The 57,671-nt window shown below is 67.8% G+C and carries 46 protein-coding genes (1 of these 46 running past the window's edge); 28 read left to right on the top strand and 18 right to left on the bottom strand.

Annotated features, from left to right (window positions below):
* The 3 genes from RM1_RS26615 to RM1_RS19490 form a co-directional block, all read left to right on the top strand.
* The coding region (locus RM1_RS26615; protein WP_369693547.1) for a restriction endonuclease subunit S at positions 1-242 on the top strand (242 nt) is incomplete at its 5' end.
* Positions 239-1,174 carry a restriction endonuclease gene (locus RM1_RS19485; protein WP_343286933.1) on the top strand — a complete coding sequence of 312 codons (936 nt, stop codon included), beginning with the start codon at positions 239-241 and terminating at the stop codon, positions 1,172-1,174. The genes RM1_RS26615 and RM1_RS19485, both read left to right, overlap by 4 nt.
* 53 nt (positions 1,175-1,227) lie before the next feature.
* Complete coding sequence (locus RM1_RS19490) at positions 1,228-2,739, top strand: HNH endonuclease signature motif containing protein (protein ID WP_072753373.1); 1,512 nt, start codon at positions 1,228-1,230, stop codon at positions 2,737-2,739.
* Between the two features lie 136 nt (positions 2,740-2,875).
* On the opposite strand, the gene RM1_RS19495 is transcribed toward RM1_RS19490, so the two are convergent.
* Positions 2,876-3,538 (bottom strand): Ltp family lipoprotein, encoded by a 663-nt coding sequence (locus RM1_RS19495; RefSeq protein ID WP_072753374.1) that lies wholly within the window; start codon positions 3,536-3,538, stop codon positions 2,876-2,878.
* 237 nt (positions 3,539-3,775) lie between these two features.
* On the opposite strand from RM1_RS19495, the gene RM1_RS19500 reads away from it, so the two are divergent.
* From RM1_RS19500 to RM1_RS19520, 5 genes are all read left to right on the top strand, one after another.
* Positions 3,776-7,219, top strand: coding sequence for a DEAD/DEAH box helicase family protein (locus RM1_RS19500; RefSeq protein WP_072753375.1), 3,444 nt, complete (start codon positions 3,776-3,778; stop codon positions 7,217-7,219).
* Between the two features lie 72 nt (positions 7,220-7,291).
* Positions 7,292-8,632, top strand: coding sequence for a glucosylglycerate hydrolase (gene ggh, locus RM1_RS19505; protein WP_072753376.1), 1,341 nt, complete (start codon positions 7,292-7,294; stop codon positions 8,630-8,632).
* Positions 8,633-8,737: 105 nt separating this feature from the next.
* Positions 8,738-9,613, top strand: coding sequence for a TIGR03619 family F420-dependent LLM class oxidoreductase (locus tag RM1_RS19510; protein ID WP_072753377.1), 876 nt, complete (start codon positions 8,738-8,740; stop codon positions 9,611-9,613).
* Between the two features lie 74 nt (positions 9,614-9,687).
* Entirely contained in the window at positions 9,688-10,431 is a 744-nt protein-coding gene (locus RM1_RS19515; protein ID WP_072753378.1) for a glycoside hydrolase family 25 protein, read from the top strand.
* Between the two features lie 121 nt (positions 10,432-10,552).
* A complete protein-coding gene (locus tag RM1_RS19520) occupies positions 10,553-11,809 on the top strand; it encodes a DUF2254 domain-containing protein (RefSeq protein WP_169922353.1) in 1,257 nt (418 codons plus the stop codon).
* Between the two features lie 11 nt (positions 11,810-11,820).
* Here the strand turns inward: RM1_RS19520 and RM1_RS19525 are convergent, their stop codons facing one another.
* Entirely contained in the window at positions 11,821-12,927 is a 1,107-nt protein-coding gene (locus RM1_RS19525) for a serine hydrolase domain-containing protein (RefSeq protein ID WP_083576852.1), read from the bottom strand.
* A gap of 167 nt (positions 12,928-13,094) precedes the next feature.
* Complete coding sequence (locus tag RM1_RS19530) at positions 13,095-15,176, bottom strand: PhoX family protein (protein WP_072753380.1); 2,082 nt, start codon at positions 15,174-15,176, stop codon at positions 13,095-13,097.
* Positions 15,177-15,382: 206 nt separating this feature from the next.
* Between RM1_RS19530 and RM1_RS19535 the strand changes: the two genes are divergently transcribed.
* On the top strand, positions 15,383-16,537 hold the full coding sequence (locus RM1_RS19535) for a 3-ketosteroid-9-alpha-monooxygenase, oxygenase component (RefSeq protein WP_072753381.1): 1,155 nt from the start codon (positions 15,383-15,385) through the stop codon (positions 16,535-16,537).
* Positions 16,538-16,606: 69 nt separating this feature from the next.
* On the opposite strand, the gene RM1_RS19540 is transcribed toward RM1_RS19535, so the two are convergent.
* The 5 genes from RM1_RS19540 to RM1_RS19560 all read right to left on the bottom strand — a co-directional run bounded on the left by RM1_RS19540 (position 16,607) and on the right by RM1_RS19560 (position 22,159).
* Complete coding sequence (locus RM1_RS19540) at positions 16,607-17,347, bottom strand: amino acid ABC transporter ATP-binding protein (RefSeq protein ID WP_174562975.1); 741 nt, start codon at positions 17,345-17,347, stop codon at positions 16,607-16,609.
* A gap of 3 nt (positions 17,348-17,350) precedes the next feature.
* On the bottom strand, positions 17,351-19,153 hold the full coding sequence (locus RM1_RS19545; RefSeq protein ID WP_072753382.1) for an ABC transporter substrate-binding protein/permease: 1,803 nt from the start codon (positions 19,151-19,153) through the stop codon (positions 17,351-17,353).
* A gap of 63 nt (positions 19,154-19,216) precedes the next feature.
* Positions 19,217-20,011 carry an LLM class F420-dependent oxidoreductase gene (locus RM1_RS19550; protein ID WP_072753408.1) on the bottom strand — a complete coding sequence of 265 codons (795 nt, stop codon included), beginning with the start codon at positions 20,009-20,011 and terminating at the stop codon, positions 19,217-19,219.
* A gap of 86 nt (positions 20,012-20,097) precedes the next feature.
* Entirely contained in the window at positions 20,098-20,925 is an 828-nt protein-coding gene (locus RM1_RS19555; protein WP_072753409.1) for a class I SAM-dependent methyltransferase, read from the bottom strand.
* Positions 20,926-20,947: 22 nt separating this feature from the next.
* Positions 20,948-22,159 carry a low temperature requirement protein A gene (locus tag RM1_RS19560; protein WP_169922354.1) on the bottom strand — a complete coding sequence of 404 codons (1,212 nt, stop codon included), beginning with the start codon at positions 22,157-22,159 and terminating at the stop codon, positions 20,948-20,950.
* A 232-nt stretch (positions 22,160-22,391) separates the two neighbouring features.
* Between RM1_RS19560 and RM1_RS19565 the strand changes: the two genes are divergently transcribed.
* Positions 22,392-23,264 (top strand): alpha/beta hydrolase, encoded by an 873-nt coding sequence (locus RM1_RS19565; protein ID WP_072753383.1) that lies wholly within the window; start codon positions 22,392-22,394, stop codon positions 23,262-23,264.
* A 21-nt stretch (positions 23,265-23,285) separates the two neighbouring features.
* Here RM1_RS19565 and RM1_RS19570 read toward each other — a convergent pair whose 3' ends face one another.
* Positions 23,286-23,969 carry an Rv1157c family protein gene (locus RM1_RS19570; RefSeq protein ID WP_439958208.1) on the bottom strand — a complete coding sequence of 228 codons (684 nt, stop codon included), beginning with the start codon at positions 23,967-23,969 and terminating at the stop codon, positions 23,286-23,288.
* Positions 23,970-24,123: 154 nt separating this feature from the next.
* A complete protein-coding gene (locus RM1_RS19575) occupies positions 24,124-24,549 on the bottom strand; it encodes a YybH family protein (protein WP_072753384.1) in 426 nt (141 codons plus the stop codon).
* 158 nt (positions 24,550-24,707) lie between these two features.
* On the opposite strand from RM1_RS19575, the gene RM1_RS19580 reads away from it, so the two are divergent.
* From RM1_RS19580 to RM1_RS19600, 5 genes are all read left to right on the top strand, one after another.
* The gene (locus RM1_RS19580) at positions 24,708-25,781 is read left to right on the top strand and encodes an ABC transporter ATP-binding protein (RefSeq protein WP_072753385.1); all 1,074 of its coding nucleotides are present in this window, start codon (positions 24,708-24,710) and stop codon (positions 25,779-25,781) included.
* A gap of 146 nt (positions 25,782-25,927) precedes the next feature.
* A complete protein-coding gene (locus tag RM1_RS19585; protein WP_072753386.1) occupies positions 25,928-27,205 on the top strand; it encodes an ABC transporter substrate-binding protein in 1,278 nt (425 codons plus the stop codon).
* 69 nt (positions 27,206-27,274) lie between these two features.
* Positions 27,275-28,360 carry a carbohydrate ABC transporter permease gene (locus RM1_RS19590; RefSeq protein ID WP_083576854.1) on the top strand — a complete coding sequence of 362 codons (1,086 nt, stop codon included), beginning with the start codon at positions 27,275-27,277 and terminating at the stop codon, positions 28,358-28,360.
* Between the two features lie 119 nt (positions 28,361-28,479).
* A complete protein-coding gene (locus RM1_RS19595; protein ID WP_072753412.1) occupies positions 28,480-29,280 on the top strand; it encodes a carbohydrate ABC transporter permease in 801 nt (266 codons plus the stop codon).
* Between the two features lie 10 nt (positions 29,281-29,290).
* Positions 29,291-29,485: a hypothetical protein gene (locus tag RM1_RS19600; protein ID WP_027502108.1), complete on the top strand. Its 195-nt coding sequence runs from the start codon at positions 29,291-29,293 to the stop codon at positions 29,483-29,485.
* 80 nt (positions 29,486-29,565) lie between these two features.
* Here the strand turns inward: RM1_RS19600 and RM1_RS19605 are convergent, their stop codons facing one another.
* Positions 29,566-30,762: a Ca2+-dependent phosphoinositide-specific phospholipase C gene (locus RM1_RS19605; protein ID WP_072753387.1), complete on the bottom strand. Its 1,197-nt coding sequence runs from the start codon at positions 30,760-30,762 to the stop codon at positions 29,566-29,568.
* Between the two features lie 116 nt (positions 30,763-30,878).
* On the opposite strand from RM1_RS19605, the gene RM1_RS19610 reads away from it, so the two are divergent.
* Together RM1_RS19610 and RM1_RS19615 are read left to right on the top strand one after the other, a co-directional pair.
* The gene (locus RM1_RS19610) at positions 30,879-31,928 is read left to right on the top strand and encodes an IclR family transcriptional regulator (RefSeq protein ID WP_245816483.1); all 1,050 of its coding nucleotides are present in this window, start codon (positions 30,879-30,881) and stop codon (positions 31,926-31,928) included.
* A gap of 119 nt (positions 31,929-32,047) precedes the next feature.
* The gene (locus tag RM1_RS19615) at positions 32,048-34,318 is read left to right on the top strand and encodes a transglycosylase domain-containing protein (protein WP_083576857.1); all 2,271 of its coding nucleotides are present in this window, start codon (positions 32,048-32,050) and stop codon (positions 34,316-34,318) included.
* 3 nt (positions 34,319-34,321) lie between these two features.
* Here RM1_RS19615 and RM1_RS19620 read toward each other — a convergent pair whose 3' ends face one another.
* The 5 genes from RM1_RS19620 to RM1_RS19640 all read right to left on the bottom strand — a co-directional run bounded on the left by RM1_RS19620 (position 34,322) and on the right by RM1_RS19640 (position 42,305).
* Positions 34,322-38,686 carry an nSTAND1 domain-containing NTPase gene (locus RM1_RS19620; protein WP_083576858.1) on the bottom strand — a complete coding sequence of 1,455 codons (4,365 nt, stop codon included), beginning with the start codon at positions 38,684-38,686 and terminating at the stop codon, positions 34,322-34,324.
* Between the two features lie 153 nt (positions 38,687-38,839).
* Positions 38,840-39,934, bottom strand: coding sequence for an inositol-3-phosphate synthase (locus tag RM1_RS19625; RefSeq protein ID WP_072753390.1), 1,095 nt, complete (start codon positions 39,932-39,934; stop codon positions 38,840-38,842).
* Positions 39,927-40,487 carry a PadR family transcriptional regulator gene (locus RM1_RS19630; protein ID WP_027502104.1) on the bottom strand — a complete coding sequence of 187 codons (561 nt, stop codon included), beginning with the start codon at positions 40,485-40,487 and terminating at the stop codon, positions 39,927-39,929. Before RM1_RS19630 ends, RM1_RS19625 begins: the two co-directional genes overlap by 8 nt.
* Positions 40,488-40,616: 129 nt before the next feature.
* Complete coding sequence (locus RM1_RS19635) at positions 40,617-41,405, bottom strand: DUF1707 SHOCT-like domain-containing protein (RefSeq protein WP_072753391.1); 789 nt, start codon at positions 41,403-41,405, stop codon at positions 40,617-40,619.
* 24 nt (positions 41,406-41,429) lie between these two features.
* Positions 41,430-42,305, bottom strand: a complete 876-nt coding sequence (locus tag RM1_RS19640) for a DUF1707 SHOCT-like domain-containing protein (protein ID WP_072753392.1) — start codon at positions 42,303-42,305, stop codon at positions 41,430-41,432.
* A gap of 201 nt (positions 42,306-42,506) precedes the next feature.
* Here RM1_RS19640 and RM1_RS19645 point away from each other — a divergent pair, with 201 nt between their 5' ends.
* From RM1_RS19645 to RM1_RS19655, 3 genes are all read left to right on the top strand, one after another.
* Entirely contained in the window at positions 42,507-42,935 is a 429-nt protein-coding gene (locus RM1_RS19645; RefSeq protein ID WP_027502101.1) for a DUF5318 domain-containing protein, read from the top strand.
* Positions 42,936-43,022: 87 nt separating this feature from the next.
* Entirely contained in the window at positions 43,023-45,635 is a 2,613-nt protein-coding gene (locus RM1_RS19650) for a transglycosylase domain-containing protein (RefSeq protein ID WP_425528707.1), read from the top strand.
* 174 nt (positions 45,636-45,809) lie between these two features.
* Positions 45,810-47,297: a glycosyltransferase family 87 protein gene (locus RM1_RS19655; RefSeq protein ID WP_245816492.1), complete on the top strand. Its 1,488-nt coding sequence runs from the start codon at positions 45,810-45,812 to the stop codon at positions 47,295-47,297.
* Here the strand turns inward: RM1_RS19655 and RM1_RS19660 are convergent.
* Both RM1_RS19660 and RM1_RS19665 read right to left on the bottom strand, forming a co-directional pair.
* Positions 47,287-47,871, bottom strand: a complete 585-nt coding sequence (locus RM1_RS19660) for a GNAT family N-acetyltransferase (RefSeq protein WP_072753393.1) — start codon at positions 47,869-47,871, stop codon at positions 47,287-47,289. The two genes, RM1_RS19655 and RM1_RS19660, sit on opposite strands and share 11 nt — an antisense overlap.
* A complete protein-coding gene (locus RM1_RS19665; protein ID WP_072753394.1) occupies positions 47,868-49,250 on the bottom strand; it encodes a glycosyltransferase family 87 protein in 1,383 nt (460 codons plus the stop codon). Before RM1_RS19665 ends, RM1_RS19660 begins: the two co-directional genes overlap by 4 nt.
* A gap of 187 nt (positions 49,251-49,437) precedes the next feature.
* Here RM1_RS19665 and rpsF point away from each other — a divergent pair, with 187 nt between their 5' ends.
* The 8 genes from rpsF to RM1_RS19705 form a co-directional block, all read left to right on the top strand.
* Positions 49,438-49,725 carry a 30S ribosomal protein S6 gene (gene rpsF / locus RM1_RS19670; protein ID WP_027502097.1) on the top strand — a complete coding sequence of 96 codons (288 nt, stop codon included), beginning with the start codon at positions 49,438-49,440 and terminating at the stop codon, positions 49,723-49,725.
* Between the two features lie 65 nt (positions 49,726-49,790).
* Positions 49,791-50,315: a single-stranded DNA-binding protein gene (locus tag RM1_RS19675; RefSeq protein ID WP_072753395.1), complete on the top strand. Its 525-nt coding sequence runs from the start codon at positions 49,791-49,793 to the stop codon at positions 50,313-50,315.
* Positions 50,316-50,408: 93 nt separating this feature from the next.
* Positions 50,409-50,621: a 30S ribosomal protein S18 gene (gene rpsR, locus RM1_RS19680; protein ID WP_425528708.1), complete on the top strand. Its 213-nt coding sequence runs from the start codon at positions 50,409-50,411 to the stop codon at positions 50,619-50,621.
* Between the two features lie 13 nt (positions 50,622-50,634).
* Entirely contained in the window at positions 50,635-51,090 is a 456-nt protein-coding gene (gene rplI, locus RM1_RS19685; RefSeq protein ID WP_072753396.1) for a 50S ribosomal protein L9, read from the top strand.
* A gap of 547 nt (positions 51,091-51,637) precedes the next feature.
* Positions 51,638-53,026 carry a replicative DNA helicase gene (gene dnaB / locus RM1_RS19690; protein ID WP_072753397.1) on the top strand — a complete coding sequence of 463 codons (1,389 nt, stop codon included), beginning with the start codon at positions 51,638-51,640 and terminating at the stop codon, positions 53,024-53,026.
* 573 nt (positions 53,027-53,599) lie between these two features.
* The gene (locus RM1_RS19695) at positions 53,600-55,078 is read left to right on the top strand and encodes a glyceraldehyde-3-phosphate dehydrogenase (protein ID WP_072753398.1); all 1,479 of its coding nucleotides are present in this window, start codon (positions 53,600-53,602) and stop codon (positions 55,076-55,078) included.
* 615 nt (positions 55,079-55,693) lie between these two features.
* The gene (locus RM1_RS19700; protein ID WP_169922356.1) at positions 55,694-56,782 is read left to right on the top strand and encodes a PucR family transcriptional regulator; all 1,089 of its coding nucleotides are present in this window, start codon (positions 55,694-55,696) and stop codon (positions 56,780-56,782) included.
* 146 nt (positions 56,783-56,928) lie between these two features.
* Positions 56,929-57,671, top strand: partial view of an MFS transporter gene (locus tag RM1_RS19705; RefSeq protein WP_092667858.1) — the 5' portion only. 559 nt of this gene lie beyond the right edge of the window; only the first 743 of its 1,302 coding nucleotides appear in the window; it begins with the start codon at positions 56,929-56,931; its stop codon lies beyond the right edge, outside the window.

Here is a 57,671-nt window from a genome sequence, read left to right on the forward strand (position 1 = left end):
TGTCTAGTTCGTCCGTGAAGCGCGGACTTGAGGATGCATTGCTTGGTGCCACGATGCCGAACCTAAATAGGGCAATCGTGGAGTCGTTCGAGGTTGTGGTTCCTCATTATGGTGCTCAAATACTGTTCGAGGATCGAGTGCGGAATCTGAGGGCGCAAAAGGTACAGCACCGGACGGCGCTGGACGAACTCGACGCCCTCTTCGTCTCGCTCCAGTCCCGCGCCTTCCGAGGTGAACTGTGACTGCCCCAGGCCCGGTGTCGGCGATGCCGGTGTGGTCGGGGTTCCTCACCCCCGTCCTTGAGGTGCTCAGCGATGGCAGTACATGGCGGAAACGGGAGCTGCGCGCGGCTGTGGCGGATCACGTCGGGCTCACCGCAGCACAGCGGGCGGAGGTGCTCTCGTCCGGCAAGAGTCGTGCCGACAACCGGATCGGGTGGGCGCTCAGCGGGCTGAGCCGCGCGGCGCTTGTCGGGAAACCGGAACGGGCCACTTTCGTCATCACTGATTCCGGTCGCGCACTCCTTGGGGCACATCCGAATGGGATCACAGAGAAAGTTCTCAAGGCCCTCCCGAAGTATCAGGATTATGTTCCGGCAAATAGAAGCAGGTCTGACGGTGCCACCGCCCAACCGGCCGATGACAATGGCGCGGGCGAGGGCGAGCCGCTGGAGCAGATCGAGGCTGGCGTCACGCAGTTGCACACCGAGGTCGCAGCCGACCTGCTCAAACGGCTCCGCGAGCAGCATCCCGACTTCCTCGAACAGTCGGTGCTCGATGTGCTCGTCGCGATGGGCTATGGCGGAACGAAGGGGAAGGCCACCCGGATCGGCGGATCCGGCGACGGCGGCGTCGACGGTGTCATCGACCAGGACCCGTTAGGGCTCGACCGAATCTACGTGCAGGCCAAGCGCTATGCCGCCGACAACACAGTCGGTCGGCCCGAGATCCAGGCGTTCGTCGGCGCCCTGCACGGCGTCGGCGCCGCGCGCGGCGTGTTCATCACCACCAGCGCCTTCACCTCGGGTGCTCGCGAGTACGCGCAGAACATTGGTACCCGCATCATCCTGATCGATGGCCAGCGGCTAGCCCAGTTGATGATCCGATACGGAGTCGCCGTCCAGACCCGGCAAACCTTCACCGTCGTCGAGGTCGACGAGGACTATTTCGAGTAGCGGCGCTGCTCGGCATCTCGTTACGTGTCGGGGCAGCGGGCTACAATTCGAACATGCTTTCTAGCGGAGGCGTCGGAGGGTCTGACCGGGTGGAACGCCACCTGGCCGCCCTCGACGCCGCCGTCGAGGGCCTGCTCACCGACCCACTGACGGGTCTGTCCGAGGCCGATGTCGTCAAGGCCGTCCAGCGGATGGAGACGTCGCTGCGGAAGGCGTCCGCGGTCGGGCACCGGCTGATCATCGAATCCGTCGAGCGGTCCATCCCCGGCAACCTGGCCTGCCGGTCCATCAACGACTTCCTCGTCTCGACCCTCCGTATCTCGGCGGCCGATGCCGCGAAACGTGTGAAGGGCGCCACCAAGGTCGGCTCCTGGCACACGGTAGGTGGCGAGGCGATGGAGGCCACGCTGCCCACCACCGCGTCTGCCGTCCGTGAGGGCGCCATCGGCCCCGACCATCTCGCCGCGATCGCCCGGACGCTGCGGCAAATCCCCCACGGCACAACCGCCGATGTGATTGACGTCGCCGAGCGAATCCTCTCCGACGCCGCACGGTCCACCACGCCCGAGGACGTAACCAAGGTCGGCATTCATCTGCTCGCCCACCTCCATCCGGACGGCAGTGTCCCCGACGAGCGTGAACGCAAGCGCCGCCGCGGGCTGAGGCTGGGCAAGCAGGGTGCCGACCTCATGACCCCGGTCTCCGGGCTGTTGGATCCGGAAACGCGGGCCCTGCTCGAACCGGTCCTCGCCAAGCTCGCCCGGCCCGGCATGAACAATCCCGACGACCCGGAGTCCCCGTCCGGGGACCTCGATTCCCCGGACCTGGACCGCACGGCGCTGGCGAAGGCCGCTTCCCGCGACACACGCACCGCAGTGCAACGCAACCATGACGGGCTGAAAGTCGCGCTACAGCAGATGCTCTCGTCCGGAATCCTCGGCAGCCACCGAGGGCTTCCGGTGACCGCGATCATCACCTTGACGATCGGGCAGCTCGAGAAAGCGGCCGGTGTGGCGACCACAGCGACCGGTGGCATCGTTCCCATCAGTGACGCGCTGCGGATGGCCCAGAGCGCCCACCCCGTGCTTGCGCTGTTCGACCACAACGGCCGGCCCCTGCACCTCGGCCGAAGCCGCCGCCTCGCCTCCTCGGATCAGAGGCTCGCGCTCATCGCTGCCTCCCGCGGCTGCACCCGACCCGGCTGCGATGCCCCCGCCTCCCTCACCGCCGTCCACCACATCACGGAATGGCAGCACGGCGGCGCCACCGATATCACCAACGAGGACCTCGCCTGCGACAGCTGCCACGCCCTCGTCCACGACGGCCCCGGCGGATGGAAAACCCGTGTCGCACCGCCCGGGTCGGCGCATCCCGGCCGGACCGAGTGGATCGCGCCCCCATACATCGATCCGGGCCGGAAGCCGCGCGTGAACCACCGCCACCACCTGGACCACCTCGTCGCCGGAGCACTCAACCGCCGGAGGATCCGGCGGGCGCGGCCGAACCGGAGAAGCCCCGCAGAAGTGACCGACAGGGCGATGACGCGCCCTGATCTCGAGCTCTAGTCGCCGGTGAGGCCGTCACACCCCTCGGTGACGGCTTCACCCGCTGGCGCAGCGGTTCCGGCAAGCCACCTACCGCCGAGCGAAACAGAGCTCGGACGGTAGTGAGGCGTCCACTTCTTGCCGCCGAAAGGGGCTGTCAGTAACCGGCATTGGCCCCGTACTCAGCTTGCGCGTACGTGTAACCCTCGTACACCAGCTGATCAATCAGTCCGGACTTCGAGAACGAGGTGTAGTCGAGATACTGTTCGGCGCTCCGTGCTGCCTGCTCGTTCCAGTCCGCATTCACACTGTCCACTGCGTATGTCGCGTCCCCGGTGGAGAAGCCCTCGTACTCGAGCTGTTCGATCAGCCCGCTGCGGGAGAAGGCAGAGTAATCGAGGTACTGCTGGGCGGACCGAACAGCGTTCCGCTGGCTGGAGCTGATCTGCGGCTTGGCCGGGGCAGGAGCGACCGCGGGTGCGGGCGCTGCCGTGGTCACCGGCGGAACGTTGGCCGCTACCGGGGCGCTGTTCCCCACCTGCTCCGCAGGTGCCGCAGATGCAGCAGGGGCGGGGGCGATCGGAACGGTGGTCTGGCTGCTGGGCTTCGACGCGGTCGGCGAGGCCACCGCCGCCTGGCTGTTCGGTGACGCTGCGGTCACGGCGCCGCTCTTCTCCTTGTCTGCTTCGCCGAAGGTGCCGACAAGCGCGAGAAACAGAACGATGGCGCCGACCACCCACGGCCACTTTTTCCGCTTCTTCTTCGGTGCGGTTGCGGCGGGCTGGTAGCCGGGCTGCGGGGTGGGGAAGGGCTCGGTCATGTCGTGCTCCTGTGGAGATGGTGCGTCGCAGTCGACGCGTCCCGCATTTGCGAGAGCCGGACAGAATTACAGAGCCCACCGACAAGTCTTCTGCAATGCTCTCGTTGGGCGACCTGTCGGACCCTCGCCGTAACGTTCGCCGGCTCCGGGAAAGCTCGGACGCCTGTGTCAAGATCAGCACGGAACGGACACGTCACTGCGCCTGGCGCACACGAGCTTGGAGAGGACTGCGGGTCCATGGTGGGGAACTTCGACTTCCTGCAGGCCGAATGGCCGCAACTGCACGCCGAGGCTAAGAAGGCCGAGCGTGACGCGTTGTTCGACCCGCGCACGACCTGCTTTTACGCGCGCCGCACCGTCGAGCACACCGTCAAGTGGATCTACCGCACCCAGAACCTGCCCGAGCCGTACAAGTCCGACCTCGCGGCCCGGCTGCACGACGGGAAGTTCGTCGGCGTGGTCGGCCACCGGCTGGTTTCGAAGATGGACCTCATCAGGAAACTCGGCAACGCCGCCGTCCACGAGGCCAAGCCGGTGTCCAAGGACGCCGGTCAGAAGGCGCTCGCCGAGCTGTTCCACATCCTGTCGTGGCTGGCCCGCAGCTACGCGACCCAGCCGTCCAGCAAGCCGTCGCCGCTGCAGCAGTTCGACCCCAACATGCTGCCCAAGCCCGGTGGCGGTGTTGCCGTCGCGAAGACCGTCGCGCAGCTCGGCAAGCTCGAGGCCGAGATGGCCGCCAAGGACGCTCAGCTCGAGAAGTCCGAGGCGGAGAAGCAGGACCTCGTCGCGCAGCTGAAGGCCCGCGACGAGGCCGCCGAGACAGCCGTACTCGAGAAGGCCAGTTACGAGCAGCTCGTCGCGGAACTGCGCGCCCAGATCGCAGCCGCGCAGGCGGCGAGTGCCGCAACCCCCGACACCCACGACTACGACGAGGCGCAGACCCGCCGTGACCTCGTCGACCTCATGCTCCACGAGGCCGGATGGGCGCTCGATCAGAAGCGGGACCGTGAATACCCGGTCACCGGAATGCCCGAGGGCAAGAACGGTTTCGCGGACTACGTGCTGTGGGGTGCGGACGGTCTGCCGCTCGCCGTCGTCGAGGCGAAGAAGACGTCCGTGGATCCGGTCGCCGGGAAGCAGCAGGCGAAGCTCTACGCCGACTGCCTCGAACAGATGACGGGCCGTCGCCCTGTCATCTACTACAGCAACGGATTCGAACACCACTTCTGGGACGACACGCGCTACCCGCCGCGGGAGGTCGCCGGCTTCCACACCGGAGACGAACTCGAACTGCTCGTCTCCCGCCGCGCTTCGAGGAAGCCGCTCGCCGAGATTCCCGTCCCACAGGAGATCGCCGGCCGGCCATACCAGGAGAAGGCGATCCGCGCCGTCACGGAACGGTTCGAGCGGGAGAACAGGGCCGCGCTGCTTGTCATGGCCACCGGCTCAGGCAAGACCCGTACGGTCGTTGCGCTCGCCGACATGCTCATGCGCGCCAACTGGGTCAAGCGGGTGCTGTTCCTCGCTGACCGCAAGGCCCTCGTCAAGCAGGCCGTCGGCGCGTTCAAGACGCACCTGCCCGACTCGTCACCGGTGAACCTGCTGACCGACAAGAACACCGAGGGTCGTGTCTACGTCTCCACTTACCCGACGATGATGGGCCTCATCGACGAAACTGACAGTGGCACCAGGAAGTTCGGACCCGGCTACTTCGACCTCGTTGTCATCGACGAGGCGCACCGCTCGGTGTACCAGAAGTACCGGCACATCTTCCGGTACTTCGACTCGCTGCTTCTCGGGCTCACCGCGACCCCGAAGGACGAGGTGGACTACAACACCTATCAGCTGTTCCACCTCGAAACCGGTGTCCCGACGAACGACTATTCGCTCGATCAGGCCATTGAGGACAAGTACCTCGTCCCGCCGCGTGCGGTGTCCGTGCCGCTGACATTTCCGCTGCAGGGCATCCATTACGCCGCGCTCACCGACGAGGAGAAGAAGCGGTACGAGTCCATCGATTGGGGCGACGACGTCGCCGACGACGAAATCCCCGACGCCGTCCAGGCCGAGGCCGTCAACAAGTGGCTGTTCAACACCGACACCGTCGACAAGGTGCTCGAGACCCTGATGACCCACGGGCACCGCGTCGCGGGTGGCGACCGGCTCGGCAAGACCATCGTCTTCGCGAAGAACGAGCGACACGCGCAGTTCGTCGCCGACCGGTTCGACGCCAACTACCCCGAGTTCAAGGGCTCCTTCGCGCGCGTCATCACCCACTCGGTTAACTACAGCCAGGACCTCATCGACAAGTTCTCTCAGCCAGACCAGGAACCGCACATCGCGATCTCCGTCGATATGCTCGACACCGGCATCGACGTCCCCGAGGTCGTGAACCTGGTGTTCTTCAAGCCGGTTCGTTCCAAGTCCAAGTTCTGGCAGATGGTGGGCCGCGGTACGCGCCTGCGGCCCGACCTCTACGGCCCGGGGCAGGACAAGACCGACTTCTTCATCTTCGACGTGTGCGGCAACTTCGACTACTTCGAACAGAACCCCGACGCATCGGAAGGCGCTCTCGCCCCGTCCCTTTCGCAGCGACTGTTCGCCACTCGCACCGAACTGCTCGCCGCGCTCGACCGGTCTGGGTCCGCACCGGCGGTGCGCGGCGACACCGCCGACCTGCTGCACGGGCAGGTTGCGGGGATGCGGCTGGACAACTTCATCGTCCGCACCCGGCGACGCGAGGTCGAGAGGTACGCCGACCGCGCCGCCTGGGAATCCGTGACCGAACGGCAGGCTGCCGAGATCGTCGAGAACCTTGCCGGGCTGCCGACCACGGTCCGCGACACCGACGAGATGGCGAAGCGGTTCGACCTCGTCGTGCTGCGCGGGCAGCTCGCAGTCGTGGTCGCAGACGGATCGGTGACCCGATACGCCGACACGATCCGCGGGGTCGCCGACGGGCTACTCGACGAGGGGCTCGCCATCCCGAAGGTCAAGGCCAAGGAGGAGCTCTTGCGGGAGGTGACGGGCGACGAATGGTGGGAGGGCGTCACCGTCGAGATGCTCGAACATGCCCGGCGCGAACTTCGCTCGATTGTCGGGCTGTTGGAGAAGAAGAAACGGGTCGTCGTCTACACCGACTTCACCGACACCCTCGGTGAGGTCGTCGAACGGGACATGCCGGAGATGCGGTCCGGCACTGACGTGGAGCGCTACACCGCGAAGGTGCGTGACTACCTGCGTCGCCAGCCCGACAACCTGGCGCTGCAGAAGCTCCGCTCGGGCAAGGCGCTGACCCCGGCCGACCTGGAGTCACTCGAGGAACTGCTGGCCCGCAGTGGTGCCGGCGAGCCGGAGGACATGGAACGCGCCATCGCCAACGCCGAAGGACTCGGACGGTTCATCCGGTCCCTCGTAGGCCTCGACCATGAGGCCGTGCAGACGGCATTCGCGGAGTTCCTTGCCGAACGCACCGCCACGTCCAACCAGATCGACTTCGTGCGTCTGGTGATCGGTCACCTGACTCGACACGGCGAAATGGACCCGAAGTTGCTGTTCGAGGCGCCGTTCACCGATGCCGCACCGCAGGGGCCGACGCAGTTGTTCGCGCCCGATCAGACGAAGCGGCTCCTCGGAGTCATCAAGTCGATCAACGAGTCCGCAGGGGCCGCTAGCGCGTGAAGATGGAAGGCACGCCGTCACCCGAGATCCCCCCGGCGGGCGTAATCGGCGCGGCGGACGCAAACTAGGACGATGGCCGCCGATCCCGGATTCATCCCGACGCAGCTCGCGGCCCGGGCCGCGTACCTGCTGCGCGGCAACGACCTGGGCACCATGACCAGTGCTGCCCCACGGCTGTACCCGCACATGTGGAGCTGGGACGCCGCGTTCGTCGCGGTCGGGCTGGCGCCGCTGAGCGTGGAGCGGGCCGTCGTCGAGCTGGACACGCTGCTGTCCGCCCAGTGGGGCAACGGGATGATCCCGCACATCGTGTTCGCGAACGGGGTCGACGGGTACTTCCCTGGACCCGCGCGCTGGGCCTGTGGCGACCTGGCGGCGACGGCCCCCGTTGTCCCGCAGACCTCCGGCATCACGCAGCCGCCGGTGCACGCGATCGCGGTCCAGCGGATCCTCGACCACTCCCGTAGGCACGGCCGCAGCACCAGGGCGGTGGCCGAGGAGTTCCTCGACCGGCGTTGGGGCGATCTGGTGCGCTGGCACCGCTGGCTCGCGACCGCCCGCGACCCGAAGGACAACGGGCGGATCAGCCTGTACCACGGCTGGGAGTCCGGGATGGACAACTCACCGCGCTGGGATGCCGCGTACGCCAACGTCATTCCCGGGCCGGTGCCGCCATACCTGCGCGAGGACACCGCGATCATCTCCGACCCGACGCAGCGGCCGTCGAACGCCGAATACGACCGTTACCTGTGGCTGCTCGAGGAGATGAAGCTGGCGCGCTACGACGACGCCGAGCTGGCGTCCACAATGAGCTTCGCCGTCGAGGACGTGTTCGTCAGCGCTGTGTTCTCGCTCGCCTGCGACGTTCTCGCGACGATCGGCGAGGAGCATTCGGCGCCGAAGTCCGACGTCCGGGACCTGCGGTACTGGGCCGAGAAGTTCCAGCGGGGCACCATCGCGACCACGGATCCGCGTTCGGGCGCCGCCCGAGACTTCGACCTGCGGTCGGGGCGCTGGATCCCCACCGAGACGCTCGCGATGTTCGCCCCACTGCTGTGCGGCGGGCTGGACCGCGACGCCGAGCGCGCTCTGGTGCGGATCTTCGAGGGACCGCGGTTCTGCGGTCATCCGGATCTTCGATACGCGGTGCCGCCGTCGACCTCGCCGGTCTCGGGCGACTTCCGGCCGCGCGAGTACTGGCGCGGCCCGGTGTGGCCGGTCATGACCTGGCTGTTCTCCTGGGCATTCGCCCGCCGCGGGTGGGCCGAGCGGGCCAGGCACCTGCGGGCGGAGGGCCTGCGGCAGGCCGCCGATGGCAGCTTCGCCGAGTACTACGAGCCGTTCACCGGTGCGCCGCTTGGCAGCATGCAGCAGTCCTGGACCGCGGCCTCGGTGCTGGACTGGCTGGGCTGAGCTCACTCGCCGATTTCGTCTCGCTGGGCGGGAAGTCGGGATCCGGTACCCCGGGTGCATCGGGTCAGGTATGACGTAGACCACACCGGACGAAGGAGCAGCGCAGTGCGATTCACCTATGCCGAGGCCATGACCGATCCGGCCTTCTATGTGCCGCTCGCGCAGGCGGCGGAGGAGGCCGGCTATCACGGGATGTCGATCGCGGACAGCCTCTGCTACCCGAAGGAATCCGATTCGGTCTATCCGTACACGCCCGACGGGAGCCGGGAGTTCCTCGAGAACAAGGCGTTCGTCGAGGCGTTCGTCCTCGCGACCGCGCTCGGGATGGCGACGACCACGCTGCGCTTCACCACGTTCGTTTTGAAGCTGCCGATCCGTCCCCCCGTCCTCGTCGCCAAGCAGGCCACCTCGGTGGCCTACATGATCGACAACCGGCTGAGCCTCGGCATCGGACTGAGCCCGTGGCCGGACGACTTCGAGGTGCTCGGCGTGCCGTGGGAGCGGCGCGGCAAGCGGACGAACGAGGCGATCGACATCCTTCGCGGTCTGGTGAGCGGCGACTACTTCGAGTACCACGGCGAGATCTTCGACCTGCCCGCGATCAAGCTGAGCCCGGTGCCGAGCGAGCCCATCCCGATCCTCGTCGGCGGCCACAGCGACGCCGCGCTCCGGCGGGCGGTGGTCAGGGGCGACGGGTGGATGCACGCGGGCGGTGGCGACGAGGAACTCGACGTCCTGCTCGCGAAGCTGCAGCGGATGCGCAAGGAGGAGGGCAAGGAGACCAGCCCGTTCGAGATCCACGTGATCTCGCCGCAGGCCTACACCGTCGACGGGATCAGGCGACTCGAGGACAAGGGCGTGACCGACGTGATCGTCGGCTTCCGCGACCCCTACAGCGTCGCGCAGGACACGGAGCCGCTCGAAGCGAAGGTTGCAGCCCTGAGGGGCTATGCCGAGACCGTGATGTCGAAGTGCGGGTGATCCGCGGGAGCCGACGCCAAAAATTCATCCAGATTTCCGTGGTCGTGCCCGAAATATCGGTTTAGTCTCGGGCAATGACGTCGTCGAGTCGTAAGCGTGTCCGAGCCGTCACCCGCCTGGTTCCGGTGCTGCTGGCCGGTGCCCTCGCCTTCGCCGTGCCTGGCACCGCGGGCGCCGAACCGATCAACGGTCCCGACGTCGCCTCGTGGCAACACCCGGGTGGGTCGGGCATCGACTGGTTCGCCGTCCGCGCCTCCGGCCACGAGTTCGCGATGGTCAAGGCCACCGAGGGACTCTGGTACGTCAACCCGTTCTTCGTGCAGGACGGGATCGGCATGCGCGCGGCCGGGATGAACCGCGGCGCTTACCACTACGCCGACGTCCGGCAGTCGCCCGAGGCGCAGGCCGCGTTCTTCGCCTCGACCTCGTTCCCGGTGATCGGGGGCGACGGACTGCCGCCGGTGCTCGACATCGAGGACGCCAAGGGCCTGCCGCCCGCCGCGGTGATCGACTGGACGCGCCGCTACCTCAACTCCGTCCAGGCGCTCACCGGCAAGCAGCCGATCATCTACACGTACCCGAACTTCTGGCGTACCGCGATGGCGAACACCACCGAGTTCTCCAACTACCCGCTCTGGATCGCCGACTACAACGGCAGGAGCGAGCCCGGCCCGCTGCCCGGCGGCTGGCGGCACTGGACGTTCTGGCAGTACACCAGCTCGGGCCGGATCCCCGGCGTGAACGGCAACGTCGACCTCAATGTCTACGGCGGTGGCCTCGGCGACTTCGGCAGCTCCGCCAACCCGTTCGGTTCCTGAGGTCACCGCTCGGTCCCCGAGGTCACGAATCGGCCATCCGCGCAGCGCGATCGGCGGGCGTACGCTTCGGGGGGGGCGCAGGCGCGAGGCAGCCTGGGAGTATCTCCGCGGCGCGCTGTGGGTGCTACCCGCCATAGCCGTGGTGCTGGCGCTGGCCCTCGGCTCGATCCTGTCGACCGTGAACGCCCGCCCCGGTACGTGGATTCACCGGATGGCGTTCCAGGGCACTCCTGACGACGCCCGCACGCTGCTGATCGGCACCGCAGGCACGATGATCACCGTCATCGCGCTGACGCTCGGCCTCACCGTGGTGGCGCTGCAGCTCTCCTCCACCCAGTTCTCGCCGCGGATCCTGCGTAACTTCCTGCGTGACCGCCCGAATCAGGTGGTGCTCAGCGTCTTCGTGGCGACCTTCGCGTACAGCATCGCCGGTCTCTACACCGTTGGCGTGTCCGCGGGCAGCCGGACCGCCGACTATCCACGGTTCGCGGTGAGCTGGGCGATGGTGCTGCTGTTCCTCAGCCTCGGTGCGCTCGTCTACGAGATCCACCACCTGACCCATTCGCTGCAGATCGACGAGGTCATGCGCAAGGTGGAACGGAACACCCGCGAGGTGGTGCGGCACGGGCTGCCCGGCACCACGGCGCCATCGGCGCTCCCGGACGCGCCGCCGTCGGCGACGGTCGTGTCCTCGAGCCGCAGCGGCTACGTGCAGGCGGTGCACCCGGAGGAGCTGGTCGGTCACGCCGCCCGGCACGGGGTGAGCATCAGGATCGCGCCCCGCGTCGGGGACCACATCGCCGCAGGCGCCACCCCGCTCGCCTGGGTGTGGAGCGAGGCCGGTGGTGGTTTCGACGAGGCCGGGGTCGGGCGCGCGGTCGAGCAGTCCATCCGGATCGGGTTCGAGCGGACCCTGGAGCAGGACGCGGCGTTCGGGATGCGCCAGCTCGTCGACGTCGCCTCGAAGGCGTTGTCCCCCGCCATCAACGACCCCTACACCGCGGTGCAGGCGATCGATCACCTCACCTCGATCTTGGCCTCGCTCTCCCGCCGGGACCTCGGGTCGCTCGTCCTGGCGGCCGGTTCCGAGGGCGGCACCGTCACGGTCCCCGCCCACACCTTCGCGGACTATCTCGATCTGGCGTGCGCCCAGATCCGGCGCTATGGCGCGCGCGAGCCCACCGTCGTGCTCGCCCTGATCCGGCTGTTGCGGGACAGCGCGGCGGCCACGACAGACGCCGGCCGCCTCGCGGCGATCGGGTTCCAGCTCGGGCTGCTCGAGGCGGATGCCGCCCGCGAGATCGTGCAACCGGCGGACCTGACCGCCGTCGCGGCGGCGGCGGGCGAGCTCCGGGATCGGCTGGAACTCGCCCGCTGACCCGGGGACGGTCAGCCGCAGATGGCCGCGTCCACGATTCCGTACACGGCGTCCTCGGAGTCGGGGCCGAGCCCGTTCGTCACCGACGCCTCCATCCGCCTGCTGCCGTCGAGGGTGGTGAAGGCGAGGGTGGTGTAGCCGGGGATGCCGCCGCTGTGGCCCCATGCCGTCAACCCGCACGGGGTGTTCCTGGCGAACGCCCCCAGGCCGTATCCGTCGGTGTCCGGCTTGGCGGAGGTCAGCTCGGCGAGCTGGGCGGACCGCAGGAGACGCCCGTCGATCAGAGCGGTCAGGAAGAGGTCCAGGTCTGCGGTGGTGGAGATCATCTCGCCCGCGGCGCCGCCCCAGCTCGGGTCGAGTTCGGTGGTGTCCACGGGCACCCCCGCGACCGGGTGGTAGCCGCGGGCGTGCGGTGCGGGGATGAACACGCTGCCGCGCGGGGCACTGGTCGCGAGCATCCCGAGCGGGGTGGTGATCCGAGCGGCGACCTCGGTGTCCCAGGATCGCCCGGTCACCTTCTCGATCAGCATGCCCAGCACGATGTAGTTGGTGTTGGAGTAGGCCCAGTCGGTGCCGGGCGCGAAGTCCAGGGGCCTGCTCGTCGACAGGTCCACGAGCTCGTGCGGGGTGTAGGGCCGGAACCGGATGGCGAGGAACTCGCCGTCGTCCAGCGGGAGGGCATCGGTGTAGTTGTACAGCCCGCTGGTGTGCTGCAGCAGCATCCGGACGGTGATGGTGTCGCCGTCGGGCAACAGGCCGGGCAGGTACCGCGACACCGGCGCGTCCAGCTCGACCCGTTCCTCCTCCACCAGCTGCAGCAGCACGGTGGCGATGAACATCTTCGTCACGCTGCCGATCCGGAACCGGCCGTCATCGGGAACCGCCCACGGCGTGCCGAGCACACTCGAACCGGCGGTGGCGGTTGCGGTCCGCCCGTCCCGCGTCGTGCGGACCTGCACCCCGACCGCGCCGTTCGCGAGGATGCGGTCCATCGCCTGCTGCACCGCCGTGCCGGTGGCGGTGGCGGGTGCCTGCGGCTGCGCGAGCGCAGGGGTGGCGCCTGCGAGTAATGCGGTGACCGCGACGGCCAGCGCGCCTGCTGCGAATCTGCTTCTCATGGTGGGGTTCTCCTCGACTGTCGCCCGATGTCTCTCGGCATCGACGCTATTGACGCGCGACGGGTGCGACGATCCCCCTGACTGCCGGATCTGAGGTACAGCCTGCCCTACCCCGGACACGAAAGGGCGCCCTCCGGAAAACCGGAGGGCGCCCAGGTTCGCGAGGGTCAGACGCCGACCCGTCCGCCGCCCGACTTCCAGGCCGCGACGACCGACGGTCGCGGCTGGCTGGTGCCGCCGTCCGGCCAGTGCGAGGCCGGCTTGTCGGCGCTGGCCCCGTCGAGCTCGCCCGGGTGCTGCACGCAGACCATCACGCGGGACTCACCGATGATCGGCCCGCAGGTCTCGCCGCCCTTCGGGACGGTGAGGAACTGCTTGGTCTCACCGCGCCGGTCTCCGTCGAGCACCACGCTGAACAGGCCGTCGTTCGACTTCAGCGCGTTGCCGTCGGTGGAGATCCACAGGTTGCCGTGCGGGTCGAACGCCAGGTTGTCCGGGCAGGAGATCGGGCTGACCTGCGTCTTGTCGAACCCGCCGAAGTAGGTGTCGGCGGCCGCGGGATCGCCGCAGACCAACAGCAGGTTCCACGTGAAACCGGTCCCTGCGTGCTCGTCCTCGATCTCGAGGACCTGCCCGTTCTTGTTGTTGTTGCGGGGGTTCGGCTCGTCGGCGGCGGGCTTGCCCTCCTCGCCGCGCTTGGTGTTGTTGGTCAGTGCGACGTACACCTTGCCGGTCTTCGGGTTCGGCTCGAAGTCCTCGGGGCGGTCCATCTTGGTGGCGCCCACCTTGTCGCCGGCGAGCCGGGTGAACACCGCGACCTCCTCCGCGCTCATCCCGTCGACCAGGGACTCGGCCTTGCCGTCCTCGCCGGTACGCAGCAGCGGGATCCACTGCCCCTTGCCCGCGAAGCGTCCGGCGGAGGGGAGCTTGCCGGAGCCGTCGATCTGGTCCGGCTCGTCGCCGGTCAGCTTGGCGACGTACAGGGTCCCCGCGTCGAGGATGGTCAGGTTGTGCCGCATGCTCGATTGGCCGTTGCCGGGCATCATCTTTCGCGCGGACACGAACTTGTACATGTAGTCGAACCGCTCGTCGTCGCCGCTGTACGCGACCACGGTGCCGTCGTCGGTGACGTAGATGGTCGCGGCCTCGTGCTTGAACCGGCCCATCGCGGTGTGCTTGATCGGGGTGGACGCCGGATCCCAGGGGTTCACCTCGACGACGTACCCGAAGCGGTTCGCCTCGTTCGGCTCCTGTACGAGGTCGAAGCGGGGATCGAAGCGCTCCCACTTCCGCTCGCTCGCCCCGCCCTCGATGCCGTACCGCTTCAGCCTGGCGGCGACGGTCGGGTCGGTGACCTGATCGGCGTTCGCGAAGTACTGGTTGAAGTTCTCCTCGCCGGAGAGCACCGTGCCCCAGGGGGTGACGCCGCCGGAGCAGTTGTTGAGCGTCCCGGTTACCCGGGTGCCGGTGGGGTCGGCGGTGGTCTTGAGGAGGTTGCTGCCCGCGGCGGGCCCGGTCACCAGGAACTGCGTGTTCGCGGTGATGCGACGGTTGTTCGGGCCGAATTCCGGTGTGAGCCTGCCTGTTCCGGCCTCGCCCTTGACCTGGACGACGGAGAGGCCGTGCGCGGCGATCGCGGTCTGGAACTGCTCGACGGTGGGGTTCGCGGGGTCGTAGCCGGTGAACATGAAGGGCTCGGTGGTGTACTCGTGGTTGACCACCAGCAGGTAGGTGTTCGGCTGCCCCTCGACGGGGAGCAGACCGGCGAAGTCGTTGTTGAAGCCGAACTGCATCTCCTGCGCCTGCGGCGTCTGGTTGGCGAAGTCGAACGCGGGCGCACCGGGCAGCACCGGGTCGCCCCAGCGGATCACGACGGCCTGCTCGTAGCCCTCGGGGACCACGACGGCGTCCTCGGTGTTCGGTGCGACCGCGGTGAACGCGGTGCCGGCCGGGGCCTCGCCGCCGCCCGCCGCCGCCGTCGTGGAGCCACCGGCCGAGCCGCTGCCGGAGTCGTCGGAACAGGCGACCAGCGCGCCGCCCGCACCGACCGCGAGCACCGCGACGGCCCCGGACTTGAGCAGCCCACGCCGCGACATCGCGGACCGCACGATGTCGCCGAAGTACTCACCGCCGGAGGTGTTGGGCACCTCGTGCGAGCAGGCGTTGCCGCACTTGTACTGGCAGGTGATCGATGCCCGCGATGACTTGCCGTCGTGAGTGACGAACAGCGCGAGGGGCTTCAGCTTCACGTGGTTCTCCTGGTCGAAGGTTCAACTCGGGAGACCGTAGAAGCAGTAAGCAAGGGCAAAGGAACGGCAAAGTGAACGACCGGACAATGAGGCGACCCTAATGTCCAGCGTCTTTGCCGCCCAGGGGGAAACGGCCTTGCCGCGCTGCCGGCGAGCGCAGAGCATCGATCGGATCGACGCTACCGAACAATCCTGGAGGAACATCAATGACGCTGAACTCCACCGACGGCGGCAATGTCCGTGAGATCGAGGCCGTGGCGGCCCCGGACCGGTTCGCCCGCGGCTGGCACTGCCTCGGGCTGGCGCGGGATTTCCGCGATGGCAAGCCGCACTCGATCGAGGTCTTCGGCACCAAGCTGGTGGTCTTTGCGGACGGCAAGGGCGAGCTCAAGGTGCTCGACGCCTACTGCAGGCACATGGGCGGGGACCTGAGTCAGGGTTCGATAAAGGGTGACTCGATCGCCTGCCCGTTCCACGATTGGCGCTGGGGCGGTGACGGCAAGTGCACCGGCATCCCGTACGCCCGCCGGGTCCCGCCGCTTGCCCGTACCCGCGGCTGGCTCGCGCTCGAGCGCAACGCGCAGCTGTTCGTCTGGCACGACCCGCAGGGCAACCCGCCGCCCGCCGATGTGACGATCCCCGAGATCGAGGGCGTCGGCGGCGACGAGTGGACGGACTGGACCTGGAACTCGGTGCTCATCGAGGGCTCGCACTGCCGTGAGCTCGTGGACAACGTCGTCGACATGGCGCACTTCTTCTACGTGCACTTCAATGTGCCGCGTTCGTTCAAGAACGTCTTCGAGGGCCACGTCGCCTCGCAGTACATGAGCTTCACCCCGCGTACCGACGTGAACGTGGACGTCGACTTCGGCGAGGACAGCATCACCCAGTCCGACGCGTCGTATCACGGCCCGTCCTACATGATCGACACGTTCCACGCCGACATCGGTGCGGACGAGCCGCTCGAGGCCGTGCTGATCAACTGCCACTACCCGGTGACGTCGAATTCGTTTGTGCTGCAGTACGGGATCATGGTCAAGAAGATGGCCGGGATGTCCGCCGAACAGGCCGACGCGATGGCCAAGGGCTTCGGGGACGGCACGATGGCGACCTTCGAGCAGGACATCGTGATCTGGAAGAACAAGGCGAAGATCGACAACCCGCTGCTGTGCGAGGAGGACGGCCCGGTCTACCAGCTCCGGCGTTGGTACAGCCAGTTCTACGTCGACGTCGAGGACGTCACCCCGGACATGGTCACCCGGTTCGAGTTCGAGATCGACACCACCCGGTCCGGGAAGCACTGGGACGAGGAGATGGCCGCGAACCGGGCCGCCAGGGCGGCGGAGCCGGCGAACGCGTAGCGCCAACACCGAACCGTGCGCGAGTCTCACGCCTATGAGGGTGAGACTCGCGCACAGGCGGCGAAGGGGCTACAACACCTGGGAGAGGAAGGCCTGCAGGCGTTCGGTCTGCGGGTCCTCGAACAGCGCCTCGGGTTTGCCGGTCTCCACCACGACACCGCGGTCCATGAACAGCACGGTGTCGGAAACCGAACGGGCGAAACCCATCTCGTGCGTGACGACGACCATCGACATGCCGCCGGAAGCAAGGTCGGTCATCAGCGCCAGCACCCCCTTGACGAGCTCCGGGTCGAGCGCTGAGGTGGCCTCGTCGAAGAACATGATCTCCGGCTTCATCGCCAGGGCCCTGGCGATCGCGACCCGCTGCTGCTGACCGCCGGACAGGTTGCCCGGCCGCGACTGCGCCTTCTCCGCCAGCCCCACCAGCTCGAGCTGTTCGAGGGCGACCGCCCGCGCCTGGTCCTTCGACAGCCCGCGCAGCTTCCTGGGTCCGAGGGCGATGTTGTCGAGCACGGTGCGGTGCGGGAACAGGTTGAAGTGCTGGAACACCATGCCGATTCGCTGCCGCAGGGCGTCCGGGTTGTCGTCGAGCACCGACCGGCCGTCGAGCAGGATGTCGCCCTGCTCGGGCTCGTGCAGGCGGTTGAGCACCCGCAGCAGCGTCGACTTGCCGGAGCCGGACGGGCCGATGACCGAGGTGGTCTTGCCTGCGTCGACGTGGATGTCGACGCCGCGCAGCACCTTGTTGGTGCCGAAGGACAGGTGCAGGTCGGTGCCGGTCAGCGAGACCGAAGTGGTCGCGGTGGTCACGGGCTATCCCCTTTCCACGACGATGGCTTGTTCGAGCGGGTCGAGTGTGCCGGAGGTGTCGGCCCTTCCGGTCCGCAGCCGCCGGTCGATGTAGTTCACCAGGTGGGTGAGCGGGATCGTCAGCGCCAGGTAGAAGAGCCCGGCGGCCACCAGCGGCGACAGGTTGCCGGTCTGCGCGTTGAGGTCGCGTCCGACGGCGAACAGCTCCCGCTGGGTCGCCAGCAGACCGAGGAAGTAGATCAGCGAGGAGTCCTTGATCAACGAGATGAACTGGTTCATCAGCGCAGGCAGCACCCGGCGGACGCCCTGCGGGATCACCACAAGTGTCATCGCCCGGCGGTAGCTGAAGCCGATCGCGCGGGCCGCCTCCAGCTGCCCCGGCTCCACGCTCTGGATGCCGGAGCGGAAGATCTCGCCGATATATGCGGCGGCGAGCAGGGCCAGCGCGGCGGCGCCGAGCCAGTACGGGTTGTTGCCGGTCAGGCCCTTGACCACCGGTCCGACGCCGAGGCCGATGATCAGGATGATGACCACCGCGGGCAGCCCGCGGAAGACGTCGGTGTAGACCCGGGCTGGCCAGCGCAGCCAGCGGGTGCGCGAGATGCCCGCGACCGCGAGCAGCATGCCCGCCACAGTGCCGATCACGCCCGAGGTGACGGCGAGGATCACCGTGTTGGGCAGGCCGGTCTTGAGCAGGTCCGGGATGGCCTTGCGGTACAGGTCCCAGTCGAAGAAGGTGGCGCCGAGCTGGGCGAGCGTCGACTGCTGGGCGGTCTGCGACTGCTCGGATCCCGCCGCCTCCGGCTTGGCGAGCGCCGCGAAGTCCGGCAGCTCCGGCGCGGGCGCCGCCTTGCTGCCCGGCTTCCAGCCCTCGGGCAGCTCGCGGGGCACCCAGTCCGAGTACAGCGACGCCCAGGTGCCGTCGGCGATCACCGCGTCCAGCCCGGAGTTCAGTGCATCGATCAGGGGCTGGTTGTCCTTGTTGACGGCCCAGCCGACGAAGTTGTTGAGGCTGAAGGTGTTCTGCACGATCGAGGTGGGGTCACCGGGCTTGATCGCGCCCTCGGCCTGCTGGGACGGGGCCACCCAGGCGTCGATCTGACCGGTCTTGAGGTTCGCGTACGCGGTGTTGTAGTCGGGGAACTTCACCGGGTCGAGCTTCAGCGTGTTCACGACGTAGTCGTCCTGGACGGTGCCCTGCACGACACCGATCCGGGTACCCGCGTTCAGGTCCGAGAACCCGTGGATGGCGCTGCCGTTCGGCACCACGAGCGAGAAGTAGCCGAAGTCGTAGCCGTTGGTGAAGCCGACCGTCTTGCGCCGCTCGTCGGTGGTGGTGATCGAGGACGACCCGACGTCGAATCGGTTCGTCGCGACCTGCGAGAGCAGACCGGCGAACTCGGTACCGGAGAACTCGATCTCCAGGCCGAGCTTGGCGGCCACGGCCTTGAGCAGCTCGTTGTCGTAGCCGGTGAAGGTGCCCGAGGAATCGACGCAGATGCTCGGCGGGGCGTCGGACAGCGTCCCGACGCTGAGCTTGCCCGGCGTGGCCAGGCCGAGCGCGCCGACGTCGATCTGATCCAGCGGCTTGGTGCTCGGCGTGGTGTACCGATCCTCCGCGGCCGCGGCGGCGGCCGCGTCCAGGTTGGTGGGTACGGCGGAGGAGCTGCCGACGCCGGGCGGGGCGCACAGGTCGGTGGCCGAGGTGGCCGAGTCGTCGCCACCACCGCACCCGGTCAGCGTCAACGCGAGCAGCGCCAGCAGGGCGACGAGCACCCGACTCTTCACGACATGTGGACGAACCATGCAGAGGAGCCTAGCGGCGGCAGGGCCGGGACCGGGGAACCGTTTCGGTTCGGTGAAGGCCGATCAGGCCAGGCCCTCGATCGGCTCGGGCAGCCGGTCCGCGCGCCAGCGCAGGGCCTCGAGGACCGTGGAGAGGTCGTAGTCGGGCCCGCCGGTGCCGACGGTGAACAGGGTGACGCCCGCGTCGAGGAAGTCCTGTGCGGCCTCCGGGCCGGGCCAGGCGACCGACCGCTCGATCCGCGCGGGTTCGCGGCCGACGGCCGCGCAGTGGTCGGCCAGCACCCCCGACTTGTGTCGCAACGCCTCGAGGTCGGCGAAGCTGTGCCACACGTCCGCGTACTCGGCGACCAGGCGCAGCGTTTTCCGTTCGCCGCCGCCTCCGATGAGGATCGGGATGTGCCTGGTCGGCGCCGGGTTGAGCTTGCCCAGCCGCGCCGAGATCCGGGACAGGTTCTCGCGGAGCAGCTTCAGGCGGTGTCCCGCGGTGCCGAACTGGTAGCCGTACTCGTCGTAGTCCTTCTCGAACCAGCCCGCCCCGATGCCGAGGATGAGCCGCCCCCCGCTGATGTGGTCGACCGTGCGGGCCATGTCCGCGAGCAGGTCGGGATTCCGGTAGCCGCCGCCACTGACCAGCGCGCCGATCTCCACCCGCTCGGTCTGCTCGGCGAAGGCCCCGAGCATCGTCCAGCACTCGAAGTGGGCGCCGTTCGGGTCGCCGTAGAGCGGATAGAAGTGGTCCCAGGTGAAGACGATGTCGACTCCCGCGTCCTCGGACCGCAGCACCGCGTCGCGGATCAGGCGATAGTCGGGCGCGTGTTGCGGCTGGAGCTGGACGCCGATGCGAAATCCGTGGGTCATCTGCACTCCTTGACTCGTCGAGGAAGGCCGGATCCCACCGTAGTCCGTGAGGGGCCGACCCCGCAGTCCTCTGCAGGGTCGGGAGATCAGCGCCCTCTGACCGCACAGAGTGTGTACGACGCGGGGAGCCGCTCGGGGTTCTCGGCGAGCCGCCACTCCCCGCGCTCGTCACACACCATCGCGTCGGGCAGGGCATTCCAGGGAACGCTGTCGTGCTCGGTGAGCGCGGTGATCTCCATGCCTGCCCGGAGAAGTGCGGTCACGATCTCGCCGAGGCCGTGGTTCCACTCGTGCGTTGTGCTGGCCTGGAGCCGGATCTCCGTCTCGACGTACGTCTCCTCGTCCGTCCACACCAGCGGTTCGACCTGCTCGAAGTAGGGGTACCGCAGGGCGAGCACATCCGAGCGGGCGTCGTCGAGCGCCCACAGCACGGGATGGGCCTCGCGCAGGAACAGCCGGCCGCCCGGTCGGAGGAGCCCCGCAACCGTCTCGGCCCACCGCTCGATGCTCGGCAGCCAGCACAGCGCCCCGATTCCGGTGAATACCAGATCCTGCGACGCCGGACCGAGGATCGTCACGGCGTCGTATACGTCCGCCTCCACGAAGTCGACCGGGTCCGCGGTGCGGGCGACCAGCTTGCGGGCCTCCGCCAGCGAGGCCCCGGAGAAGTCCAGCCCGGTCATCCGCGCTCCGAGCCGGGCCAGCGACACCGTGTCGGTGCCGATGTGGCACTGCAGATGCACTCCCGTCAGCCCCGAGATGTCGCCGAGCATCGGACGGTCGAACTCGACTACCGCGCTGACGAATTCGGGATCACTGACGAATCGCTCCACCGCATAGTCCGACGAGACGGCGTGCGCGGGTGCGCGTTCGTCCCAGTTCGCCTTGTTGATCTCTCGGTACTTTTCGCCCACGAGCAACACCCTAGGCGCCGCGTCAGCGCTGGGTTTCGCGCCGCACGATCCGTGGCAGGCGAAGCAGCGGGAGCGGCCGGTGGGTGGTGACGATCCAGGCCTCGTATCCGTTCAGCGCGAGCAGGACCGCGAGGACCAGCATCGCGGTGGCGAGGGCGGGGAGCAGCGGCGCCGCCACCGCGATCGCGCAGCAGGCGGCGGCCGCGGCGGCCCGCTGCACGGTGGCGGCGCCGAACATCCGCCACCGGGCATAGCAGAACCCGAACAGGTACAGCGCCACGCCGGGGGCGAGGAGCAGCTCGGGCAGCGAGTGCGGCACGGACAGGGGATAGGCGAGCAGCTTCTTCAGGCCGACCGCGATCGCGATGATCGCGGTGACGTAGATGAGGTGGGCGTAGCTGAAGACGTCGGTGACGATGCGCGCCTGCTCGGGACTGTGCTCCAGGCTGTGACGGGCGGCGGGGGCGCCGTAGTGGAAGTACGTCCACCACAGCAGGACGATGATCAGGAACGCGAGCGCGAACGCGGCGTAGGTGGGCCCGTCGAGGTCGATCCCGGCGGCCTGGCCGCCGACCGCGACGACCGTCTCGCCCAACGCGATGATCAGGAACAACCCGAACCGCTCCGGCAGGTGCGCGGTCTCGATACGGACATGGTTCAGGCTCGCGGGCAGCACCCGCGGGGCGATCAGCTCGATCAACGCGGCCGCGGTCCACGCGGCGATCCGCCCCGGCCCCTCCAGGAAGGCGCCGAGCAGGAACAGCGGCGCGGCGACGAACGCCGCCACGGCGAAGGGCTCCAACCGCAGTCGGGCAGAGCCGCCGGGAAGTCGACAGGAAATGACCCACAACAGCAGGCGCAGCACGACATAGCCGGCGGCGAAGACCAGGGCACGGTCGTCGAACGCCCCGCCGACGGCAACCGACATCAGGAGCCCACAGCCGGCGACGCTGAAGAGCGCCACCCGGCCCAGCGCCTGATCCACGAGGGCGCCGGCCCGGTTCGCGAGCAGCGTCGTGCCAACCCACCCCCACCACAGCGGCATGAACAGCAGCAGCAGGCGGGCCGCCTCGCCGATGTCGTGTGCACCGGCCAGCGCGGTGGCGATCTGGGTGACCGCGAAGACCCAGATCAGGTCGAAGAACAGCTCGGCCCAGGCGACCCGCTGTTCGGGTGGGGGTTCGATCGGAGCGTCGGCCACCGAATCGGCGCCGTCGAGTGCAGGTTGGTCCACGCGGTCTCCCCCATCGCCGACTGGTACGGCGACGAAGTGTAGGGCCACACCTCTTGGGCGGCAACGGCACTCCGGTCCGGCCAGACAATTCGGACATCGGGAAGAGTGCCGGTTCCGATGGGGTTGGCATGGGCGATGATCGTTGCCGCAAACCGATGCTCGGGCGGGAACGGACGTCGATGATTCAGCACGGCGCCGAACCCGGCGGCCGGCGAACTGTGGGGAGGTCACGATGGAGACGGAGCGTGTCGAGTTTCGCGCGGAGGACGGCACCAGCCTGGTGGGGGTCCTGCGCGTGCCGGCGGGAGCGACGAGGGCGGTGACGTTCACCGGCCCGTTCACCGGGGTGAAGGAGCAGGTCGTCGGCACGTACGCCGATGCCATCGCGCGCGCCGGATTCGCCACGCTGGCCTTCGACCATCGGAACTACGGCGAGTCCGGTGGTGCGATCCGCAGGCACGAGGACGCCGCGGGCAAGGTGGCCGACCTCCGCGCGGCCGTCGGTCACCTGGGCGCACTGGGATTCGGACAGATCGGCCTGACGGGCGTGTGCCTGGGTGGCGGGTATGCACTCAAGGCCGCCGCCCAGGACCCTCGGGTGGCCGCGCTGGCCTGCGTGGCCGGCGCGTACCCCGGTGCGCCGGGCAGCTTCGCGCACCGCGGCGGCGATTACCGGGAAGCGTTGCGGGACATCTGGGATCGCGCGTGGACCGAGGACGGTCAGCCGGTCTATCAGAAGGCGGTGACCGACGACGGCGGGCCTGCGGCGATGATGGGCGCGGAGCCGTTCGAGTACTACGGCACGGACCGCTCCTACAGCCCCCACTGGGAGAACAGCGTCACCGTCGCGTCGGGATACCAGACGATGACGGTCGACACCCTCGCCGCCGCCGACCTGATCTCCCCCACCCCGCTGCTGGTGGTGCACGGCACCACCGATGAGTTCTGCAGCCCCGAGGGCGCTCAGGCCGTGTACGACAGGGCCGGCGAGCCGAAGAAGATCGTCTGGCTGCCCACCACGAACCACATCGACCTCTACGACGTCCCGGAATTCGTGAACCCGGCCGTCGACGAGCTCACCGCCTTCTTCTCCGAACACCTCTGACACATCGGTTCGGCGGGTGGCTCACGCCCGCACCACCCCGACCACCGGCGCGAAGTCGCACGGCGGCAGGCCCCAGCTCGTGTTGTCCAGGACGCTGCCGAAGACAACGAAAACGACGGTGCCCGTACCGGTTTGGAGGGTGTTGGACAGGGTGACGATGTAGTCGGCCGGGCGCTCCTGGAACATCGGCGCCCGGCCCGACTGCATGGTGTTCAGGTTGAGCCAGGCGACCTCGAGGTGGTCGCCCTGCCGGGGCGAGGACATCGCGGTGTTCATCGCGCTGAAGAACACGTTGACCTGCCCGGGCGCGATGGCGGGGACGGGCAGGTTCGTGTCGACCGCGGGTCCCGCGATCGCCTGGGCGATGCCGACCGAGTCGTTGTCCTCGCCGAAGCCCGGCGGAAGGCAACCCGCGGCGGTCGTGTCGTACAGGAACGGCTGGGCACTGCCCTCGACCAGGTGCACCGACCTCGGGAAGTAGTTGTAGCGCGGCGTGCCACTCGCCGCGCGCTCGATCGTCGTCGCGACAGATTCCGCGGTGCGGGTGCTGATCGGCATCGCCGCCGACCTCAGTGCCATGTGCACGGCGGCGATGTCGTCGACAGGCACCGGCGCGGCCTGCGTCTGCCCGGGCAGGGCGAGCAGGGCGCCGACGCACGCCACCGACGCCGCGATCCGTCCACGCATCTTCCGACTGTCGTTCATGCTCTGTGATCTCCCCCTGGTCAGCGAACGCGGTCCGAATGCCTGCGGGCCGAACCCGCCAACCGTCAATCGGTGCCGAGCGGCCCGGGGTTAGCGTCGAGACCGAAACGTGACGATCGGTACGAAACGTGCAGAGAAGACGCCGCCGTGACCGTCACGCGCTGCCGGCGTCACCCACCGCCTCGAAGTCGGGGAACGAGTGGTGCTCGTGGGCGACGACCCAGTTGCCGTTCTCGCGGCGCAGGCCAACCGTCAGGCGCAGGCGGTTCTCGGGGCGTTCGGCGAGCTCCTTCGGCAATCCGCAGCGCAGCAACGCGTGCGCGAACGCGACGTCCGCGCCCGCGGTGACGTCGAGGGAGACGATCTCGAACGCCGCTCCCCTCGACTGCCACTCGAAGAACTGCGGCCAGGTCTCCCGATAGGCGGGGAGGCCGCGGACGCCCTCGCACGGCGGCGGCACGTCGAACATGACGATGTCGTCGCTGTGGTCGGCGAGGACGCCGCCGAGGTTCCCCTCGTGCACGGCGGCGGCCCAGCGTTCGATCAGGCCTCGGATCTGCTCGGTGTCGCTGCTCGTCATCGCGCTACCTCCTGCGTGCGGTCCCGTCGGGCTTCTCAACGGGTAGACCCGCCTCGACGGCGGAACTCATCGGCCGGCTCTGCGATACTGGCCGCGAACCACCCTCAACTCGGATCGTCCGGCACGTTCCTGCCGGTGAAGGGATCGAACGACACCCCATGGCGACAGTCACCTACGACTCCACCAGCTGCGTGTTCCCCGGCTCGACGACGCCGGCCGTGGACAAGCTGAACCTGCACATCGAGGACGGCGAGTTCCTCGTCCTGGTCGGGCCGTCCGGCTGCGGCAAGTCCACCTCGCTCCGCATGCTCGCGGGACTGGAGGAGGTCGACTCCGGACGCATCCTGATCGGCAACAAGGACGTCACCGGCACCGAGCCGAAGGACCGGGACATCGCGATGGTGTTCCAGAACTACGCGCTGTACCCGCACATGTCGGTCGCCGAGAACATGGGCTTCGCGCTGAAGCTGGCGGGCACCCCGAAGGCGGAGATCCGCCAGCGGGTGGAGGAGACCGCGAAGCTGCTCGACCTGGCGCAGTACCTCGACCGCAAGCCGAAGGCGCTCTCCGGCGGTCAGCGTCAGCGTGTCGCGATGGGCCGCGCGATCGTGCGTCAGCCGCAGGTGTTCCTCATGGACGAGCCGCTGTCCAACCTGGACGCGAAGCTGCGCGTGCAGACCCGCACCCAGATCGCGCAGCTGCAGCGCCGGCTCGGCACCACCACCGTCTACGTCACCCACGATCAGGTCGAGGCGATGACGATGGGCGACCGGGTGGCCGTGCTCAAGGACGGGCTGCTGCAGCAGTGCGCGTCGCCGCGCGAGCTGTACTCCCGGCCCGCGAACATGTTCGTGGCGGGCTTCATGGGCTCGCCCTCGATGAACCTGTTCACCCTGCCCGTCACCGACGGCGGCGTGCTGTTCGGTGAGACCGTGATCCCGGTGCCGCGCGGCGCCCTCGCGATGGCGCACGAGCCCGAGGTGGTGCTCGGCATCCGCCCCGAGCACCTGGAGCTCTCCGATCGGGGCATCCCGATGGAGGTGGACGTGGTCGAGGAGCTCGGCTCGGATGCCTACATCTACGGCCGCACCACCCTCGCAGGTGCCCCGCACGAGGTCGTCGCGCGCGCCGACTGGCGCAACCCGCCGCAGAAGGGCCAGCAGGTCCGGCTGCACGTCGACCCCTCCGAGCTGCACCTCTTCTCCGCTGCGGACGGCCGCAGGCTCGGCTAGATTCCTGACCGATTCAGGTTCGACGTAATGTCTCGGTTCGGCGGTGTTCCGTGCCACAGTAGGCAACGACACGGGCATCGGCGTCGCGCGTTTCGTGCTGCGCCGGACCGACCGATCCGATCCACCGACTACCGGGGAGATACTCCATGGTTCTGAATACGAAGGCGGTCCGCCGTGCGGCGGTCGCGGCGACTGCCGCATCGCTGCTCGCGATCACCGGTTGTTCGAGCGACAGCGGCTCCGGCTCCGGCGACGCCTCGGCTGAGAACACCGGCGGCCGTGGTCCGATCTCGTTCGCGATGGGCAAGAACGACACGGACAAGCTCACCCCGGTCATCGCGAGCTGGAACGCCGCGCACCCGGACGAGCAGGTCGAGCTCAAGGAACTCCCCGGCGAGGCCGACGATCAGCGCGACAAGCTGGTCCAGTCGCTGCAGGCCGGCAACTCCGACTACGACGTGATGGCGCTCGATGTCACCTGGACCGCCGAGTTCGCCGCCAACGGCTGGCTGCAGCCGCTCGAGGGTGACCTGGCGATCCAGACCTCCGGCCTGCTGCCCGCCACCGTGGCCAGCGCGACCTACCGCGACAAGCTGTACGCGGCCCCGCAGAACACCAACGCGCAGCTGCTCTACTACCGCACCGACCTGATGCCGACGGCGCCTGCGAACTGGCAGGCGCTCACCGACAGCTGCGCCACGGCCACCGCCAAGTCCGTGGACTGCCTGGTCACCCAGCTCAAGCAGTACGAGGGCCTGACCGTGAACACCACCCAGGCGATCAACTCGTGGGGCGGCTCGGTCGTCGGCCCCGACGGCCAGACCCCCGAGGTCGAGTCGCCCGAGGCCAAGGCCGGCCTGAAGTCGCTCGTCGACGCCTACGCGAAGGGCCAGATCGCCAAGCGCTCCACCGGCTTCACCGAGGAGGAGACCAACCTCGCGTTCGTCGGTGGCGAGTCCATGTACGCCTACAACTGGCCGTACATGTACTCGAACGCCGAGAAGGACAGCTCCAAGGTCAAGGGCAATGTCGCGGTCGCGCCGATCGTCGGCCCCGCCGGCCCCGGCGCGTCCACCCTCGGTGGCTACAACAACGGCATAAACGTGAACTCGAAGAGCAAGCAGACCGCTCGCGACTTCGTCGAGTTCGTGCAGAACCCGGCGAACCAGCAGTCCTTCGCGGACGCGTCGTTCCCGCCGGTGCTCGCATCCGTGTACGACGACGCCGCGCTGATCGCCAAGTACCCGTACCTGCCCGCGCTCAAGGCCGCGCTGGAGAACGCCGTGCCGCGCCCGGTCACGCCGTTCTACAACGCCGTCACCAAGGCGATCCAGGACAACGCGTACGCCGCCATCACCGGCAAGAAGAGTGTCGACCAGGCGACCGCGGACATGTCCGCGGCCATCTCGGCCGCGTCCAAGTAAGTCAGTAAGGCCGGGACCCGGCTCGGGTCCCGGCAGTTCGAATCACGAAGAGAACCAGGTACACCAACGATGGCTGACTCTGCTGGGCCACGGCAGGCAGACGAGGCCCGCGCCGCGGCCGGAGTCCTCACCGACTCCGGCCGCGACGTCAGCGCCTCCGGGCGCGAGGTATCCGACAGCGGGTATCCGGGTCGCGACGACGTAGCACCCCCACCGCGCAAGCGAGACCTGCGGGCGGTGTGGCTGATCGCGCCGACGATGGTGATCCTGGCGATCGTCATCCTCTACCCGGTCCTGCGGGCCATCTGGCTCTCGTTCCAGGCCGACAAGGGCCTCGACCCGGTGACCGGCACGTTCACCAAGGGCGGGTTCGCCGGCTTCGACCACTACCTGATGTGGCTGACCCAGAACTGCGGTTCCGGGATGGGGTCCTGCCCGCCGGGCACCCTCGGCGCCGACTTCTGGCCGTCGGTCGGGATCACCTTCTTCTTCGCGGCCGTCACCGTCAGCATCGAGGTCCTGCTCGGCCTCTGGATGGCGACGATCATGGGCCGCACCTTCTTCGGCCGCTCGCTGCTGCGCGCCGCGGTGCTGATCCCGTGGGCCATCCCGACGGCGGTCACCGCCAAGCTGTGGTTCTTCATCTTCGCGGAGAACGGCATCGCCAACAAGATCCTCGGGACCGACATCGCGTGGACGACGGATCCGTGGGCCTCGCGGTTCGCGGTGATCGTCGCCGACGTCTGGAAGACGACGCCGTTCATGGCGCTGCTCATCCTGGCCGGCCTGCAGATGATCCCGCAGGACGTCTACGAGGCCGCCAAGGTGGACGGCGCCAGCGCCTGGCAGCGGTTCACCCAGATCACGCTGCCGCTGGTCAAGCCCGCGCTGATGGTGGCGGTCCTGTTCCGCACCCTCGACGTGCTGCGCATGTACGACCTGCCCGCGATCCTCAACGGCGACAGCGGCGCCACCCCGACCACCACGATGTCGATCCTGGTGGTCGCGGACATCCGCAACGGCAACTTCAACAGCGCGTCCGCGCTGTCGACGCTGGTGTTCCTGATGATCTTCGCGGTGGCCTTCATCATGGTGAAGTTCCTCGGCGCCAACGCGGTGCGTACGCAGGACGAACAGCGCAAGGGAGACAAGTAGTGATGGCGGGACGGCACCGCAGCGACGAGCTGGCGAAGTCGCCCTTCGGTCGCAGCCAAGAGCCGGCCGCGGCGACCGCGCGTCGCCGGCGGTCCCCCTGGCCGAGCGTGCGCACCTACATGGGCGCGGCCATCATCCTGATCTGGGGGTTGGCCCCGTTCTACTGGATGGTCATCACCGCCTTCCGGGACGTCGACCACACCTTCGACACCACCCCGTGGCCGACCTACGTCACGCTCGACAACTTCCGGGACGCGCTGGCCACCGACAAGGGCAACGACTTCCTCGGCGCCATCGGCAACAGCCTCATCATCGGCGCCGCGACCACCGCGGTGGCGATGATGCTCGGCATCTTCACCGCGTACGCGCTGGCGCGGATCGAGTTCCGCGGCAAGTACGTCGTGACCGGCATCATCCTGGCGGCCTCGATGTTCCCCGGCGTCGCGCTGGTGACGCCGCTGTTCCAGCTGTTCGGTGACATCGGCTGGATCGGTCACTACCAGGCGCTGATCATCCCGAACATCTCGTTCGTGCTGCCGCTGACCATCTACACGCTGACCTCGTTCCTCGGCGACCTGCCGTGGGAGCTCGAGGAGGCGGCCCGGGTCGACGGCGCCTCGCGGGGACAGGCCTTCCGGAAGGTGATCCTGCCGCTGGCCGCGCCCGCGTTGTTCACCACCGCGATCCTCGCCTTCATCGCGACGTGGAACGAGTACATGCTGGCGAACATGCTCTCCACCCGCGCGACCGAGCCGGTGACGGTGGCGATCGCCCGGTTCGAGGGCCCGGACTCTTTCTCGCAGCCGTACACCGCGGTGATGGCGGCGGGCACGCTGGTGACGATCCCGCTCGTGATCATGGTGCTGCTCTTCCAGCGCCGGATCGTGTCCGGCCTGACCGCGGGCGGCGTCAAGTCGTGAGCCTCGGCTCGTGAAGAACCGGGCGCGGCGCCGCCAGCAGGTCGAGATGCTGATCGGGATCCTCGGCTTCTTCACGGTGATGGCGTTCATCGGGGCGGTGGCCGGGATCGTGCGCGGCGACCCCGGCCTCACCGAGTCGCTGGTGCTGGCCGGCTGTGTGGTGTTGCTCGGGCTGGCCGTCGCGGTGTGGCGGCGGGTGCGCTGACGTAGATCCCGTTGCTCGTGCTGCGCCGGCCGCGCACCTCCCGGCCGGCCCCGCGCTCGCTCGTCGGGGCCGGCCGGGATCTAGCTTCCGAAGATCGGTCTGCCACCGTGTGAGCTGCCGCCGGGGCGCTTGAGGTGTTCCGGGTTCTCGATGTCGAGGGCGGTGCATTCCGTTGGTGCGTTGACGGGGTTGCAGCGTGCGGGTGTGCCGCCGGGTACGTCGACCTGGAAGGTGGGGTGGTATCGGGGGTCCGGTTCGGGGAAGTCGGTGCTGACGATCTGTGCGCCGGATGCGAATGCTGCGTCGCGGCGGGCGATGTCGCCGGTGACGGCGTTGGCATCGGCGCGGGTGCGCACGATGTAGCCCTGCCGGACCAGATCCGCGATCTTGGCGAAGTCCTTGGGATTCTCGGCGCGCACGACCGCGGCGTCAGGGTTGCCCGGCTCCGAGGCCGGGAACAGGACCCTGCCCTTGAGACTGCCGTCGGGGCGTAGGTAGTCGAGTCGGTGCCGGTCGTTGGTCAGGCAGTTGCAGTTGATGAACATGAACTTCCCGCGGGAGTCCGCGAGGGTTGGCCACGCGTTGTCTTTGACTGCGGCTTCGAGTGTCGGGTACTTGCCCTGGACGTCGTCGGGGGTGATGAGTTTGTTGCCCAGCACGGATCTGATCTCCGCGTCGAGGCGGTTGTAGTCGTCGGGTCCCCACGGGCTCAGGGGTGGGTGGGGTTCGGTGTTCATCACGTCGAGGTCCTTGATCTCGATGACGATCATGAACGGCAGGTGTCCGGGGTTCTGATCCGACCACGTCTTGAGCGCGCCGAGGCACTGGGTGAGCTTCACGCACGAGGTCTGCTGGTCGACCTGGGGGACGTGGAAGACCTTCAGCCCCGGCTCTTTCCATGCCGGGTCGGCCATGGTGGTGGGTGCTCCGATCTCGGCGAGCATCGGGGCTTCGGCGTAGCGGCCGCCCTGCGGATCGGCATAGACGTCGAACACCAGGTGCCGGACACCGAGGTTGTCGAGTTGTTCGGGCAGGGGCTTGTGCCGGTAGTCGAGTGCCTTCGTGATCTGCTCGAGCGTGTAGCCAGGGAAGCTTGCGGTCACCGACGGCGGCAGGCCCTGCGGGATCAGCCCGGTGTGGTAGCTGTTGTGCGTACCCATCGTCTGCATCTGGTTCATCCGCAGGGTGTCATCGAGCGGATACGGATCCTGCCCGCTGCTGCCGACCGGTGCGGCAACACCGGCCGGGGCAGTGATTCCGGCGACCAGCGCACACATCGCTGTGGCGATGGCGCCTATGATGGCCCACCTTTGCCTCGAAGTCGGACTTGGAATACGCATGGTTCTCCTTCGGTCGGTTGGTATTTCCTGCTGTTTCGGTTGTGCTGGGAGGCGTGTTCGACGAGCACGGAGCCGGCGCCGGAGAAGGTCGAAGTCTGGCACCAAGCGTGGAACTGTGTTACAAAATAGGAATGATGGCTTCCAATGTGGCGGGTGATTCTAAGCACACCGCTCGCGCGGCATCAAGAGTCGGCGACCACGAATCCGGGACACGGCCCTCGGTAGAAAGGAAGTCGCCACCCACCGAACGGGTCGTTCAGGTCCTCAATCTGCTGGCAGAAACGCCGCGCGAGCGGCTCACGCTCACACAGATCGCGGCCAACCTCGACCTGGCCATGCCCACCTGCCTTGGCATCCTCACCGCCTTGACGGATGCCGAATTCGTCACGCGCGACGGGGCCAAGTCATACGGGTTGGGCCCGGCGCTGCAGCGTCTCGGATCTGCCTTTGAATCCGGGCTCGCCAACCTCGACCTGGTTCGCCCCGCCATCATCGAGCTGCACGATCGCCTGGGCATCAGCTGCGTTCTCAGCGCCACACACGAGGGCCAGATCGTGATCCTCGACCGGCTCGGCGCCGCCATGGCCGGTGACCGCCGCGACCTCATCGGCGCGAGACTGCCGCTGGCGCCACCACTCGGGCTGGTGAACACCGCCTGGGGGCCCGACGCCGTGGTCGACGCATGGCTCGGTCGGCAGCCACTGATCCCACTGGCAACAGGTGACGAAACTGCTCGCGCCATCATCGAAGACGGACGCCGGCGGGGCTACATCATCGAATGCCTACCCTCGTCGATGGCGTCGACTGTCGTGCTCGCGACGGTGCTGACCTCGGGAATGCCACAGCGGGTCATCGACGAGCTCTGCCGGAATCTCCCCCCGTCAGACTGGTCCGAGTACCTCTTAACGACGCCGGGCGACTCGGCCGCCACCGTCCCCGTCGCACACATCAGTGCGCCGATCTTCGATCAGCACGGCGCCCAGCAGTACACCCTGACCCTCGTCCCCGAACGCACGGACGCCACCCTGGCTCACTGCGAGGAATGGGCCGCCGCCCTCCTCCACGCCACCCGCCAGGCAACCATCGCCCTCGGCGGCCGGTGAAATCGGACTGGGAAGGGCGGGATCTACAGGTGACCCTCACCCGCCGCGGGTGAATCTGGTGACACGCCGACGGCGGGGCGGCGGAATTGTGGCGCGTCGATGGCCACGCCTGTTGATGAATGTCAGGATGCAGGGAAGACTCGGTCTCCCAGACAGGAATCCTGCATGTGAGCTCGCCTACCAGCACGGCCCCGACGACCCCGCCGCCGCCCGAGGAACCGGGTGGTGGCGACCCGCCGGATGGTGAGCCCACTCCCCCGAAGCGGAGCAGGCGCCGCCTGATCCTGTGGATCGCGGCCGGGGTCGTGACGCTGCTGCTGGTCGTGCCTGCCGCGGTGTTCGCTGCCGGCTACTGGCAGGCGGAGGTGCCGCATCCCTCGGACATGCGCACCAACCAGGTGGCGACGATCTTCGCCACCGACGGTTCGACGATCACGAAAGTCGTGCCGCCGGAGGGCAACCGCACCGACGTCGAGCTCGCGCAGATCCCCGAGCACGTCCGGCAGGCGGTCCTGTCCGCCGAGGACCGGGATTTCTACACCAACCCCGGCTTCTCCGTCTCCGGCTTCGCCCGGGCCGCGCGCGACAACATCCTCGGCAAGGCCAGCGCGGGCGGCGGCTCGACGATCACCCAGCAGTACGTGAAGAACACCCTGGTCGGCGCGGACCGGAACGTCATCCGCAAGATGCGTGAGCTGGTGATCTCCTCGAAGATGGCGCGGCAGTGGTCCAAGGACGACATCCTCGCCGCGTACCTGAACACCATCTACTTCGGTCGCGGCGCGTACGGCATCGCGGCCGCGTCGAAGGCCTACTTCAACAAGCCGGTCGAGGAGCTCACGGTCGAGGAGGGGGCCGTGCTCGCCTCCGTCATCCAGAGCCCGTCCAGCCTCGACCCCGAGACCAACCGCGCCAGGCTCGAGTCCCGCTGGCGGTACGTGCTCGACGGCATGGTCAGCCAGGGCCAGCTGTCGAAGGAGGGGCGGTCCGCCGCGCTGTTCCCCGCCGTGGTGCCGTCGAGTCAGCTGGTGGACGCGAACGCAGCGCGCGGACCGGAGGGGCTCATCCGGACGCAGGTGCTCGCCGAGCTGGCCGCGGCCGGGATCAGCGAGCAGCAGCTGAACACCGAGGGCCTGCAGATCACCACCACCATCGACCCGAAAGCGCAGAACGCGGCGATGGAGTCGGTGCGCGAGACGATGGCGGGCGAGCCAAAGGAGCTGCGCGCGGCGGTGGTGTCCGTCGATCCGCGCACCGGCGCGGTCCGCGCGTACTACGGCGGGGCCGACGGTGCCGGTTTCGACTTCGCGCAGTCGCCGCTGCAGACCGGGTCCGCGTTCAAGGTGTTCGGCCTGGCCGCCCTGCTCAAGGAGGGCAAGGGCCTGCAGACGATGTTCAACAGCGCCCCGCTCACCGTCGGTCAGGTGGAGATCACGAACGTCGGCGGCGACGGCTGCGGGACCTGCACCATCGCGCAGGCGCTCAAGCAGTCGCTGAACACCAGCTTCTACCGGCTCACCCTGTCGATGGAGAACGGCTCGCAGAAGATCGCCGACGCCGCGCACGAGGCGGGCATCCCGAAGCAGATCCCCGGCGTCGAGGGCGAGAGTCTGACCCAGGACGGCGGCCCGCCGGAGAACGGAATCGTGTTGGGGCAGTATCAGTCCCGGCCGATCGACATGGCGTCCGCGTACGCGACGCTGGCCGCCTCCGGCATCTACCATCAACCCTACTTCGTGCAGCGGGTGGTGACCGCGGACGGCGCGGTGCTGCTGGATCGTCCTGCGCCGCAGGGAGAACGGCGGCTCGATGCGGCGGTGGCCGACAACGTCACCCAGGCGATGCTGCCGATCGCGGCCTACTCGAACGGGCACGCTCTGTACGGCGGCAGGCCGTCGGCCGCCAAGACCGGGACCGCGCAGTTCGGCGACACCGGAATGAACAAGGACGCGTGGATGGTCGGCTACACGCCGACGCTGTCCACGGCGGTCTGGGTCGGAACGGAGCAGTCGCAGGCGATCGTGAACCAGTGGGGCGGATCGATTTACGGGTCCGGGCTGCCCTCGGACATCTGGAAGGGCACGATGGACGGCGCGCTGGAGGGCTCGGATTGGGAGTCGTTCCCGTGGCCGCAGCCCATCGGCGGCCAATCGGGCGTGCCCGCCTATTCGGGGGGCGGCACCGGTGACGGTTCCCGCGTGAACACGGGTGGCCCGGCACAGCAGGCCCCGATGCCGCAGGCCCCCGCGGGCCCGCCGGCCCAGGAGGGCCCACCCCCGGCCCAGGTCCCGGCCCCGCCGGTGTTCGAGCCGCCCGCCCCGCTCCCGCCGCCGCCCCCGCCACGGAATGTGGAGATCCTGCCGGGCATCGTCATCCCGCTTCCTGGCTGACGGTCAGCCAGTTTCGTCGTCGTCGGGGACCGGAAGGTCGGGACAGACCTTTTCGTAGTCTTCGCGGGGTGAGACCCAGGCATCCCATTCAGCGTGGCTCATGTTGCGGGTGAGCTTGTCGCACAGGGCGTTCGGCCACTCCGCTGGATCAGGCGGCGGCGTCCGCCACAGTCGCACCGTCGAGTCCAGGCCGCCGGACACGACCGAGCGGCCGTCGGGACTGAAGTTAACTGACCAAACAATGCCGGTGTGCGTCGGCTCGCCGATCGGTGTTCCGGTGTCTGCGTTCCATAGCCGCATGCCGTCTCCCCCGGCCGAGACGATCTGCCGACTGTCAGGACTGAAGTCAACCGACAGGACGAAGCCCTGCGTGACCAACGGTTCGCCGAGTTGCTCGCCGGACGCGGCGTCCCATCGACGCAGCTCGTTCTTGAGGCCGTACGAGGCAATCATGCGTCCGTCGGGACTGAATTCGGCAAACGCCGTTCCGACCAGCTCCGTCAACGGTTCACCCACGGGTCGCCCGCTGTCGGTCTCCCATCGTTGGACCACGCCGGCATCGTCGCCGGAAACGAGCATGCGGCCGTCCGGGCTGAAATCCACGGACGTCGGGACCACTCGATCGGCTCCGGTCGGTTGCTCCCAGAGTTCCCTACCGGACGCCGCATCCCAACCTCGCAGCATTCCGTCCCAGCCGCCGGTGACTATCCTGCGGCTATCCGGGCTGATGGCGATCCGGTGGACGCCTCCTTCGTGGCGCTGCGTCGATTCGCCGAGCGGATCTCCAGTGTCGGCGTTCCATCGCCGCACAACGCCGTCCCCGCTGCCGCTGACGAGGAGTCGGCCGTCCGTGCTCAGGGTCAGGTATTTCAGGCCAGGGCTGGAGATCGGCTGGCCGATGGGTTGTCCCGAAGCGTCCCATCGTTGAACCATTCCGTCATCACCCGCGGTGACAAACAGGTGGAGGTCGTCGGCGGTCGCGAAGTGTTTGAACGAGGAACTGGTACGGGTGATCGAAATGCCGGTGGGCTGACCCGATTCGGCATCCCATACGCGGAGGCCATCATCCGCTACCGAAACAATGCGCCCGCCGTCCGAGCTGAACCCAACGGCCCAGACACCATTGGACGTGGCGGGGTGACTCACCATCGGCAACGCGGTGACCGCGTCCCAGATTCGAATGGTCTTGTCGAAGCTGGACGTCAGTACCTGGTGGCCGTCCTCGCTGAACGCAACGCTGGTGACCCGTCCCCTGTGCCCGACAAGCGGCACACTGGAGGCCTGGTCGCCCGCCACATCCCACACCCGCACCGTGCCTACGAGATCTCCGGAGGCGACTCGCCGTCCGTCCGCGCTGAACGCCACACTTGTCACAGGGCTTTCATGGGCCTCCAGTGTGGTGGAGGTTCGACTGTCGACGTCCCAAATCCGCACGGTGCCGTCCAAGCTTCCCGAAACGATCCGTCGACTGTCCGCGCTGAAGGCGAGGCTCGGAACTGGGCCACGATGACCGTTCATCACCTCGGCCTCCGCGTCCGCTTTCGTCCTGTCAAAGAGCCGAATGTTGTTGTCCTCGCTCCCGGTTGCGAACCACCTTCCGTCGGGGCTGTAGGCGACGCTCAAGGTTGGGCCACCGGGTAATCCTGCGATCGCGTCCCCGTCAGGCTCACCGTTTGCGGAGCTCCACCAGCGGAATTTGTTGTTCGACGTGGTTGAGACGACCTCCTCACCATCGGGCGTGAAGGCCAGGCCGTATAGGTTCTTCGATTCGTCAGGCTTCGGTGCGCCCAGGTGTTTCTGGGTGTCCGCGTTCCAGAGCCACACGACACCTTCGAGTCCGCCTGCCGCGATCTTCGTACCGTCCGGGCTGACCGCGACGCGGTTCAACGCGTCGCCATCGGTCGTCATCGTTTCGCCCACCGGTCGTCCGGTTCCCGTGTCCCAGAGCTGCACGACCCCGTCGCTGCCGCCGGAGACAACGTGACCTTTCCCGACGTATGCTGCGCCCGCGACGGGAGTCGGGGTCTCGATGATTTTCACTACATCGCGCCGGGCAACCAAGGCGTCGAGTGCCGCCTCCCCATCTACCGAGTCCGCGACGTGGGGGGCGGCGAGAAGCGCACCGAGCGCGCGGAACTCGCTTTCAGTGCCGGCGCCCGCCAGGATCGACTGGGCCTCGGAATTCAATCGCGAGGCAAGCGCTTCGCGGGTGCGCTCCCGCTCTTGGAAGAAGAAGACCACTGCCACCATCGCCACGACCAGCGTGACCGCCAGCACCGCCCGCAGCACCCGTGCCCGCTTGCGCAGCGCCGCCGTGTGCGCCTGCGCCTGCTCCTTGGCCTCTGTCTCTGCCTCCGCGAGCGCCTCTGCCGCTTGCTGCTTGTCCTTGGCCGCCTGCAGTTCGGCCTCCCGCCTCCGTCGCTCGGCCTCGGTCCTGGCGGTCTCCCGCTCCCGCGAGGCCAGCAGGAACTCCCGGGCCGGCCGCAGTCGATCGGTGAAACAGGGTTTGGCCGAGAGGATCTCGGCGTCGTCCAGCCGTGTCCCGGCCAGCAGCCAGGCGTCGTCGCGGTCGTTTCGATCCCACTCCTCGGCCGCACCCTCCATCCGGTCCGCCGCCTTGAGGTCCTCCGCCTCGGTTCGTAGCCACCCGGCCAGATCGTCCCATTGGCGCAGCAGGCTCTCCAGGGCCACCTCGACGACGGTTTCGCCGCCCCGTTCGTCCTCGACCAGGAGGCGCTTGGCGACCAGCGCGTCGATGAGCGGTCGGCTCCCCACCGGCAGGTCGGATCGACGCGCCACGCGGCGCATCGGCTGGTCGCTGTCCGGGTTGATCGTCGCCAGCCAGGGTATGAATGCCCCGCGCAGTTGATCGAGCTGTCGCTGCCGTTCGCCGGGCTCGGCGGAGAGCACCGAGTCGATCTCGGTTTGCACCACGCGTGACATCCCGCCCATCGCCGTGTACTCGTCCAGGGTCAGGTCGGCGTCGCTGCCGTAGTCCCGGTACAGACGCGACAGGGTCAGCGACAGCAGCGGCAGTGTGTCCGCGCCCTGCCCACATTCCTCCAGCAGCCGGTCCACCAGCGCAGGCTCCACCCGTAGCCGGCGTCCGGTCTCGCCCGCGCGCCGGACGGGACCGACGACGACCTCCTTGAACTGAGTCGGCGGCATGGGCTTCAGCTCGCCGAACACCGCGCTCTTCAGGCCGGCGAGTTCCGGCGCCGTCTGCCACGCCTCGTAGAGGTCGGCGCGGATCGTCAGGGTCACGATCATCGACACCCGGTCGCCGTTCGCGTCCCGCATCAGACTCGCGAGCAGCGAAAGGAGCTGCCGGGCTTGGGTTCCCGCGTCGACGCCGAACAGTTCCTCGGCCTGGTCGACCGGAAGGATCAGAGTGGGCGAGGGAGCATCGGGGGGCAGGTCCAGCAGGCGCGCCCTGGCGGCCTGCTGCGCCTCGAGCAGCCACTCCCGGAGTCGGTCTGTGCCGTCGGGGCACGCGGCTTTGATCTCGCCGAGCGTCGGTCGGGTGAGTCCAAGGCGAACGCGCATCGCGTGAATCGACTGGGCCAAACCGGAATCGCCGGTGAGCGCGTTGCGTTCGGGCCGGACGATGTCGAGTAGCAGGTAGTTCCGGTCGTCACGCCGCAGCCGGGGCAGGAGTCCGGCCCGCAGGAACGACGACTTGCCGACCCCGGACGGTCCGGGGATCACGAACAGCGACTCCACCCCGGTACTGCACATGCCGCGCAGACGGTCGAGCACGTCGAGGATCTGCGCGTCGCGCCCGAAATAGACGGCGGCGTCGACCTCTTCGAACGGCTCCCACCCCCGATAGGGCGCCCGGTTCGGGTCACCCGGTGGCGGCCACGGGAAGCGGTCTGCGCCGACTCCCGCCGCGCACAGCCCGGCGCGCAACCGCTCCAGGCCGTCGGACAGGAACTCCACCGGCTCTGATCCGTCACCGAGCGACACCTCGGTCTTCGGTCCGTCGCCGAACAGGTCGCAGCGCTGCCACTCCCGGGTGATCTCGCCGCTCTCCATCGGCTCGAGCCGGACCACGAAGACCGGTTTGTTCAGGTCCTCCGCGTGGCGGTACTCGAGCTTGCACTCCGCCTTCGCTTCCCACGATTCGGAGAGCAGGACCACAACCGCCTCGCACCGGTCCTTTGCCCGGCGCAGCGCGTCCTTCCACCGGATGCCAAGCGGGATACCGGTGTCCGGGTCGACGTCGAGGAAGATCTCGCGGGCCAGTCTGGGCTCTCGCTCCACCAGCCAACGCATGAGGGCCCTCGCCTGACGGCGGTCCCGACTGGAGTATGTGATGAACACCCGCGACATGGCACTCCCATCGCAGGTCGGCGGTGTGCACATTCAGAATGAACCGGCCCGCCGCCGCGGGCACGCGTAGTCGACTACTCGACTGTCGTGGTTCGTCGGCCCGGGCGGGTTACCCCGAAACGGCCGAAGGGCACGTTCGTTCGGTTCAACCGAACAAACGTGCCCTTCGCCGCGTGGCTGCGGAGACTATGCCTCGATGATGAACGCCTCGAGCTCGGCGCGGGCCTTGTCGTCGGCCATCTGGACCGGCGGGCTCTTCATCAGGTAGGCCGAGGCCGGGTAGACCGGTCCGCCGATGCCGCGGTCGAGCGCGATCTTGGCGGCGCGGACGGCGTCGATGATGATGCCTGCCGAGTTCGGCGAGTCCCAGACCTCGAGCTTGTACTCCAGGTTCAGCGGCGCGTCACCGAAGGCGCGGCCCTCGAGGCGGACGTACGCCCACTTGCGGTCGTCGAGCCACTCCACGTAGTCCGAGGGGCCGATGTGGACGTTGCGGTCGTGGACCTTGCCTGCGAGCGAACCGGTCAGGTTCGACGTCACGGCCTGCGTCTTGGAGACCTTCTTGGACTCCAGGCGCTCGCGCTCGAGCATGTTCTTGAAGTCCATGTTGCCGCCGACGTTGAGCTGGTAGGTGCGGTCCAGCACGACACCGCGGTCCTCGAACAGCTTTGCCATCACGCGGTGCGTGATGGTGGCGCCGACCTGGCTCTTGATGTCGTCGCCGACGATCGGGATGCCGGCGTCCTTGAACTTGGCGGCCCACTCCGGGTCGGAGGCGATGAACACGGGCAGCGCGTTGACGAACGCGGCGCCGGCGTCGATCGCGCACTGGGCGTAGAACTTGTCGGCGTCCTCGGAGCCCACCGGGAGGTAGGACACGACGACGTCGACCTTGGCCGCCTTGAGGGCCGCGACGACGTCGACCGGCTCGAGGTCGGAGACCTCGATGGTCTGGGAGTAGTACTTGCCGATGCCGTCCAGGGTGGGGCCGCGCTGGACGGTGACGTTGCTCGGCGGCACGTCGGTGATCTTGATGGTGTTGTTCTCGCTGGCGAGGATGGCCTCGGAGAGGTCGAAGCCGACCTTCTTGGCGTCCACGTCGAAGGCGGCGACGAACTCGACGTCGCGGACGTGGTACTGGCCGAACTTCACATGCATCAGGCCGGGCACGGTGGCCGACTCGTCGGCGTCCTTGTAGTAGTGGACTCCCTGGACCAAGGACGAGGCGCAGTTCCCCACGCCCACAATGGCCACGCGCACCGAGGTGCTGTTCTCACCCATGGTCGGGTTCTCCTTCTTTCTTGGGTACTGCTGTCGATGTTTGTTCGGCCACGATCAGCTCGTTGAGCCAGCGCACCTCGCGCTCGCTCGATTCGAGACCGAGCTGATGCAGCTGCCGGGTGTAGCGGTCGAGGGAACCGGTGGTCCGCCCGACGGCCTCGCGGAGCCCCTCGCGGCGCTCCTCGACCTGACGTCGCCTGCCCTCGAGGATCCGCATCCGCGCCTCGGCGGGGGTGCGGCTGAAGAAGGCGAGGTGAACGCCGAAACCGTCGTCCGTGTAGTTCTGCGGCCCGGTGTCGGCGACCAGTTCGGCGAACCGCTGCCTGCCGGCAGGGGTCAGCTCGTATACGCGGCGGGCCCGTCGCATGGAGGCGCCCGTCGGCCCGGCGTCCTCGGCGATCAACCCGTCGGTCTGCATGCGGCGCAGCGTCGGGTAGAGCGAACCGTAGGAGAAGGCGCGGAACGCGCCCAGTAGGCCGGTCAGCCGCTTGCGCAGCTCGTATCCGTGCATGGGTGACTCGAGGAGCAGCCCGAGGATCGCGAGTTCGAGCATCACTGCACCTCCTGAGTCCTAACCGACTGATGCGACGGCAAACTATATCGCGCCGATATATAGGAGCGTACGGGAATGCCCGTTTGTGTGACAAGGTGTCACGCCTAGGTGTGCGGTTCGGCCGCCGGGCTAGTCGTCCGCGGGATAGATCTCGAAGACCTCGCCGTCGAACCCGGCGGTCAGGTGTCCGGACGTGCCCGCGCGCCCGTCGGACAGGTACATCGACACCTCAGGGGCCTGGTCCCCCGACTCGACGGACACGTGGATCGAATCCGGTGTGGCCACGCCAAGGGTCTGTGGGGCGCCCAGCAGCAGTCCGACCACGGCCGGAATGTCCAGCTGGGCCAGATCGACCGGAACCGTCTTGGGATCCCGCCCGGTCCGGGGGTCAGGTTCCTCGAGCCCGTCCCGATAGTCGATGTCCTGGTACATGCCGGGCGCCCCCGGCTCGGCGCGCTGGATCCGCGCGTACTCCGGATAGATCGTCGCCTCGTCGATCACCACGTCGCCGTACCGCGCGCGCAGGTCCTCGATCATCCGGGCGAGGCCCGGCGCGGACAGCACGTTCTCGGGGCGGTCGGGAGCGTCCGCGCCGTCGTCGCCGATCGTGGAGAACACGACGGCGCCGAGCGCGACCACGGCGGCGGCCGCGACGGCCGCGGCCACGCCCGGGATCCGGCGGCGGTCGGGATCGGCAGACCGGACCGGCAGCGATCCCTTCAGCTTGTCGGGGATCTGCAGGTCCGACACCAGCGCGTCGAGCTCGGTGAGGGTCCGGGCGGACATCGCCGCCTTGGTGCGGTCGCGGTGCTCGAAGTCGGAGAGCTGGCCGTCGTCGTGGGCGGAATCGAGGAGTCCGCACACGTCGACGCGGTCGGTGTCACGGGCGCGCAGGCGCAGCGAGGATTTGCTCGGCACCAGCCGAGCATAGGAGTGCGCCGTCTATCCGTTGGGTGAGTAGGGATACATGCCGGCGATCTCCCCGTTGGGACGCAGGTACATGTGGCCGCTCGCGCCGGTCGCCTCGTTGTTCACGTAGACGGAGATCTGTGGGCCGTCGTCCTGGTCGACCTCGGTGCTGATGTGGCTGATCACCCCGCCCGGCACCCGCAGCGACTCCGCGGCGCCGCCGAGGTGGCCGGCCAGGGCGCGGAGGTCGATGCTCGTCAGGTCGAACGGCGGTTCGGCCCCGGAGTGGCTCGTCGCGGTGTCGGCCTCGAAGCCGCCGCGGAAGGAGTACGGCTGCTCCCGGCCGGGCTGGTCGGGGACCACCCGAGTCAGGCGGGCGTAGTCGCCGAAGAAGGTCGCCTCGTAGACGAGGGTGTCACCGAACTTGTCCCGATATCTGGTGATGAACTGCTCGATGCCGTTCGCGGTGATGGTGTCGATCTGCGGGATGACCACCGGCGCGACGTCGGCGTACTTGTCGGGAGCAGGCGGCGCGGGGGGATTCGGTGCGAGCGGCGCGACCACCGGTGCGGCGGCTGCCGGCGCCGGGTCGGGGCCGTCCTTGTTCAGCGCGGTGAGCGTCACCGCGGCCACCACCACCGCGGCGACCGCGACGCCGACCAGCAGCACCAGGCGGCGCGGCGGTGCCGGCCGGTCCGGCGCGGCGAGCGTGTCGGTGAGGGCCTTCGGTAGCTGCAGGTCGGTGACCAGTGACTCCAGCTCGCCGAGGGTCCTTGCGGACATGGCCGCGGAGGTTCGCGACTTGTGCTCGTCGAAGTCGAGCTGTCCCTCGCCGTACCCGGCGTCGAGCAGCGTGCAGGTGTTCGAGCGGTCGATGTCACGCGCTCGGGTCGTGTTGCGGCTGGCCACGGTCGAAATGATAGGAGAAGCGGTGTGACGGGGTCCGGCAGCCGGGTAGTGGCGCGATCGACAGTGTCGATTCGCGATCCGGCGCGGGCGCGGCGCAGCCACTGGTCGGGTGGGGTGCGCCCCGGGTGTCGGCCCGGCGTGTCGCAGCTCGCGCCGCCTCCAACCCGACACCTCGCACGATTGCCCACGTACTCTGGTCACGTGCGATTGCAGCGGCAGGTGGTGGACTACGCGCTCCAGCGGCGATCCTTGCTGGCCGAGGTCTACTCCGGTCGGACGGGTGTCGCCGAGGTGTGCGACGCCGGTCCTTACCTGCTGCGTGCGGCGAAGTTCCACGGCAGGGGCTCCGACGCGACCTGCCCGATCTGCAGGAAAGAACAGCTCACCCTTGTCTCGTGGGTGTTCGGCGACAGGCTCGGCCCGATCTCGGGTTCGGCACGTACGTCGGAGGAGCTGGTTCGGCTGGCGACGACCCAGGAGGAGTTCTCCGTCCACGTCGTCGAGGTGTGCCGCACCTGCAGTTGGAACCACCTGGTGCAGTCGTATGTGCTCGGAGCGGCCCCCGCACCGAAACGGGCGCGCCGCCCCTCGGGTGCGCGTGCGCCGAGTCGCCGCATTGCGAGTGAGTGAGAGCACCACCCCGCCGAACGATGTAACTGACACAGCCGTGTCTACGTGAGCACTGGAGATTCCTACGTGAGTTCCCCCTACGACAACATGCAGGGTGGTCGACCCGCCGGACAGCAGCGGCCGGGTGGCCCGCCACCGGGTGGCCGGCCGCCGGGGTACTCACAGCCGAACGCTCAACCCGGATATCCGCAGCCGCGGCCCAACCAGGCGCCCGGGTACCCGCAGGGCGCGCCGCCGCGCCCGAACCAGGCGCCCGGTTACCCGCCGCCGAACCCCGCGCAGCCCAACTACGCCACGCGGGGTCAGGCGCCCCGCCCCGCGGCGCAGCGGCCTCCGGCTCAGCGCCCGCAGGCACAGCGGCCCGCCGCGCCCCGCACCGCGCAGGGCAGCGGAAACGGACCCGGCGGCCGTCCCCCGGCAGGCCCGCCGCCGAAGGGCAGGGGCGGCTCGTCCGGCGGTCAGCCGCCGAAGCCGCCGAAGAAGGGCACCTCGAAGCGCTGGAAGATCGTCCGCCGCACGGCGATCAGCCTCGTCGCCATCGGACTGGTGGTGCCGATGCTGGCGTTCATGGTCGCCTACACGACCGCCGACGTGCCCAAGCCCGGCGACATCAAGACGAATCAGGTCGCGACGATCTACAACAGCGACGGCACCTCCGTGCTCAGCACGATCGTCCCGCCGGAGGGCAACCGAACCGACGTCACCATCGATCAGATCCCGCCGCAGGTGCGCAACGCCGTGCTCTCGGCCGAGGATCGGGACTTCTACACCAACCCCGGGTTCTCCGTCTCCGGCTTCGCCCGGGCCCTGCGCGACAACGTGCTCGGCAGGGAAGACGCGGGCGGTGGCTCCACGATCACCCAGCAGTACGTGAAGAACGCGCTGGTCGGCAACGAGCGCGCGCTCACGCGCAAGATGCGCGAACTCGTCCTCTCCTCGAAGATGGCCCGGCAGTGGTCCAAGGACGACATCCTCGCCGCCTACCTGAACACCATCTACTTCGGTCGCGGCGCGTACGGCATCGCGGCCGCGTCGAAGGCCTACTTCAACAAGCCGGTCGAGGAGCTCACGGTCGAGGAGGGCGCCGTGCTCGCGGCGAGCATCCAGCTGCCGTCGCTGCTCGACCCGGAGTCGAACCCGACCGGCGCCGAGACCCGGTGGAACTACGTCCTCGACGGCATGGTGAGCGCGAACACGCTCAGCGCGGGCGAGCGGGCGGCCGCCAAGTACCCGCACACGATCCTGCAGTCCGAGATCGACAACGGCAGCTCGGCGAAGGGGCCCGAGGGCCTGATCCGCAGCCAGGTGATCAAGGAACTCGCCGCGAACGGCATCAACGAGCAGGTGCTGAACACCGAGGGACTGCAGATCACCACCACCATCGACCAGCAGGCCCAGCAGGCCGTCGTCGACGCGGTCACCAGCAACATGGAGGGCGAGGACAACAACCTGCGCACCGCCGTGGTGTCGGTGGACCCGAAGACCGGCGGGGTGAAGGCCTACTACGGAGGCTCCGACGGCGCCGGCTTCGACTTCGCCCAGTCCGGGCTGCAGACCGGTTCGTCGTTCAAGGTGTTCGGCCTCGCGTCTGCGCTGAACGAGGGCATCCCGCTGTCGAAGATGTACGACAGCAGCCCTCTCAAGCTCGGCGGCGTCACCATCAACAACGCCGAGGGCCAGTCCTGTGGCACCTGCACCATCGCGGAGGCGACCAAGCGCTCGCTGAACACCAGCTTCTACCGGCAGATGATGTCCATCGAGAACGGCCCGGAGAAGATCGCGGACATCGCGCACAAGGCCGGCATCCCCGAGGAGATCCCGGGGGTCGTCGAGGGCACCACCCTGCAGGAACCGAACGGGTCCTCCGAGTACGGAATCGTGTTGGGTCAGTACCAGTCCCGGGTGATCGACATGGCGTCCTCGTATGCCACGCTTGCGGCCTCCGGGGTCTACCGCGCGCCGCACTTCGTGCAGAAGGTCGTGACCGGCGACGGCACCGTGCTGCTCGATCGCGGGCCCGCGACGGCGGGTGAGGCCCGGCTGAAGCCGGCGGTCGCCGACAACGTCACCTCCGCCCTCCAACCGATCGCGGCCTACTCCCGCAACCACGGCCTGGCCGGTGGGCGCCCGTCCGCCGCGAAGACCGGAACCGCGCAGCTCGGCGACACCGGCGAGAACAAGGACGCCTGGATGGTCGGCTACACCCCGTCGCTGTCCACCGCCGTCTGGGTTGGCACCGAGCAGGGCCTGCCGCTGCAGAACAGCTACGGCGGGCTGATGTACGGCTCCGGGCTCCCGTCCGACATCTGGAAGGACGCCATGGACGGCGCCCTGGAGGGCACCGACGTCGAGTCCTTCCCGAAGCCCGAGGCGATCGGTGGCCAGGCGGGCGTGCCCGCGTACACCGCGCCGTATGTGCCGCCGAAGACCACGTCCGCCACGCCGTCGCCGACGCCGGCGCCGGGACTGACGCTGCCGCCGGTCATCATCACCCCGCGCCAGGTGGAGGTCCTGCCCGGCGTGACGATCCCGCTGCCGGGTCTGGCGCCGAAGCCGACAACGCCGCCCGCGACGGTCGACCCGGGTCCGTCGCCGGGCCAGCCGACGCAGGAGGAGATCGACGCCGAGGAGGAGGGGCTCGGCCAGGGCGGCAACGCGCAGGGCAGCCCGCAGGGAGCGCCGATCCGGCCGAACCGGTAGCCGGTCGGTAACGTCACCGGGGTGGCCGAGCAACCTGACGACAGCACCGTGACGGTCGTTCCGCAGGCTCCATCACAGGGGTTTGCGGGCGGCGCGGTCATCGCCTCGCCGGGGCCGCTCGCGGACGACTGCCGGTCGGTGGTGGACCGGGATCTGCCCGGGCGCACCGATCCGATGGTGGCCGAGCTCAGCGGCGTCATCGGCGGACCGGTCGGGCGGCACGCGCTGATCGGCAGGTCCCGGTTCCTCACCCCGCTGCGGGTGATCCTGCTGCTGGCGGTCGTCTTCCTCGCCCTCGGCTGGTCCACCAAGGCGGCGTGCCTGCAGCAGGCCCCGAACGGGCCAGACGGCGCGCTCGGCCTCGACTGGAGCGGCAGCCGCCAGTACACCGCGCTGTGTTACTCGGACACGGTGCCGCTGTACGGCGCGGAGCGGCTCGACGAGGGCGCCTTCCCCTACAAGAAGTCGTGGGAGGAGAAGGCAGGCGACGGGTCGACGCAGCAGCGGTACATGGAGTATCCGGTGCTCGCGGGGCTCTACCAGTACGGCTCGATGAAGGTCGCCAAGGCATGGGACGCGGTCTCCTGGCTGCCAGGGGCGCTGCAGGTGGTCCTCTACTTCAACGTGGTCGCGCTCGGGTTGTCGCTGGCGTGGCTGGTCACGGTCTGGGCGACGGTGCTGCTGGCAGGCAGGCGCGTCTGGGATGCCGCACTGGTCGCGGTGTCCCCCTTGGTGATCGTGCACGCCTTCACCAATTTCGACCCGCTGGCGACGGCCTTCGCGGCCGGCGGCCTGCTCGGTTGGGCGCGCAGGCGGCCGGTGCTGGCCGGCGTGCTGCTCGGGCTCGGCGGCGCCACCAAGATGTACCCGCTGTTGCTGCTCGGTCCGCTGCTGGTGTTGTGCCTGCGGGCCGGCCGGATGCGGCCGTGGTGGCAGGCCGTTGCGGGCGCGGCCGCGGCTTGGCTGTTGGTGAATCTGCCCATCGCGCTGCTGTTCCCGGCTGGCTGGCGGGAGTTCTTCCGGCTCAACTCCGAGCGCGGCGCCGACCCGGACTCGATCTACAACGTGATCACCTCGTTCACCGGCTGGCGCGGTTTCGACGGTCCGCTGGCCGCCGGTGAGACCCCGACGAATCTGAACACCGTGTCGTTCGTGCTGTTCGCCGCCGCCTGCGTCGGCATCGGGTACCTGGCGCTGACCGCAGCCCGCAGGCCCCGGGTCGCGCAGCTGTGCTTCCTGGTGATCGCGGCCTTCCTGCTCACCAACAAGGTGTGGAGTCCGCAGTACTCGCTCTGGCTGGTCCCGCTGGCGGTGCTCGCGCTGCCACACCGACGAATCCTGTTGGCGTGGATGACGATCGATGCCCTCGTCTGGGTGCCGCGGATGTACTACTACCTTGGCGTGCAGAACAAGGGCCTGCCCGAGCAGTGGTTCACGGCGACGGTGATCGTCCGGGACCTCGCGGTCGTCGCGCTGTGTGTGCTGGTGATCCGGCAGATCCGCCGCCCGGAGCTGGACCTGGTGCGCGGCGGCGGGGTGGACGACCCGGTCGGCGGCGTCCTCGACGGCGCCCCCGACCGGCCGCCGGGGTGGTTGCCCGCCTGGCTGCGCCCGCGGGAGCGCAGCATGCAGGCCTGGTCCGAGGCGCCCGCTATTCGCTGATCCGCGCCTCGAGCTGGGTGCGGGCGAACGGCCAGTCATCGTCGATCATCGAGAAAAGCGCTGTGTTCCGCCAACTTCCGTCCAGACGTCGGCGGTGCTTGCGGAGGAGCCCCTCGAACTCGGCGCCCAGCTTGGCGATCGCGCCGCGCGAGTGCGCGTTGAGTTCGTCGGTATGCCACTCGACCCGGACCGCGCCGAGATCCTCGAAGGCCCGGCGCAGCAAGAGCAGCTTGGCTTCCGGGTTGATCCGGCCGCCCTGGGCGGAGCGGGAGAGCCAGGTGTAGCCGATCGCGAGCGACTGGTGTAGCGGATCGATCTGGTAATACGAGGTGGTGCCCACCACAACACCGGTCGCGGCGTCGATCTGGACGTACGCCAGCCGCTGCGGGTCGTCGAGCGCGTGGGTGATGTATTCGGTTGCATCCGAGACGCTTTCGATCGGACGCCAGGTCCAGCGGAACAGCGTCGGATCGTCCGCGGCCCGGCACAGGTCCTCGGCGTGCGCGAGGGTGAGCGGCTCGAGGCGGACGTAATCGCCGGTGAGCGTGGGCTGTTCGAACCAGGGGCCCTTCATGACGCCGCCGTTAGGGCCGGATCCCGGTGACCGGGGGCGTGCCGTGGGCCCGCCTCGCTGCCCCTGCCCTCCCACCGCGGGCAGGCGCGGAGGAAGACGAAGAACAGCACCACCAACAGCGCAGCTCGGCCCCAGACGCCGAACTGCACCACGAACTCCATCACGGCCGCGTCCGATCCGGTCGCGAGCTCGTAGAAGTAGCGGAACACCCCGATCCCCATCGCCAGATCCGCGAGCAGGTAGCCCCCGATCAGCGCCCACGGCACCCGCAGGAGCACCAGGAAGGGAATGAGCCATAGCGTGTACTGCGGGGAGTGCACCTTGTGCAGCAGCATGAAGCCGCACAGCATCGCGGCGCTCACCGCGATCCACGGGAAGCTGCCCTCCCGGCGGTACCGGCCCCAGCCGAGCCAGAGCGCCAGCGCGAACGACGCGGCGATGAGCAGCGGCGAGGCCACGCCGACGAAGGTCGCGTAGGCGCTGTCCTGGCCCTCGACGCCGTCGAACAGGCGCAGCACCCCCCAGTACCAGATCGAGTTGGTGGTGATGTCGGCCTGGCGGGCGGACTGGAAGGTGAACGAGGCGAGCCAGCCGGGGTAGCCGGCGATCGCGAACGGCAGGTTGATCGCGATCACCGTGCCCGCCGCAGCGGCGGCCACCATCAGCGCGCCCTTCGGGTCGAACCGGCCCCGCACGGAGGCGGGCAGCTCGGAGCCATCGGTGCCGCCGGTGAACACGAAGGCCATCAGCGGCAGCATGAAGGCACCAGGGTAGATCTTCAGGCACAGGCCGATCGCGAGTAGGACCGCGGCGCCGATCGCCCTGGTGCGCAGCGGGATCCGCTGGAAGTACACGACCACGAAGATCGCCGCGGTTGCGGCCGCGACGACCGGCAGTTCCCAGTTGTGGAAGGCGTACAGGACCAGCGGCGGGGCGGCCGCCCACAGCAGCGCGGGCCAACCCGCGAGCCGGCCGAGCATCCACGCGGTGGCGAGCCCGAACGGGACCAGGATCAGCGCCGAGTTCAGCAGGAACTCGGCGTCGTTGTGCGCGCCGATCCCGCCGAGCCACATCAGCAGCCCACTGAGCACGGGGTACTCGACGGTGCCGCCGGTGAGCAGTCCGTCGGGCGTGATGCCGCCCGAGAGATAGGGGAAGACGTGGTTGTCGATGTCGCGGCCGAGCCAGAGGAACTGGATGTCGGAATAGCAGAAGTTGCTGTCCTTGAGCCGGTCGAAAGCGAGGCTGCGACCGTTCTCGGCGAACGGGGCGCCCGCGCACCTGGCCTTGTTCAGGTAGCCGAGGGCGAGGGTGAGCCCGCACAGCAGCGTCACGATGACCGCCACCGCCGGTGTCCCTGCCTGGGCGCGCGTCCGCATGGGTTCAGCCTAGGTGCTCCCGGCCGAGGGAGGGGATCCATCCGGCCCCGCGCCTGTTCCCCGGGCAAGAGCGATTTCGCAGGTCAGGGGCCGCTCGTGTAACCTGCATGGGTTGCTGACGCAACGACCCTCCTGTCACGGATAGTCCGTGGCCGTTTCACTAGTCCATAGGAGGTGATGAGGTCTTATGCGTCATTACGAATTGATGGTCATCCTTGACCCCAGCCTGGACGAGCGCACCGTCGCTCCGTCGCTGGATACGTTCCTCAATGTTGTTCGCCAGGACGGCGGCAGTGTCGACAAGGTCGATGTTTGGGGTAAGCGTCGTCTCGCCTACGAGATCGCCAAGCACAGCGAAGGCATCTACGCGGTGATCGACATCAACGCGACCCCTGCCACCGTGAACGAGCTGGATCGTCAGCTCGGCCTGAACGAGTCGGTGCTCCGCACCAAGGTTCTGCGCCACAACAAGTGATTTCTGTCTGCGCGTGGCCCTAGGCTCGGCGCAACAGGATTCCACACACTGCAGGAGGAACCCACATGGCAGGCGACACCGTGATCACCGTCATCGGAAACTTGACGGCTGATCCCGAGCTTCGATTCACCCCCGCGGGGGCCGCGGTTGCGAACTTCACGGTCGCATCGACGCCCCGCACCTTCGACCGTCAGTCCAATGAATGGAAAGACGGCGAGGCGCTCTTCATGCGCTGCAACATCTGGCGTGAGGCCGCGGAGAACGTTGCCGAGTCCCTGACTCGCGGTTCTCGGGTGATCGTGAGCGGACGGCTCAAGCAGCGGTCCTACGAGACTCGCGAGGGCGAGAAGCGCACTGTCATGGAACTCGAGGTCGACGAGATCGGCCCCTCGCTCAAGTACGCCACGGCCAAGGTCAACAAGGCCAGCCGCGGTGGCGGCGGAGGCGGCGGAGGGTTCGGTTCCTCGGGCGGTTCGGGCGGCGGACGCCCGGCTGCTAGCTCCGGCGGCGACGACCCGTGGGGCAGCGCCCCGCAGTCGTCCGGCTCGTTCGGTGGCTCCGGTGGTGGAAACGACGAACCCCCGTTCTGATCCCCGCACTGGCGACAGCGCCGGGATCTGATGCGAACGAACATTGAAAGTACGGAGAAAGACATGCCGAAGCCGCCGTTGCGCGACAAGGTGATGAAGAAGAAGGTCTGCTCCTTCTGTAAAGAGAAGAACACGCAGATCAACTACAAGGACACGACGCTGCTGCGTAAGTACGTCAGCGACCGCGGCAAGATCCGCGCGCGCCGTGTCACCGGCAACTGCGTCCAGCACCAGCGGGACGTGGCCGTTGCCGTGAAGAACTCGCGTGAGGTCGCTCTGCTTCCTTACGTCTCGACGGCTCGCTAAGGAAAGGGAAGACATGAAGCTGATCCTCACTGCAGACGTGGACAACCTCGGTGCGCCCGGCGACACCGTTGAGGTCAAGGACGGTTACGGCCGTAACTACCTGCTGCCCCGCGGTCTCGCGATCGTCGCCACCCGTGGCGCCGAGAAGCAGGTCGAAGGCATCCGCCGTGCGCAGGAAGCCCGCGCCGTGCGCGGACTCGACCACGCCAAGGAGATCAAGGCCGCGATCGAGGGCCTCGAGAACGTCTCGCTGACCGTCAAGACGGCCGGCGACTCGGGCAAGCTGTTCGGCTCGGTCACCGCCGCCGACGTTGCCGGCGCCATCAAGGCCGCCGGTGGCCCGGTTGTCGACAAGCGCAGCCTCGAGCTGCCGAAGTCGCACATCAAGGCGACCGGCAAGCACGCCGTGGTTGTGAACCTGCACCCCGACGTCGTTGCCAAGTTCCACCTGAACGTGGTCGCCGGCTAGTCCGACCCACGTTCGCCCTCGGGGCCCCGCAGACCATAGGTCGGCGGGGCCCCGAGTCGTTTGTGGATAACTTCCCACCCTTTGTGATCCATCCCTAGACAAGCGTCCAGTTCGTGTGATCTATCACTGTGATGCAACTCATATTGCGAGGTCGGCGCGTTTCGGCAACACGCCCGGCTGCCCAACCCGTGGGACACGCCGAAAGTATTTTCATCCACAGGTGTGTGAATAACAAAAGGTACGATGACCAGCGAAGATGGGAAGTAGTTACATAGTTATCCTCAGGTTGTCCCCAGGGCGCTAACACTGGTCAACTGCGGATTCCACAATTCATCCACAGTTGTGTACACAGTCCGTGTTGAACGAGCCGGTCCGGATGCCTAACGTCGTGCGCGCGCGTCCTACGGCGGCTGTGCCGGACCCCGATTCCTGGGGTCGGGATCAACCTGTCGGTCCGGGCGCGTATGTATTGCGGGTATTGCGTGTGGACGCACCGGACGGCGTGGCCGACCGGGCGTCGAGGTTTGCGGGAGAGGACGGTTATCGCGTGGCGGTTGTCGACGATCGTGGTCACTCGGACTACTCGGAGCCGGCCGAGCCGCCCCGCGAGGATTTCGGGCGCCAGCCCCCGCAGGACATGGCGGCCGAGCAGTCGGTGCTCGGCGGCATGCTGCTGAGCAAGGATGCGATCGCGGACGTGCTCGAGCGGCTGCGGCCAGGCGACTTCTACCGGCCCGCGCACCAGAACGTCTACGACGCGATCCTGGACCTGTACGCCCGCGGTGAGCCCGCGGACCCCGTGACCGTGGCGGCTGAGCTGGAGCGCCGCGGCGACCTGCGCAGGGTGGGAGGTGCGCCGTATCTGGTGACGCTCACCCAGACGGTGCCGACCGCCGCGAACGCCGGCTACTACGCCGAGATCGTCGCGGAGAAGTCGATCCTGCGCCGCCTGGTCGAGGCAGGCACCCGGATCGTGCAGTACGGCTATGCCGGGTCCGAGGGCCAGGACGTGGCCGAGGTGGTCGACCGCGCGCAGGCCGAGGTCTACGACGTCACCGAGCGCCGCACGAACGACGACTTCGTTCCGCTCGAGGAGCTGCTGCAGCCGACGATGGACGAGATCGACTCCATCGCCAGCCGCGGCGGCCTCTCGCTCGGCGTGCCCACCGGCTTCACCGAGCTCGACGAGGTCACCAACGGCCTGCACCCAGGGCAGATGATCATCGTGGCTGCTCGTCCCGGTGTCGGTAAGTCGACCATCGGAATGGACTTCATGCGGTCGTGCTCGATCAAGCACGGCATGGCCAGCGTCATCTTCTCCCTCGAGATGGGAAAGACCGAGATCGTCATGCGCCTGCTGTCGGCGGAGGCGAAGATCAAGCTCTCCGACATGAAGTCCGGCAAGATGAACGACGACGACTGGACCAAGCTGGCGCGCCGGATGAGCGAGATCAGCGAGGCGCCGCTGTTCATCGACGACTCCCCCAACCTGACGATGATGGAGATCCGCGCGAAGGCGCGCCGGCTCAAGCAGAAGCACGACATCAAGCTGATCGTGCTCGACTACCTGCAGCTGATGTCGTCCGGCAAGAAGGTCGAATCGCGTCAGCAGGAGGTCTCCGAGTTCTCCCGAAGCCTCAAGCTGCTGGCCAAGGAGCTCGAGGTCCCTGTGGTCGCGATCTGTCAGCTCAACCGTGGTCCGGAACAGCGAACGGACAAGCGCCCCATGGTTTCCGACCTCCGCGAGTCCGGCTCGCTCGAGCAGGACGCCGACATGGTCATGCTGCTGCACCGCCCAGACGCGTTCGAGAGGGACGACCCGCGCGGCGGCGAGGCGGACATCATCCTTGGCAAGCACCGTGGCGGTCCTACCGCCACGATCACCGTTGCCCATCAGCTTCACTACTCGCGCTTCGTGGACATGGCGCGGGGTTAGCCAGCTGTTGTTGTGCCGGTGTGGGTTCCGGATCTAGATGAGGTTTTCCGGACCTATCAATTCCATACTTGAGACGAATCACTGCTGCCACTACCACCTCGTGTGCTGACGCACCTGGCTGCAGCGGCGGCCCATCGAAGCTGGTCTGACCTCAGGGGGCGTTACCCTTCTGCGACTGTCACTCGGGTAGCTAGCGCCGTCGAGTAGCTGCGGCGGACACACGCGTTCCAATTGTGGCTTCCAGGTAGCCTTGTTGGACGGGCTTGCTTTCTGTGCGCCGCACCCCTAACAAGAAGAAGCTTCCTCCTGCTTCTACTGATGGATACGACGGCGGGTTGTCCGGGGCATCCTTCGCGTGAGGCGGCAGGTCCACGCCCGCGAGACGGTTCCGGCGACCGGCTTGTTGATCCGAGGAAGCGCTTCCATATGCTGAGTGTTGCGCACGTCGTAATCGGCGCCGGTCCGCGAACTGATCCACCGATCCAGAGGCTGACCGGCGAGTGACATGCGTCTCGTCCGGGCCGGCATCACCCACCGGACGTGCCACACGAGCCGACAAGGCAGAGGAGCGCAGTGAGCACAGCGGAATTGGCACAGTGGAACTCCGAAGAGGCACTTGCGGAAGCGATGATCCCGATCATCGGCGGCCTGCACCGCAGGCATTCGGTGACCATTCTGCTGCACAGTCGCTCGCTGGTGAACAAGTCGGTCATCAAGATCCTGCGGACCCATCGCTTCGCCCGACAGATCCGTGGTGACGAGCTGTCCGTCGAGGAGACATTCCCTTTCCTCGAGGCGCTGACCGACCTCGATCTGCGGCCCTCGAAGATCGACCTCGGCCTGTTGGTGACCGCTTACCACGCCCACGGTGGTGGGGCGCCGATCCCCGAGTTCGTCGCGGAGAGTCTCGCCGACCTGGTCGGTGGTGCCCAGACGAGCCCCGCGCAGCCCCAGGATGTCGTCCTCTACGGATTCGGGCGTATCGGTCGACTCGTGGCGCGACTCCTCATCGAGAAGGCCGGTTCGGGCAACGGCTTGAACCTGCGTGCCGTGGTCGTCCGGAAGGGCGGCGAGGACGACCTGGTCAAGCGTGCGTCACTGCTGCGCCGTGACTCCGTCCACGGTCAGTTCAATGGCACAATCAAGGTCGACGACGAGAACAACGCGCTCATCGCCAACGGCAACGTCATCAAGTTCATCTACAGCAACGATCCGACGAGTGTCGACTACACCGAGTACGGCATCGACAATGCGATCCTGATCGACAACACCGGGATCTGGCGTGACCGCGACGGGCTGACGCAGCACCTCCGCCCTGGTGTGGCGAAGGTGGTGTTGACCGCGCCCGGCAAGGGTGACGTCCCCAACATCGTGCATGGCGTCAATCACCGCGACATCGATCCGACCGAGAACATCGTGTCGTGCGCGTCCTGCACCACGAACGCCATCGTCCCGCCGCTGAAGACCATGGACGACGAGTTCGGCGTCGTGCGGGGCCACGTCGAGACTGTCCACTCGTTCACCAATGACCAGAACCTGCTGGATAACTACCACAAGGCCGATCGGCGGGGCCGATCGGCGCCGTTCAACCTCGTTCTCACCGAGACGGGTGCGGCCTCCGCGATTGCGAAGGCACTTCCGGATCTGAAGGCCAAGATCACCGGCAATTCGATCCGGGTGCCCACGCCGGACGTGTCCGTCGCGATCCTCAACCTTCAGCTCGGTCGCGACGCGACCAAAGATGAAGTGTTGGAGCACCTTCGCCAGGAATCGCTCACCGGAGCGTTGAGCCGGAACCTCGACTACACCGCGGCAACCGACGCCGTGTCGAGTGACTTTATCGGCTCGCGTGCGGCGTGCATCGTCGACGCGAACGCCGCCATCGTCGACGGCGACACCGCCATCCTGTACGTCTGGTACGACAACGAGTTCGGCTACTCATGCCAGGTAGTGCGTACCGTCCAGTACCTCTCGGGCGTGGAGTACCCGGTCTATCCCGCGACGGACGGCGCTGCCGTGGAGCCGGGCAGGTCCCCCGCCACTGCTCAGTGACCTCGCCCCTGCGAGGGGTCGTCTGTGGGGTGGCTGCTGTTGCAGCAGAGGTACGTTCGTCATCGAAACCCTCCTTGCGGTTCCGCGTCGCGTGAACCAGGCCGGCGGTGTGTATCTGGGATACGCCGTGATGACGCTCGGTGCGTGACCGTCGGGCCATACGTCGATCAACTTCACGGCTAGTCGGTGCTCTCAGCAGACGACGTCGAAACGTCTGCTCCTTGAGTCCTCAGATGTCCGGCAGGCAGCGCACGGCCTTCGGTGACCGAGGTCGCGACACGCTCTTGGTCTTTTGACTTGTCGTCAACGCCGCATCAGCAAGATGAGGTAAGCGGGGTTTGCTCGCGGCTAGTCGTCGTTGGGACAGTGGTGGAGCGGCCGCCGTTGTGTTAGACCGCCTTGTCTCACGACTGTCATGCGGAGTGGGCCAACGGTCTCACTTCGGTGCATCCCTGATGATAAGTCGAGATGACCCTTCGTGCCTCTTGCTAGCCCACGTCCTATTGTTGTCGTCACCCGGGCTGATGCAGTCTCTATGCCGATGTCGCGAGAATGGACGGGCAGGAATGGATGCTTGACGAGCGCGCACTACGTGTCCTAGCCGAGGGGGCGTCGATGATGCGACGTGATGTCGACAGCATCACGGAGGACTGCATCGGCCGCGGGATGAATGAGATTCCCTCGTACCGGGCGATTCCCGTCGATGACCTGAGGAGTTCGCTCCACCGGAACGTGATGCGTTCGGCCGAGGTCCTCGAGCGTGGAGACGTCCCGGCGCCCGAGACGGTCGCGGAGGCCACTGGTACGACCGCGGAGCGGGCCGCGCAGGGAATCCCGATCGAGGACATCATCCGCGGTTACCGATTGTCGATAACCGTGATCTATGAGCGGTTCAACGAGTGGGCAGCTCGGGAACAGGTCGATCCAGCCCAGGTGCTCGCTGGTGCCCGTCTGCTCTGGCGCCTCGGCGACCACTTCATCAGCCAGGCCGCGGTGACATACCAGCGCATCGGTATCGAGAATGCCTTGGAGGAGGACAGGGCGCGGACGAACTTCATTCGCGATGTGGTCACCGGCTCGTTCGGTTCGGTGATCGCCTCGGAGTATGGCCTGTCCCCCACCAGCTCCTACCATCCCCTCATCGCACAACCGATCGACGGTGTCGGCCACCATGCTCTCCGGCAACGTCTGGAATCGACGGGACGAAGCGGCGATCGTGCGGCGCTGACATGTGTGTGGGACGAGCGTTGCATCGGGTTGAGTCCCCGAAAGCCCGATCCCGATCGGCTCGGTGTCGTTGCCCTCGGGCCACCGTGCGAGCCCGCCTCTGCCGCAGCAGCGATGCAGATCGCCGAACTGGTGTACGCCGTGGTTGCACCTCGCGGCATGCCGGGGGTGTACACGCTCGACGATGTGACCTGGCGGGCCGGTGCACGGTGCGCCCCCGTGGTTGGCGAGTGGCTACGCGATCGATACCTCAATCCACTTCGGGCACAGGATCGTTCATCCCGAGAGTTGGAGGGCACGCTGGCGGTCTTCCTCGCGCATCGCCGCAATGTCCAGTCTGCCGCTGCCGCCCTCGTGGTGCACCCGAACACGCTCCGGTACAGGTTGAACAAGATCCAGGCGCTGCTCGATGTCGACCTCGAGTGCACCGACGTGATCATCGGGCTCAGCTGGGCGCTCGAGATCGGCATCGATTGACAGCGGTGGATTGTTCGAATCTCCAATAATCTTCGGACCGGCGTCCGTCGACTAGCGGACTGTGTCACCCCATGCTTGTTCAAGCGAACATGACCGTCATCACAGGTGGCGGCTGTCATGCGTTTCGAGCTTGCGGAGGCATGTGTATGAAATCGAAGATCGCCGAGGAGTCCCACGTCCCGGCCGTGGAACGCCCGTACAGGCAAATCGCTGCTGCTGTCGTCGGAAATCTCATCGAGTGGTACGACTGGTACATCTACTCGCTGCTCGCGGTCTATTTTGCCGAGCAGTACTTTCCCAGCGACAGCGAAGGTAGCCTCGTCCCGCTGCTGGCGGCACTCGGCGTCTTTGCGGTCGGCTTCTTCATGCGTCCGCTCGGGAGCTTGTTCCTCGGCCGACTCGGTGATCGCTACGGGCGGAAGAAGGCACTTCAAACCACTGTTTCGTTGATGGGAGTCGGCAGCCTGCTGATCGGGCTGTCTCCTACGTACGCTCAGATCGGCCTTCTCGCTCCGGTGATCCTCATCGCGGCGCGGTTGCTCCAAGGCTTGTCCACGGGTGGCGAATATGGTTCCGCCTCCGCGTTTCTCGTCGAATCGGCCCCACCGAACCGGCGGGGGTTCTTCTCGAGCTTCTTCTATCTGGGCGCGACGGCCGGCAATGTTGCAGCTGTCGGGTCTGTTGCTCTGCTCTCGGGAATCCTCGATCAAGCCGCGATGGAGTCATGGGGATGGCGTGTGCCGTTCTTGATCGGCGCTGCGGCGTCGTTGTGCGCCATCTGGATTCGCCGTAGCAGCGTGGAGACCCTCACCACGGGTGAAGCGCCCTCGGGAAGCCCTGCGAAGTCTGGAATGTTCGACTTTGTCAGGCAGCATCCCCTTCAGACTCT

Source organism: Rhodococcus maanshanensis NBRC 100610 (genome assembly GCF_001894865.1).
In the GTDB taxonomy this organism is placed as follows: Bacteria; Actinomycetota; Actinomycetes; order Mycobacteriales; family Mycobacteriaceae; genus Rhodococcus_G; species Rhodococcus_G maanshanensis.

What these genes read in the sequence shown, in the direction of transcription:
- rpsF (WP_027502097.1), top strand. Translation starts at nt 49,438, where the DNA reads ATGCGTCATTACGAATTGATGGTCATCCTTGACCCCAGCCTGGACGAG.
- RM1_RS19580 (WP_072753385.1), top strand. Translation starts at nt 24,708, where the DNA reads ATGGCGACAGTCACCTACGACTCCACCAGCTGCGTGTTCCCCGGCTCG.
- RM1_RS19575 (WP_072753384.1), bottom strand. Translation starts at nt 24,549, where the DNA reads ATGACGAGCAGCGACACCGAGCAGATCCGAGGCCTGATCGAACGCTGG.
- RM1_RS19550 (WP_072753408.1), bottom strand. Translation starts at nt 20,011, where the DNA reads ATGACCCACGGATTTCGCATCGGCGTCCAGCTCCAGCCGCAACACGCG.
- RM1_RS19590 (WP_083576854.1), top strand. Translation starts at nt 27,275, where the DNA reads ATGGCTGACTCTGCTGGGCCACGGCAGGCAGACGAGGCCCGCGCCGCG.
- RM1_RS19615 (WP_083576857.1), top strand. Translation starts at nt 32,048, where the DNA reads ATGTCAGGATGCAGGGAAGACTCGGTCTCCCAGACAGGAATCCTGCAT.
- RM1_RS19605 (WP_072753387.1), bottom strand. Translation starts at nt 30,762, where the DNA reads ATGTGTGCGCTGGTCGCCGGAATCACTGCCCCGGCCGGTGTTGCCGCA.
- RM1_RS19500 (WP_072753375.1), top strand. Translation starts at nt 3,776, where the DNA reads ATGGTGGGGAACTTCGACTTCCTGCAGGCCGAATGGCCGCAACTGCAC.
- RM1_RS19650 (WP_425528707.1), top strand. Translation starts at nt 43,023, where the DNA reads ATGCAGGGTGGTCGACCCGCCGGACAGCAGCGGCCGGGTGGCCCGCCA.
- RM1_RS19620 (WP_083576858.1), bottom strand. Translation starts at nt 38,686, where the DNA reads ATGTGCACACCGCCGACCTGCGATGGGAGTGCCATGTCGCGGGTGTTC.
- ggh (WP_072753376.1), top strand. Translation starts at nt 7,292, where the DNA reads ATGGCCGCCGATCCCGGATTCATCCCGACGCAGCTCGCGGCCCGGGCC.
- RM1_RS19495 (WP_072753374.1), bottom strand. Translation starts at nt 3,538, where the DNA reads ATGACCGAGCCCTTCCCCACCCCGCAGCCCGGCTACCAGCCCGCCGCA.
- RM1_RS19665 (WP_072753394.1), bottom strand. Translation starts at nt 49,250, where the DNA reads ATGCGGACGCGCGCCCAGGCAGGGACACCGGCGGTGGCGGTCATCGTG.
- rpsR (WP_425528708.1), top strand. Translation starts at nt 50,409, where the DNA reads ATGAAGAAGAAGGTCTGCTCCTTCTGTAAAGAGAAGAACACGCAGATC.
- RM1_RS19655 (WP_245816492.1), top strand. Translation starts at nt 45,810, where the DNA reads ATGGTGGCCGAGCTCAGCGGCGTCATCGGCGGACCGGTCGGGCGGCAC.
- RM1_RS19630 (WP_027502104.1), bottom strand. Translation starts at nt 40,487, where the DNA reads ATGCTCGAACTCGCGATCCTCGGGCTGCTCCTCGAGTCACCCATGCAC.
- rplI (WP_072753396.1), top strand. Translation starts at nt 50,635, where the DNA reads ATGAAGCTGATCCTCACTGCAGACGTGGACAACCTCGGTGCGCCCGGC.
- RM1_RS19585 (WP_072753386.1), top strand. Translation starts at nt 25,928, where the DNA reads ATGGTTCTGAATACGAAGGCGGTCCGCCGTGCGGCGGTCGCGGCGACT.
- RM1_RS19625 (WP_072753390.1), bottom strand. Translation starts at nt 39,934, where the DNA reads ATGGGTGAGAACAGCACCTCGGTGCGCGTGGCCATTGTGGGCGTGGGG.
- RM1_RS19700 (WP_169922356.1), top strand. Translation starts at nt 55,694, where the DNA reads ATGATGCGACGTGATGTCGACAGCATCACGGAGGACTGCATCGGCCGC.
- RM1_RS19675 (WP_072753395.1), top strand. Translation starts at nt 49,791, where the DNA reads ATGGCAGGCGACACCGTGATCACCGTCATCGGAAACTTGACGGCTGAT.
- RM1_RS19515 (WP_072753378.1), top strand. Translation starts at nt 9,688, where the DNA reads ATGACGTCGTCGAGTCGTAAGCGTGTCCGAGCCGTCACCCGCCTGGTT.
- RM1_RS19660 (WP_072753393.1), bottom strand. Translation starts at nt 47,871, where the DNA reads ATGAAGGGCCCCTGGTTCGAACAGCCCACGCTCACCGGCGATTACGTC.
- RM1_RS19570 (WP_439958208.1), bottom strand. Translation starts at nt 23,969, where the DNA reads ATGAACGACAGTCGGAAGATGCGTGGACGGATCGCGGCGTCGGTGGCG.
- RM1_RS19595 (WP_072753412.1), top strand. Translation starts at nt 28,480, where the DNA reads ATGGGCGCGGCCATCATCCTGATCTGGGGGTTGGCCCCGTTCTACTGG.
- RM1_RS19545 (WP_072753382.1), bottom strand. Translation starts at nt 19,153, where the DNA reads ATGGTTCGTCCACATGTCGTGAAGAGTCGGGTGCTCGTCGCCCTGCTG.
- RM1_RS19525 (WP_083576852.1), bottom strand. Translation starts at nt 12,927, where the DNA reads ATGAGAAGCAGATTCGCAGCAGGCGCGCTGGCCGTCGCGGTCACCGCA.
- RM1_RS19535 (WP_072753381.1), top strand. Translation starts at nt 15,383, where the DNA reads ATGACGCTGAACTCCACCGACGGCGGCAATGTCCGTGAGATCGAGGCC.
- RM1_RS19565 (WP_072753383.1), top strand. Translation starts at nt 22,392, where the DNA reads ATGGAGACGGAGCGTGTCGAGTTTCGCGCGGAGGACGGCACCAGCCTG.
- RM1_RS19490 (WP_072753373.1), top strand. Translation starts at nt 1,228, where the DNA reads ATGCTTTCTAGCGGAGGCGTCGGAGGGTCTGACCGGGTGGAACGCCAC.